This window comes from Ruegeria sp. CRTD044 (assembly GCF_059613485.1).
Genome location: NZ_JBXWSP010000004.1, coordinates 336085 through 390144, shown reverse-complemented (window position 1 = coordinate 390144; position 54060 = coordinate 336085). Strand labels below are relative to the sequence as shown.

Here is a 54060-nt window from a genome sequence, read left to right as displayed (position 1 = left end):
AAGGCCATCTCGGCCACCGTCAACGGCCAGCACTGGGACCTGCAGTGGCCCATCGAACAGGATGCCGAAATCGCTCTCCATACGATGAAGGACGAGGCCCAGGCCAACGAACTGATCCGCCACGACTTTGCCCACGTGATGGCCCGCGCGGTGCAGGAAATCTGGCCCGACACCAAGGTCACCATCGGCCCGGTCATCGAAAACGGCTGGTATTACGACTTTGACCGCGCAGAGCCGTTCACGCCCGAAGATCTCGGCCTCATCGAAAAAAAGATGAAAGAGATCATCAACAAGCGCGATCCCGTTACCACCGAGATCTGGGACCGCGAGCGTGCCATCGCGTTCTACAAGGCCAACAACGAGCCCTACAAGGTCGAGCTGATCGAGGCGATCCCGGGTGACGAGCCGGTGCGCATGTATTGGCACGGCCACTGGCAGGACCTGTGCCGCGGTCCGCACCTGCAGCATACCGGCCAACTGCCCGGTGACGCCTTCAAGCTGATGTCGATCGCCGGCGCCTACTGGCGCGGCGACAGCAACCGCCCGATGCTGCAACGCATCTACGGCGTGGCCTTCACCGGCAAGGAAAAGCTGAAGGCGCACCTGCACATGCTGGAAGAGGCCGCCAAGCGCGACCACCGCAAGCTGGGCCGCGAAATGGACCTGTTCCACATGCAGGAAGAGGCCCCGGGCCAGATCTTCTGGCACCCCAACGGCTGGACCATTTACACCCAGCTTCAAGACTATATGCGGCGTGCCCAGCACCGCGGCGGCTATGTTGAGGTCAACACCCCGCAGGTGGTCGACCGCAAGCTGTGGGAACGTTCGGGCCACTGGGACAAGTACCAGGAAAACATGTTCATCGTCGAAGTTGACGAGGAACACGCCCGCGAAAAGGCCGTGAACGCGCTCAAGCCGATGAACTGTCCCTGCCACGTGGAAATCTTCAAGCAGGGCCTGAAATCCTATCGCGACCTGCCGCTGCGCATGGCCGAGTTCGGATCCTGCGCGCGCTACGAACCCTCGGGCGCGCTGCATGGCATCATGCGGGTCCGCGGTTTTGCCCAGGACGACGCGCACATCTTCTCGACCGAGGACCAGATCGGCGACGAATGCGCCCGCTTCATCGGGTTTCTGACTGATGTCTACAAAGATCTGGGTTTTGACAGTTTCAAGGTCAAATTCTCGGACCGCCCCGAACAGCGCGCCGGCTCGGACGAGGTTTGGGACAAGGCCGAAGAGGCCCTGCTGACCGCCACCCGCGCAGCTGGGGTCGAGCCGGAACTGAACCCCGGTGAAGGCGCCTTCTATGGGCCGAAACTGGAATTTGTGCTGACCGACGCGATCGGGCGTGACTGGCAATGCGGCACCTTCCAGGTGGATTTCGTCCTGCCCGAACGGCTGGACGCCACCTATATCGGCGCCGATGGGGCCAAACACCGTCCGGTGATGCTGCACCGCGCCTGCCTGGGATCGTTCGAACGGTTCATCGGCATCCTGATCGAAGAACACGCCGGCAAGCTGCCCTTCTGGCTGGCGCCGCGCCAGGTCGTCGTGGCCTCGATCACCTCCGAGGCCGATGACTATGTTCTGGAAGTGGTCGAGACGCTCAAGGCCGCCGGTGTCCGGGCCGAGGCTGACATCCGCAACGAGAAGATCAACTACAAGGTCCGCGAACATTCGGTCGGCAAGGTGCCAGTGATCCTGGCGGTGGGCCACCGCGAGGTCGAAGAGCGCACAGTCAGCGTCCGCCGCCTGGGCGAGAAGCAGACCCAGGTCCAGCCGCTCGACGCTGTAACAAAAGAGCTGGCGCACGCGGCTACGCCCCCCGATCTTCTGTAACAATCGGCACAGTCTTGCCGCCAATCCGGCCCCCAGCACGGGGCCGGATTGAAACAATTCTGGATTTCCTAATTTATTACAGTGTGTTAACTTGCAAGGGGCATTAACGCTCCCTGACACAGCCGTGAGACACGGGCTCGTGAATTCAACAGAGCAGTGTCAGCCGTTACCTTTGTCACTGTCACAAGCAGACATACGCAATCACGAAAAGGATTACCTGAGATGTCGAACACCGCCAAAACCCTCGTAATCGCAAGCGCCGTTGCCGCAGCCGTTGCGGGCTCTGCAACCACCGCCGCCGCTCAGGCCAAAGAAAAATGCTATGGCGTGTCGCTGGCAGGCCAAAACGACTGCGCCGCCGGACCGGGCACCACATGTGCCGGCACCTCGACCGTGGATTACCAAGGCAACGCCTGGACGTTGGTCGATGCGGGCACCTGCGCCGACATCGAGCTGCCCAAATCCGCGGACGGAACGCCCCGCAAAGGCTCGCTTGAGCCGCTGGAACGCGATCTGCCGGCATAAGGCACGGGAAGGAATGTCAGGGGCGGGCTAAACCAAACAGCCCGCCCTGTTTCTTGCTGAGAAGGATCACGCGATGTTGGATGACGCCCGCAGAATGCAACGGCTGCCCGCCGCGCCCGGGGTCGGCTACAAGCCGCAGCACTATACCGAGATCCTTGACCAGCCCGGCCCGGTCGGCTGGCTGGAAATTCACGCCGAAAACTACATGGGCGACGGCGGTCGCCCCCTGGCGCAGCTGCGCCACCTGTCCGAACGGTTTCCCATTTCGGTGCACGGCGTGGGCCTGTCCATCGGTGGCGAAGGCCCGCTGGACGCCGAGCACCTGGCCCGCCTGAAGCATCTTGTGGGCTGGCTGAAACCGGCCAGCTTTTCGGAGCATCTGGCATGGTCCACCCATGACAGCCAGTTCCTGAACGACCTGCTGCCCCTGCCCTATACCGACGCCACACTGACCCGCATCTGCGATCATATCGATCAGGTACAGGAGACGGTGGGCCGGCAGATGCTGCTGGAAAACCCTTCCAGCTATCTCGCTTTTGCTGAAAGCACGTGGTCCGAACCCGACTTCTTGCGCGAGATCACGCGCCGGACTGGATGTGGCCTGCTGCTGGACGTCAACAACGTCTTCGTCTCGGCCACCAATCTGAATTACAGCCCGCAGGCCTATATCGACGCCTACCCTCTGGACCAGGTTGGCGAGATCCACCTGGGGGGCCATGACGAGGATCAGGACGATCACGGCCAACCCCTGCTGATCGACAGCCACGGCCGCGCCGTCGTCGATCCGGTCTGGGCGTTGCTGGATTATGTGCTCGACCAGTCAGGCCCCAAACCCGTGCTGATCGAATGGGACAATGACGTGCCCGACTGGCCCACCTTGCGCTCCGAGGCCGAACGCGCGCAATCCGCGCTGGACCGGATCCCGGCATGAGCGTTTCGCAATCAGAGTTCCGGGCGGCCGTGCTGGACCCAGCGGCGCCTGTGCCCGAAGGCCTACTGGACGACCAGGCCCGTCCCGCCGGACGCCGCTTCAGCGTCTATCGCAACAACGTGGCCGTGTCTCTGACCGAAGCCATGCATCAGGCCTTTCCGGTCATAACCAAACTGCTGGGGCCGCAGAACATGGACGGTCTGGCCGGAATCTATCTGCGTCAGCACCCGCCTAGCTCTCCGCTGATGATGTTCTATGGCGAGAGCTTCCCCGAATTCCTCGCCGACACCGAGCAACTGGCGCATCTTGGCTATCTGCCCGACGTGGCGCGGCTGGAACTGGCCTTGCGCCGGTCCTACCACGCCGCCGACAGCCAACCGATCACGCCCGACGCGCTGGCCGCCCTGCCGCCCGAAGACCTGATGCAGGCGCGGCTGGGCTTTGCCCCAACCATGCAGCTGATCCGGTCCGACTGGCCCATCCACGCCATCTGGCGGTTCAACACCGAAGACGGCGCGCCAAAGCCCCAGCCCGGCGCGCAGGACGTGCTGATCACGCGCCCCGAATTCGACCCCGCGCCGCGTTTGCTGCCCGAGGGCGGGTTCGACTGGATCACCGCCATGCAGGCCGGCCGGACCATCGGTCAGGCCTTCGAGGCAACCACCACCCGGACGCCCGAGTTCGACCTGGGCGCCACCCTGGCACTGCTGCTGCAGGGCAGTGCAATTACTTCAGTGACTATCGAAAGGCCGGAAACATGACTGCCCTGATCTCTATGCACAATTCCGTTCTCGGAAAGCTGGACCACGCCTCGAACTGGCTGACACCGACCGTGGCGCGGCTGACTTTCATAGCGGTTCTTCTGGTCTATTACTGGAACTCGGCCATGACCAAGCTGGGCAGCGGGTTTTTCGGGTTCCTGTTCCCCTCGGATGGGGCCTATGTCCAGATCTTCCCCAAGGCCATGGAGGCCGTCGGCTACGACAGCTCGCAGCTAGGGTTCTTTACCTGGCCCGTTGCCGTCGCCGGAACTTGGGCCGAGTTCATCCTGCCTGCATTGCTTCTGGTGGGGCTGCTGACGCGCCTTGCCGCCCTGGGCATGATCGGGTTCGTCTGGGTCCAGACCTTCACCGATGTCACCGGGCACGGGGTCAAACTGGGCGGTCTGTTCGACAACACCATAACCCTGATGGATCAGCGGGTTATGTGGACCTTCCTGTTCGTGGTTATCGTGATCAACGGCGCGGGCCCGCTCTCGCTCGACCGGGTTCTACGCCTGAAATGATCTAGAAATGCGCTTTGGGTTCGTCCGGCTTGCCCGCGGCGATCCCAAGCAGCCCCGCAACGCCGGCGAACGCAATCGGGAACATGGTGAACACGCCGAAGCCAAAGGCGTAGTACATCCCCGCCGCGGAAATCAGCAACAACACACCGGCCAACAGAGCACGCGCATGCGCCATGGCACCCCCGGCAATCGCCAGCAACGGCGCCAGAAGCGATGCTGTCTTGATAAGCTGGGGGTTGTCCACTTGTTCTGCGAGCCCCTCGATCTCGCCGTAACGATCCACAAGCTCGACAAACCCGTACCCAAAAAAACCGACGATCATTCCGACCAGACCGGCAATGACACCCAATATCATGGCTGCGTTTCGCATGAAGTATTCCTGATTGTTGCGCCGGTTCAGATAGTCACCCGATCAAGCAATGCCAAGGGCTGCGCGGGTTTGCGGGGTCCAGCCCAGGAACAAGTGACCGTCACGTTCGATCAGCGGACGTTTCATCAGGGCAGGATGATCCGCCAGCAGTTCCAGCGGTGGGCGCGAGCGTTGATCGTCGTCCAATCCACGCCAGGTTGTCGAGCGGGTGTTGAGCAACGCTTCGCCGAACTGGTCAAACGCTTTGGTCAACACCTCCGAAGGAACACCCGCGCTTCGGACATCGATGAATTCGGCATCAGGAAGTGATTTCAGTGCCTTACGGCAGGTATCGCAGGTCTTCAGGCCAAAAAGGCGCATAGTGTATCTACTCCGGTCGTTGCAGCAATTTCGGGCAAAACGAATAGGTTAGCCCAGTATTCCTTGATTTTTTACTTCACCGTGCAATGTTGAAAAAGGCGAAACACACAATTTACGCCGTCTCGTTCGTTCGGAACTGCGTGGGTTTGTGGTCGCTTTGACTATGCCCTGCCGATTTGCTGGGTGACGCGCAAGGAGAAGGAGACACGGGAAATGCCAACCGGCACCGTGAAGTGGTTCAATACGACCAAAGGCTATGGTTTTATTGCCCCCGATGAAGGGGGTAAGGATGTGTTTGTGCATATCTCGGCCGTAGAACGATCCGGCCTGACCGGACTCGCCGACAATCAGAAAGTCTCGTACGAGTTGCAGGACGGACGTGACGGCCGCCAAATGGCGGCTGATTTGAAGCCATTGTAAAAGGGCCCGCCAACTGGCGGGTGCGACGAAACAAGGTCAACGGCCAATTCACAGGCCGTTGTCCACCCTCTTCCCGGATAGTCTAGCCTCGCGTCGGGTCGGTCTCGATGCGGTTTGTCCAGTTGTCGCCCATGGCCACAATGCAGGACGTCCCGGTCGCATAGGTTACGACAAGGGTCCAGTCACCGCGACGGCTGGTCCACACCTCCATGATCTGCTCGGGTCCGCGAACACCAGAGGCGGTCTGCTGCGCCCCAAATTGGTGGCGCAGTTTGTCATGCATCCGCGCCGTGGGCTCGCAGATCACCTCAGCGATTGGCGACTTTGCATACGCTGGCTGGCCCAGCAACAAAGCGACCGCTGCAGTTCTAAACATCAAGCTGAACGTCATGCCCAAAGTGTAACAGGATCATGACAATCCGAACAGGTGGCGATCAGCCTTCGCGGATCACCGCTTCGAACTCACGCCATTCGCGCGCAGTCATGCCCGAGTTTTCCTGCGTCACCTGCTCGCCCTTCAGCATCCGACGCAGCGCTTCGACCATCTGCGCCGACAGGTTGACCGCACCCAGGCGATAGTCTTCGAACGCCTTGTACGCGAACGGTACCCAGTCGGCCACGATCTTGCACATGGTTTCGGCATAGACGCGGATCTCGTATTGCGCATGCGGATCTGCCCGCAGGCGCAGGAAGTGGAACAGATTGTGCAGGTCCACCTTCCAATACCACTGCGTGTAGATGTTTGCCGGCAGGTTCATCCGCGCCAGTTCGCGCGCCAGACCCTGCTGGCCATCCTGGCCGATCATCGCTTCGTAATTGTCATAGCAGCGGGCGCTGTCGGCCTTGAGAATGTCCAGGACACGCGCAGCCTCTTCGCCCTGCAGCGCCTCGCCCCGCCCCTGATTGTTGATCGCTGATTGCGCCGCCAGCTGATCCGGCGCGGGAATGTAGAATTCCCGGTCAAGGATCGAATAGCGGGCAGAGTATTCGTTCACGTTCGCCGTGCGGTGGCGGATCCACTGACGGGCGACGAAGACCGGCAGTTTCACGTGCAGTTTCACTTCGCACATCTCGAACGGGGTCGAATGCCAGTGGCGCATCAGATAGCGGATCAACCCCTCGTCATTCTGTACGGACTTCGTACCTTTGCCGTAGGACACGCGGGCCGCCTGGCAGATCGCAGCATCATCGCCCATATAGTCGATGACCCGCACGAAACCATGGTCCAGAACAGGATGCGCAGTGTAAAGGTGTTGTTCCATCCCCGGAGCCACAACACGGCGGGTCGACTGCGTTTGTGCGCGTTGCTCTTCGATCTCGGCCAGTTGTTCGGCGGACAGCGGCATGGACATACCTCGTTTTTGAAATGAGTCGCCGACCACTATATATCGGCAAGATCAGCACTGAAACCGCCATATGTGTGCTGCGTCGCGCATTTTTCGGTTTCTCTGCGACCGCCCCCTCGACACGCCCCTGCAGCGCGCTAAGCTGCACACAATAATCAACACCGAAAGGATCGCCGAGATGGGGCTGAGATACCTCCACACCATGGTGCGCGTGAAGGATTTGGAAAAATCCATGGCCTTCTACAAGCTGCTGGGACTCCAGGAAACCCGCCGCTACGACAGCGAGGAAGGGCGGTTTTCGCTGATCTTCATGGCCCCTCCGGGTCAGGAGGACAGGCCGATCGAGCTGACATGGAACTGGGATGGCGATGAGGGTTTGCCAAGCGACAGCCGCCATTTCGGCCACCTGGCCTATGGGGTCGACAACATTTACGAGACCTGTCAGCACCTTGCCGACAATGGCGTCGTCATCAACCGCCCTCCGCGCGATGGGCGCATGGCGTTCGTGCGCTCGCCTGACAACATTTCGGTTGAACTGCTGCAGAATGGCGATGCCCTGCCCCCGGCCGAACCTTGGGCCAGCATGGAAAGCACCGGCCACTGGTGATCCGCTGGTTGACAGGATTGGGGCTGGCCGTTCTGGCCAGCTCCGCTGAGGCCCAAAACTGCCGGCTGGCCTTGGCGCTTGCCTTGGATATCTCCGTTTCGGTTGACGCCAAAGAAGACGCCCTGCAGCGGCAGGGCCTGGCTTCAGCCTTGATCGCTCCGGAAGTCCGGAAGGCGTTCTTTTCCTCGCCGCTGCCCGTGGCCCTGACGGTTTATGAGTGGAGCGGTCGCGACGCCCAGTACATCGTCCTTCCCTGGCGCCTGATCGAAACCGAGGCTGATCTGCTTGTTGCAGCGACACAAGTGAGCGAGTCCCAAAGATCTGACAGAGGCTCGGCCACCGCCATGGGATATGCTCTGGCTTTCGGGGCCTCGCTGATGGAGCAGGCTCCGCAATGCCTGTTTCAAACGATTGACCTGTCAGGTGACGGCTCGAACAATGACGGCTACGGTCCGCAGATCGCCTATCGCCACTTTCCCTTCGACCGCATAACCGTGAATGGGTTGGTCATAAATGCGGCGGATTTCGAAGGGGAGCTGTTCCTCATCCCGTTTTTTGAGAACAACGTCTTGCATGGGCCAAACGCCTTTCTGGAAATCGCTCAAGGGTTCGAAGATTTTGAACGCGCCATGCGACGCAAGCTGGAACGGGAATTGACCAGCCTTCAGGTTGGCGCTTTGGGGCGCAAGGCAGAATGATCACGCGTGCGCTGGCTCTGTGTTGTTTGGCCTTGGGCAGCCCGGCCGCCGCTCAATGCCGGCAAGCCTTGGCGCTTGGTTTGGATGTTTCAGGCTCAGTCGACAGCAACGAATACCGGCTTCAATTGGACGGCTTGGCCGCTGCCTTGCAACGGCCGGAGGTGGAGCGGTTGATCCTGTCAAATCCGGAAGCCACCGTTCGCATCTCTGTTTTCGAATGGAGCGAGGCAGGTTTCCAGCGGCTGTTGGTCGGCTGGACCGATATTCGGTCCCCGACCGATTTGTCCGGGATTGCGCAACGCCTGCAATCCACTCGTCGGTCATCGGCACCTCAGGGCACAGCGGTGGGGTCTGCCATGCAGTACGGGGCTGATTTGTTGGATGCCCAAGCCGCCTGCTGGAAGCGGACGCTGGACCTCTCAGGAGATGGCAAGCACAATGTCGGCCTCCATCCCAGGGAGGCCAAAGCCCAACTGCAGGCAGCCGGCATCACGATCAATGGGCTTGTGATCGGAGCCGATGATCCCAGCACCGGGGACAAGCGGTACGTGCAAATCGGAGAGTTGTCAGCCTATTACAATGCCTGGGTCATTCTGGGCCCCGGAGCCTTCGTCGAAACCGCTTTGGGATTTGAAGCCTACGAAGACGCGATGACACGCAAGCTGATCAGAGAGCTGGATTCGCTGGCCCTATCCCAAGTTTTGTCATTGAACGGCGGAAGTCAGTAGATGTACCGGATCTGATCCGTCCAATACCGTTCGACACGGCGCAAAGCGCTGGTAATCTCTTCGATCCCTTCGGTGCCCAGGACACCTTTGGCCTGCAACCCTTCGGCGTGGCGCGAGAAGAGATCGGCCACGATGTCACGGATTTCCCGTCCCCGAGGCGTCAGACGCACCCGCACCGAACGTCGGTCAATCTCGCATCTCTGGTGATGCATGAACCCCATTTCGACCAATTTCTTGAGGTTGTAACTGACATTGCTGCCTTGATAGTAACCGCGGCTTTTGAGCTCGCCGGCAGTCACCTCGTGGTCGCCGATATTGAATAGCAGCAGCGCCTGCACCGCGTTGATTTCCAGAACGCCGACCCGCTCGAACTCGTCCTTGATGACGTCCAGAAGCAACCGATGCAGACGTTCAACCAATGCCAGCGCCTCGAGATAGCTGGACATGAACCCCTTGGTTCCGGGTGCGGAGACCTGCAATTCCAAACTCATCCGATCCTCCGATTCAATCGCGCCGTTCTGGAAACTTTGACGCGAAATTCCGAAGAATCGGTTAAGTCTGTTTTGCCTTTATTTTTGAAATACTTGCGAGATATCGAAGATCATGCTCGCGTAGTGTTCGGGGGCGGCGACCTGCCCGGTTACCCATTGGTAGAGGTCCTGATCGTTTTCGTGCAGCAAGGCTTCGTATAAATCCAGTTCGGCTGCAGACATCCGGTCAAGCCGCTGGTCGGCATAGGCAGACAGAATGATGTCCATTTCCTTGATGCCGCGCCGCATCGACCGCATCTTCAGCCGTTTGATCCGGATGTCGTTCATTCGCCTTTCTCCAGCTTCAGCCGCAGCGTCTTCTCGACCCGCGCAAGGCGCTCGGAACTGGCGCGCATCTCGCCTCGGATGGCGCGCAACTCCGCAACCAGCGGTGCCAGCTCCATATCCGCGGCTTCCGCAACATCCGGAGCATCCATGCCCTCGCCTTCACCGGTCAGCAGCCACATGATCGACACGTTCAACATGCCCGCCATCATCGACAACTTGTTGGCGCGCGGTTCGGACAGGTCATTCTCCCAGGCCACCACAGTGGACTTCTTGACACCCAGCCGACGGGCCAGTTGGGTCTGGGTCATACCAGCGGCTTCGCGTGCGCCTGCAACGCGGTCTCCGAATGTCGCGGCCTCGGGTCCGAACCAGTCGGTTTCGTCACTCATCAAACTCTCCAGTTCTTAAAAAGCATATCGCTTGATCGTGTTTCAGCGGCACCCTATGACAGTCCTGAGCAACATACAAACCGGGGCCCGCCATGAGCTTTCTGTCTGCGACACTGTCGCGCGTCAAACCTTCGCCGACCATTGCCATGACGGCCAAGGCCGCCGAGTTGAAGGCCGCCGGACGAGACGTCATCGGCCTCAGCGCAGGTGAGCCCGATTTCGACACGCCGCAGAACATCAAGGACGCAGCCGTTGCCGCAATCGCCGCCGGCAAAACAAAATACACCGCGCCGGACGGCATTCCCGAGCTGAAACAGGCCGCTTGCGCCAAGATGAAACGTGACCACGGGCTTGACTACACGCCAGCACAGATCTCGGTCGGAACAGGTGGCAAGCAGACGCTGTACAATGCGCTGATGGCGTCGATGAACCCGGGCGACGAAGTGATCATTCCCGCCCCCTACTGGGTCAGCTACCCGGACATGGTGCTGCTTGCGGGCGGTTCGCCTGTCGTCGTTGAGACCACACTGGAAAACAGCTTCAAGCTGACCCCAGACCAGTTGGAAGCCGCAATCACGCCAAACACCAAATGGTTCATCTTCAACTCGCCGTCAAACCCGACCGGCGCCGGGTACAGCCGCGCCGAACTCAAGGCTCTGACCGATGTTCTGATGCGGTATCCTCATGTCTGGATCATGTCGGACGACATGTATGAACACCTCGCCTATGACGGGTTTGAGTTCTGCACGCCAGCCGAAGTCGAACCCGGGCTGTATGATCGCACGCTCACGTGCAACGGTGTCTCCAAGGCCTATGCCATGACCGGCTGGCGTATCGGCTATGCCGCAGGCCCTGTTGAACTGATCGCGGCTATGCGCAAGATCCAATCACAATCCACGTCGAACCCGTGTTCGATCAGCCAGTGGGCCGCAGTCGAGGCCTTGAACGGCACCCAAGACTTCCTTGCCCCGAACAATGAGACCTTCAAGCGCCGGCGCGATCTTGTGGTCGGGATGCTGAACCAGATTGACGGCATCACCTGCCCCACTCCCGAGGGCGCATTCTACGTCTACCCCTCGATCGCTGGGCTGATCGGCAAGACCACGCCCGCCGGTACGGTCATCGACAGCGACGAGGCCTTCGCCACGGCCTTGCTGGAAGAGGCCGATGTGGCCGTGGTATTCGGCGCGGCCTTCGGCCTGTCCCCGAATTTCCGCGTCAGCTATGCGACTTCGGACGAAGCCTTGACCGAGGCCTGCACCCGCATCCAGCGGTTCTGTGCGTCCCTGAGCTAACACCGAGGTTCGACATGTCCGCAGCACTGCCCGAATATTACTTTCGCGTCCGCGAGAACGGCGCGGTCGTGTTCAAGATCGACACGGAGAACCGGCAGCGCCGGATCGAAATGGACCAGATCGCGGTGATCAACATCCGCAACGGCGAGGTCAAGCCGCATGGTCAGGGTACCCTGACCGAAGCCGACAGAACCGAAATCGCCCGTTGGATGGACGAACGCAAAGCCCTGCTTGCGCGGCGCGACGTAGACGACATCCACCGCACGATCGATCACCTGAACCTGACCACGCAATGGGCCCAGTCCAAGGCGACCGATACACAGCTGGAAGACATCACGGACCGGTTGCTGCTGGCGATGCACGACTTGCGTACGGTGCTGGTGCGCAAGAAGGCCGATCGGCTGGAAAAGGGCTGAACGTGCCGGTTGTCGCTATTCGGCTGGCGCACCAACCACGCGGATGGATCGCAGCCAGAACCGTCCCATCAGCATGACTGCTGCGCAGGCCAGACCCAGAACAAGGCCAAGCCACACTCCAATCCCCGCCATGTCTTGCACGAAACCAAAGTAGTAGGATGCGGGGATCCCCACGACCCAATAGCTGAGGCCTGCCATAACCATGGGCACCTTGGCGTCTTGCAACCCGCGCAGAAGACCCAGAGCGATTACCTGCGCGCCGTCCACCAGCTGGAACAGGGCCGCCATGGCCAGCAGACCGGTCCCGATTGCCAGAATCTGAGGACGCTGCGGGTCGTCCGGTTCGACAAATACCGAGATGAGCGGCTCGGCGCAGGTCAGGAACAGGATGATTGTCAGCACGGACACCACAAGGGACATGCCCGTGACCGCAATTGCGCCTTTCTCGAGATGCGGTCGATCCTTGCGGCCCAACGCGTTGCCGGCCCGGATCGTTGCTGCATTCGACAGGCCCAGATGCACCATGAACGTCGCGGACGCCAGGTTCAGCGCAATCCCGTGCGCCGCCAGCGGCACCTGTCCGATCCATCCCATCATGAAGGCGGACATGGCGAACAGAGACACTTCGGCCAGCAAGGTCAGACCGATGGGCACACCCAGCTTCAGGACGCTCAGCAACATCTCCCAATCCGGGCGCCAGAACCGCTGGAACAGGTTATGCTCCGGCAGGACTTTCACCGCGTAAATGATCACCGCCACCAGCGAAACGGTCTGCGTGACGACCGACGCAATCGCGGCCCCCATCACGCCCAGTTCCGGCGCGCCCCAGTTGCCGAAGATCAGCGCATAGTTCGTAAGTCCGTTGACCACTGCCGCCGCGACGGTGATCCACAGCACGATCTGCGTGCGCTCCAGCGCGGCCAGATAGGATTTTAGAACCATCACCACCAGCGCCGGAAACAGGCCCCAGCCCGCAACCTGCAGATACTCGGAGGCGGTTTGCGCCACTTGCGGATCCTGATCCGTGGCGATCAGAATCGGGTAGGACCACCACAGCAGCGGCATGACCAGCATGCCATACAGCAGCGACAGCCACAGGCCCATTCGGGTGCTGCGGCGAATGCTGGTTTCATCCTCCTCGGCGGCCGCGGTCGCGACCATCGGCATGACGGCTAGGCCAAATCCGCCTCCGAAAAGAAACAGAACAAAGTAAAAGCTGCTGGCCAGCGTCACCGCGGCCAGAGCCTCGACGCCATACCAGCCCAGCATGATCGTATCCGTCAGGCCAATGGCGAATTGCGCCAGATGACCACCGATCAACGGCAGCCCCAGCACTGCAATGGCCCGGAAATGGGCGGGATATGTCATGACCTTTCTCATCCCGCCAGCCATATGCGCGGCCCCGAGCCGGGGCAAGGGGAGATCTCTGAAATTTCATCTCGAGACCTCGATGACGCCCGTCGGGCCAATCAGGTGACGCGCGCCTCGGGATGTATCGCTGTGCCCAGGATGTGATCTGACCGGTGAACCACATGATGCGCCTGCCCCACGATCAACGGATCGGGCTGGCCCACGATGTCATGATCCTTGTCCGGATAATCCAGCGTCGACAGGAAATGCCGCATGCAGTTCAGGCGGGCGCGCTTCTTGTCGTTCGACTTGACGATGGTCCAGGGCGCGTCGGCGGTGTCGGTATAGAAGAACATCGCCTCTTTCGCCTCGGTATAGTCGTCCCATTTGTCCAGACTGGCTTTGTCGATGGGCGACAGTTTCCACTGCTTCAACGGGTCGGTCTCGCGGCTCTTGAAGCGGCGCAGCTGCTCATCCCGCGTCACCGAGAACCAGTACTTGTACAGCTGGATGCCCGACCGAACCATCATGCGCTCCAACTCGGGCGTCTGGCGCATGAACTCGAGGTACTCGTTGGGGGTGCAGAACCCCATCACCCGCTCGACTCCGGCCCGGTTGTACCAGGACCGGTCATAAAACACCATTTCGCCGACGGTGGGCAATTCCTGGATATAGCGCTGGTAATACCACTGGCCCTTTTCCTCCCAGGTCGGCTTGTTCAGCGCAACCACCCGGGCCTGACGCGGGTTCAGATGCTCCATGAACCTCTTGATGGTGCCGCCCTTGCCGGCAGCGTCGCGACCCTCGAACAGCAGCACGAACTTCTGCCCGGTCTCCTGCGCCCACAACTGCACCTTCAACAATTCGGCCTGCAACTGGGCCTTCTGCTTTTCATAGGCCGCCCGCGACAGTTTCGAGCGATACGGATACTCCCCGCTTTCAAAGGCCTGCCGGATCTTTTCGCGAGTGGGCGCTTCGGTGTCCGCGTTCGGTTTGGCCATGACGGCCACGGGGGCTGCGTTCGTCTTTTTTCGGGTCACTGCGTCCATATGCTCTCTCCTGTGTCACTGTCCGCCGAAACGCCTAGCAAATTTGCATCTTTTCCGCGTTGATCCGTATCAAGTTGACTTCGGCGACGGCTCCGAAAACTCTGCAAGAGAGAACTCAGTCAGGGACATCCCGCATGGACAGCGATTTTTTCGACCTCAACGGCCACCGGTTCTTCGTCCGCCGTTGGGGTGATCCCAACCTGCCTACGCTTTTGATGTTGCACGGTTTCCCGGAGTATGGCGGCGCGTGGTCCGACCTGGCCCCGCACCTGTCGGACCGCTTTCACTGCATCGCGCCGGACCAGCGTGGCTATGGCCAGAGCTGGGCGCCCGAGGGTATTTCGAACTATGCGCTGTCCAAGCTGGTGTCGGACATGGCTGCGCTGATCAAGCAGTTTGGCGGCCCTGTCACCGTGCTGGGACATGATTGGGGCGCCTCGGTAGCTTACGGTCTTGCCATGTTCCACCCCAAGTTGGTCAGCCGCCTGATCGTCGCCAACGGTGTTCACCCTGTCCCGTTCCAACGCGAATTGGCGGCAGGTGGCAAACAATCTGAGGCCTCGCAATACATCAACCGCCTGCGCGCGCCCGATGCAGCCGAATTTCTTTCGGCCGACAACTTCGCCAAGCTGGAACAATTCTTCCGGCACAGCATGGGGTTGGACTGGATGAGCGATGCGCGCATGGACGACTATCGCACCGAATGGGCCCGCCCGGAACGGCTCGACGCCATGCTGAACTGGTATAGGGCCTCACCCCTGGTGGTGGCTGAGCCAGGTGCGCCCTGCACGGACCTGCCGGAACTGCCCGTTGACAGGCTGAGGGTCCGCTGCCCGCATTTGCTTCTGTGGGGGCCGCAGGACCAAGCCTTGCTTCCCGAATGCACCGTTGGGCTGGAGGGATTCGCTCCCAACCTGACCCGCAAGCAGATCGACGGAACAGACCATTGGCTGCATCACCAGAGGCCTCAGGCGGTGGCCGACGCTATTCTCGATTGGGTTAAGGACAACTAAGCCAACTCTTCGCCCGACACTGAAGGACGCAGGAGGCAGCGCCCTTCACCGATGGCCCCAGTCATCCGGATTGTCCGAATTGTTCGGAGACAACCCCAGAATGTCACCCTTGGTCGAACAGCCAAGCCCCAGAACGGTGCGGTTGGCGTAGGAGAAATAGGCGCAGACCTGATTGATCTCCAGGATCTCACCATCATCCCAGCCAACAGATCGCAACGCGTCGATATCCGCCGCCGCCAGGCCGGCCGGGTTATCGGTCAGTTTTCGGGCGTACTCCATCGCCGCCACCTGTGCGGGGTCCAACGGCGCCGTCTCGGGTGTTTCCGCCTCGATCGCCGCGCGGATGGCCAAACCGCGCTGCTCGTCACCCAAGAGTCGCTGCAACCCGCTGAAATGATGCTCGACACAATAGCCGCAGCGATTCAGCGAACTGACCCAGACCCCGAGCACTTCCAGAAACCACTTGGGAACCGAGTTTCCCGAATGGTGCAGCACGTTCTTGTAGAGCGCCATGTGACCTTCCATCGAATGTGGACGCAGGGAATGCACCATCATGATGTTGTCCACATTGTTCCCGGGCCCCGTGACCCGGTCATACAGCGTCTTCAAGCGACCGCGTGCCTCGTCGAATGGTATCGTCTTGATCCAGCTCATCACCTGCTCCTCCGCGATTTCCGCAACTCAGCGGGAAAACCACCCGTTTTGCAACCCGCCACCGACCGCAAGTTTGATACAACACCTCGCGTGCCTCTTCCCCCGACCTACATCACCTGCCATAATGGGCCAAACCCAAAAACAAGAGCAGCACCCATGCCCGACGACCTGTTGACGCCCGAATCCGCCACCACCTACGACGCCTCCTCGATCGAGGTCCTCGAAGGTCTGGAGCCCGTGCGCAAACGCCCCGGCATGTATATCGGCGGCACCGATGAACGGGCACTACACCACATGGTCGCCGAGATCCTCGACAACTCGATGGACGAGGCCGTTGCAGGCCACGCCAATCGTATCGAGGTAGAGCTGCACGAAGATTATTCTCTGACCGTGCGCGACAACGGCCGCGGTATTCCAATCGACCCGCACCCGAAGTTCCCCGACAAATCCGCGCTCGAGGTGATCCTGTGCACCCTGCATGCGGGCGGCAAGTTCTCGGGGAAGGCCTACCAGACCTCGGGCGGTCTGCACGGTGTGGGCGCCTCGGTGGTCAACGCGCTGTCGGATTCGATGGTCGTACAGGTGGCCCGCAACAAGGAGCTGTACGAACAGCGCTTTTCGCGCGGCATCCCGCTGGGTCCGGTCGAAAAGGTGGGCTCGGCTCCCAACCGGCGCGGCACCATCGTCACCTTCCACGCCGACCCCGAGATCTTCGGCCACCACCGGTTCAAACCCGCCCGCCTGTTCAAGTCGATCCGCTCCAAGGCCTACCTGTTCTCGGGCGTGGAAATCCGCTGGAAAACCGCCATCGACGACGGCGAAACTCCCACAGAGGCCACCTTCCACTTCCCGGGTGGCCTGTCGGATTATCTCAAAGAGACGATGAACGGCTCCTCGACCTATGCCGACCAACCCTTTGCCGGCACCGTCGATTTCAATGAAAAATTCGGCACCGCCGGCAAGGTGGAATGGGCGATCAACTGGACGCCGTCGCGCGATGGCTTCATCCAGTCCTACTGCAACACCGTTCCCACGCCCGAAGGCGGTACTCATGTTGCGGGCTTCTGGGCCGCGATCCTCAAGGGCATCAAGGCCTACGGTGAACTGATCAACAACAAGAAGGCCGCCCAGATCACCCGCGATGACCTGATCACCGGCGGCTGCGCGCTGGTTTCGTGCTTCATCCGTGAACCCGAATTCGTCGGCCAGACCAAAGACCGTCTTGCCACGGTCGAGGCGCAGCGGCTGGTCGAAAACTCGGTCCGCGACCATTTCGACAACTGGCTGGCCGCCGACACCAAATCCGCCGGCGCCATTCTGGACTTCCTCATCCTGCGGGCCGAGGAACGCCTGCGCCGACGGGCCGAGAAGGAAACACAACGCAAGTCCGCCACTAAGAAACTCCGTCTTCCCGGCAAGTTGGTGGACTGTAGTAGTTCAACACGCGACGGCACCGAATTATTCATCGTCGAGGGCGACTCGGCTGGCGGCTCGGCCAAGATGGCCCGCGACCGCAAAACACAGGCCCTGCTTCCCCTGCGCGGCAAGATCCTGAACGTACTGGGCGCGGCCAGCTCGAAACTGGGCACCAACGCCGAGATCAATGACCTGACGCAGGCCCTTGGCGTCGGGCTGGGCAGCAAGTTCAACCTCGACGATCTGCGCTATGACAAGATCATAATCATGACCGACGCCGACGTGGACGGCGCGCATATCGCCTCGCTGCTGATGACCTTCTTTTTCACCCAGATGCGCCCGATGATCGACGCGGGCCACCTGTACCTGGCCTGCCCACCGCTCTACCGCCTGACCCAAGGCGCCAAGCGCGTCTATTGCCTGGACGAGGCCGAACGCGACGAGTGGCTGGAAAAAGGTCTGGGCGGCAAAGGCAAAATCGACGTCAGCCGCTTCAAGGGTCTGGGCGAGATGGACGCCAAGGACCTGAAAGAGACCACGATGGACCCCAAATCGCGGAAATTGATCCGCGTCACCATCGACGAGGACGAACCCGGCGAGACCGGCGACCTGGTCGAGCGCCTGATGGGCAAGAAACCCGAACTGCGGTTCCAATATATTCAAGAGAACGCGCGGTTTGTGGAGGAGTTGGATGTTTAAAACTGGGCTTTGTTTGAAACTATGGAAGCTACGGAATTAACAAAAAGAATATCGCTTCCAACTATTCAAGTGGCCGTCGCAGCACTTGCGCTCGAGGTTTTTTCGCTTTTTTCTATTGGGAAATCGCCAGCGTACCTAACGGTGGCTGATCTTCTGAACCAAGCGTCTTTGAGCATTGGATACTTTGCGATAATCTTCTCGCTAACCGCGTTCTTATTCATGCTGCTGCTGTTGCTGGTATCAGTATTGGCAAATTTACTTGCGTGGCATGTACTATCATGGCCTTTGCGTAAGATACGACTTCTGCGTGTTGCGATGCAGTTTAGTCGGCGGGCTACTTATGTAAGTTCCGAGGCAGTAAGACGATACGCTGAAGAGACAAACAATGATGATCTTCTGAATAAGCTCAACAAAAAGGAACGGGTTGTGAGCCGACCGACCACGATGCTTCCATTGCTAATCGTTGTGCTTCTGTCGATCATGCTTTACATTTCATCGCCTGAAAAACCGAACTTTTTCATGAAGGTTTGCTCCCTTAATGAACCAACCGGCACGTGCGGGGCATACTATTTGTTACTAGTCCTAGCTTACTTTCAAGCATTTATCTTTATGGCACTTCATGGGTTTCTGTTTCGCCAGACTTTTTGGTTTCCTCGGAAAGAGCTGCCAGTTACGACTATCAAAGTTAAAAAGTTGAATGAAAATCCCACTGTGCAAAAATTGAATACTGCAATGAAAACTTGGATGCGCGGAAAATAGGAAGCTCAAAAACTAGGGCAGGATGAGAGTTGCCGAAAGGCGTTTGCATCACCACTAGAAAACCCCGCAAATGGTGTAACACTTCATACTAGGCGCCCTTGCTCGCGACCCAACGGTGCTGCGGAACGCTCCCGTGGTCCAACCTCAGCTTTGCCTCAGTCATAACGCGGTCGGGTCAGGCGCGTGCCTAATGCTCTGCATCAAGCTTGGAGTGAATGGTGCCGCACACCTCGAATACCTGTAGACCGGGCTTCAGCTCGGCACACCGCAATCCCCTTGCCTAACCCGTTGATCCCGTTCACACTTACTCTCAACCCGTCATCCAAGAACGAGCTTTGAGGTTCCGAGCGTCCAAGACCCAATTTGAAAAACGGATATCCGAACGGGAGGACGACATGAAGACTTTGACCCTCGGGCTGGCCTTGACCCTGAGCGCCTCGGCAGCCCCCGCGCAGCAGATGCTCAGCACCGCATCCCCCATCCCCGACGGCGCCGAGACCCGGTTCTGCTATTACGACGGCATGGCCTATTCCGAGGATGCCTTTGTGCTGATGGTCGGTGACAACACTGTCACCAGCACGGTGAGCACGGTGCAGGAACGCCTGTTGCGTTGTTACCGTGAAAGCGACGGCGTGCTGCGTTGGCGGCCGCAGAGCACGTTTCAGGTCAGCAAATAACGCCTGAACGGCCCCTAGCCCAGCTTCTGGTCCAGCCAGTCCGCGATCTTTGCGGCTGGCTTTTCCCAACCGGGCTCCATGAACAGAAAATGCGCGTGACCTTCCGCAGACAGAAAGGTCGCGCGGTCGCCATAGAGTTTCGCCAACGCACGGCAGGTGTTGGGGTTCACTGCCCTGTCTTCCGAGCCTGAAACGATCAAAACCGGGCAGTCGACCTTGTCGATATCAACCTTCATCGCGTGGTGATCGTCGAACATCCAGAAAAACATCTCGAACATCACCCGCCCGCTTTCCGGGCCAAGCTGATCGAACACGGCATGTTGCTGGGCCTCAGGCATTTTGTTCAGCGCGAAGGGGGCCATCAGGTCGAAATCGACGCGCATGGGCTGCTTCCAGAACGCCCCACCCTCCATCAAGGCGCGCGGCACGGCGCGTTCGTCATCGGTTTCCGGCAGGGTGCCCCAGGCCGCGTTCGGGTTGATCAACACGATGGCGCTGGCCAGCCCGCGAGACGCAACCTGCTGGGCAACGACGCCCGCAATGGCATGCCCGAGGATCACGGGTTTGCTGCCCAACCCCTGAACGAATTCGGCGATGTCGTTGGCATAATCCAGAACGCTGGTGTCGGTCAGACCCGCATCGGGCTCGGCTGCGGGATCGCCACCATGGAACCTCAGCGCCGGGGTGTGCACCGTCCAGCCACGGGCGCGGAAGAACCCCGCATAGTCCGCCATGCACCACGGCCCGGCAAACGCCCCGTGGATCAGCACAATCTCTTTGGTCATTACGTTCTCCCTCCGGCCCCTGCCCCGAGTATGGGCATCCTGACACGCGTTACAACTGCACGTGATCGCTGTTGCGTGGGAAGGCTGACCACTTAAACTCGGGTGCATGAGCTTCATCACCGACTACCAGCTGCCCCTGCTGTTGCTGTTCTTTCTGGCCGGATCGATTGGCACCGCGTTCCTGTTTCGCAAACCAGCGGGTCACCGGGCATGGAAGCTGGCCGACCTCGTGTGGGTCGTATTGGGTGGGCTGGGCGCGCTGGTGGCGGTCATGGCGGGGCTCTACAAATCCGACAGTTCAAGGCTGGACCGACAAATCGACGTTGCCTATGCGGCGACACTGGCCTTCGATCGCGACGCCGCGCGGTTCCGGCTGCGGTTCTGCGATCCGGCCTACGACCCGGACACGGCGGTTTTGTGCGACAAGGTCGAGTTCCTGTCGGCCTCGACCGCCAGCAACGCCGACCTGCCGCTGTTCATCGCCGTCACCAACGAAGTTGCGCCGCTGCAGGGCCTGAACTTCATCTTCGGCGCACGGTCCCGAGATCAGATGGATGACATTCAGGACATGGCTGCCAAAGCGGATGCCTTCGACATCGAGCAATTCCTGGTATTCACAACACTGGACGAAGAAACGCAGACCGCGATCGACAACATGCGGCGGAAAGTGCCGGCAATCGCCGGAGACTATATGATCCTTGCGCAAAGCTATGATGACCTGATCGCTCAGGTCGCCAAATTGAAGGGAGAGTGGGAGTATCTTCAGGAAAACGCCCACATTCTCGTGCTACAGATCATCGCGCTGTGTCTGGTCAGCTTTGCGGCACCATTCCGGTTGGGCAAATCTGTTGTCGAGTTGCGGTCCAACCTCATCACCGAGCCTCCGGCCCGGCAACCAACCTCGGAAGCACCTGAAACCGAGGTTACTGAGGTGGAGCCTCAGAACGCGCCCGATCACGGCGCCCGGCACCTGTAATGGCACGCGCCCGCAAAAGTGTCGCGCGCGGCAGAGAGCGCATCAGCGCCCCCTCCTTCCCCGGTTGATCCGGATATCCGCCGGCGGCCTTGTACAATTGCGCCGGCAGCAGCAGGCCCTGATTACCCGACGCCAGTCCGAAGACCCAGCTGCGCAAATTGACCCAACCTGCTGCCAAGGTCGGCATCAGGCCTGAGGACCGGGACCCAAGGCGAAACACACCCGGACGCCGCGTTACGAGGTGCTCGGCCACCGCGTCGGTCCACCCTGGCTCAAGCTCGGTCCCCGGACGGATCACCAGCAACCAGTCGCCCACCGCGGCGTCGCATCCCACGCGCAGCTGTGCGGCACGAGACCCGGCCCCGGCAACGATCCGGGCACCTGCATCATCGGCTATACGCAATGTATGATCGGTCGACCCTCCGTCGGAGATGACAAGCTCGCGGATCAGCCTGGCGTGCAGTCCCTCCATCAGGGTCATCAGCGTGCGCGCGAGTTCGGTCTGGGAGTCGAATGTCGGAATCACGATGCTGATCGGGGCTGACACGTTCGAAACCTCTGGTCTTGGCAACGGGTTCGCTTATATCACCGCTCTCAGGGCAATGACGAGGACCCAAAGATGAGCACCCGCCGCATTTTGCGCCTGACCGGCACGGATACCGACAGCTTCTTGCAAGGTCTGGTCACCAATGACACCCGCAAGCTGGACGATGGTCTTGTCTACTCGGCCATCCTTACCCCGCAGGGCAAATACCTGGCCGATTTCTTTCTGAAACGCGATGGCGCCTCGGTGCTGCTGGACGTGGCGGAGGGGATGGCGGATGCACTGATCAAGCGGCTGAACATGTACAAGCTGCGGGCGGATGTGCGTATCGAGGAAACCAACCTGCACCTGCAACGCGGAACCGGGCCCGCACCCGAAGGCGCCCTGCCCGATCCTCGTCACTCCGATATGGGCTGGCGCGCATATTCTGACGCCCCCGAAGCCGATGATGGAACGGATTGGGACGCAATTCGGGTGCGTCATTGCATCCCGGAAACCGGGATCGAGCTGACACCGGACACGTATATCCTCGAGGCCGGTTTCGAGCCGATCAACGGCGTCGATTTCAAGAAGGGCTGCTATGTCGGGCAAGAGGTAACCGCCCGCATGAAGCACAAGACCCAGTTGCGCAAGGGGCTGCGGGTTGTCGCCATCGACGGCGCGGCTCCGGTGGGGTCCGAAATCCTCTCGGCTGGAAAGTCGGCTGGTACGCTCTTCACGCAATCGAACGGACAGGCCATCGCCTATCTGCGCCTCGATCGGGCGGGCGACGACATGCGGGCCGGAGACGCCCGCCTGCGTCTGCTGGATTGAGCCTGTTGCCCAACCGGCACGGCCAACGACCAGGCCGCTTTGCAAACGTTTTATCCGGCCCGGCCACACGGTAAGACTTGAGGCACTTGGCTGATCGGGTGCCTGCATGCTCCAACTGTATTCAGCCATCTGGCGCGCCAGCGCCGGACGGCAAGTCATACTGATCCTGTTGTCCTTGTCGGTCGCGGCTCTTGCCGCGGCCCCGTTGGAGTTTCAACGGGACATCATCAACCATCTGACCTCGGACAATATCGAGGCGCCACATCTCCTGCTGCTGGGTGCCGGAATGATGGGGGTGATCCTGTTGAGCCTCGCCCTGAAGTGGGTGCTGGGATATCGCGCGGGGACGTTGGGCGAAGACATGATCCGTCGGATCCGTCAGCTTTTGCTGGCCCGCACCGTGGACGTGGACGAGTCGGGCGAAAATGTCCGCAAGGGAACCATGACAACGGCCATCTCTGCCGAAGCCGAAGAACTGGGAAAATTCGCCGGAGGCGCATTCTCGGACCCGGTCGTACAGATCGGAACCTTGGTCAGTGTGATCGGCTACATCTCGTCGACGCAACCCTGGCTGGGACTGATTGCCCTTTCGATGATCGCGCCGCAGATCCTTATCGTTCTCGTCTCGCAAAGAAAGGTGAACGTGTTCGTGGCGGACCGCGTCCGCATATTGCGTAGCGCGACCGACCATCTGACGATCGAGGACATCGAGGCCGTGACTCAAGAGGTGCATGACCAGTTCGACGCGATCTACGACACCCGACGGCGGATGTTTCTGTGGAAACTGTCGGCCAAGTTTCTGCTGAGCGTGATCAACGGTGCAGGCACCGTGGGTGTTCTGATGCTGGGCGGATGGCTGGTTCTGCAAGGAGAAACCGACGTCGGAACCGTGGTCGCCGCGACCAGCGGTCTGGCCCGGATCCAGGGGCCGACCGGGTTTCTCATCGCTTTCTATCGGCAGGTCAGCGCCAATCGCATCAAGTTCGAGCTGTTGCTGGAACTGTTTGGCCCGGACCGCGCCCGCTACCGCAGGGGCGGGGCCGCCTCGCAAGAAAAAAACCGCGCCGAATAGCTGCGCGGTTTCTTGGTCTTTCTCCGAGTATGACGCGACGTTACGCGCGCTCGGAATATTCCATGGTCTCGGTGTTCACGACGATCATCTCGTCCTGCGCGATGAACGGCGGCACCATGACTTTGACCCCGTTGTCCAGAACCGCCGGTTTGAACGAGTTCGCCGCAGTCTGACCTTTGACGACCGGTTCGGTCTCGACGACCTTGCAGACAACTTTTTGAGGCAGCGTCGCGTTCAGCGCCTCGCTTTCATAGAATTCGACTACGATGGTCATCCCGTCCTGAAGGAACGGACGACGGTCACCCAGCAAATCTGCAGGCAATTCAATCTGTTCATAGGTCTCGGCATCCATGAATACCAGCATCCCGTCGCTTTCATACAAGAACTGCTGGTCTTTCTGCTCCAACCGAACACGCTCGACCTTGTCCGCGGAACGGAACCGCTCGTTCAGTTTCGAGCCGTTGCGCAGGTTCCGCAATTCTACTTGTGCAAAGGCACCGCCTTTGCCCGGTTTGACGTGATCGACCTTGACCGCCGCCCACAGACCGCCGTTATGCTCAAGCACATTGCCCGGGCGAATTTCGTTCCCATTGATCTTGGGCATGACATATTTCCTTCACACATGGTTGATGCGCCAGTTGTCGTCCCTATATCTGGCGGGACCGATCCATGCAATACAACGAAACCTAGTGCTGCACCTGCAGAGAGCCATGCAAATGACGCAACGCAACTATGCAAATTAGGTGTATCCGAATCGCACTAAATAGGTCATAAGGACCGCCACGCCGAAAATTACAAGAGCAAGAACAACAAGGAAAACGAGATGAGAGATTTCGTTGACGGCACCGCCTTTAACAATGAGCAAGGCAACCGTGCCCGCAAACTTTTCGCGGCCGTTGTGCTGGCTGCACTTGATGATGCCATCGCCGATGACAAGAAATACGGCAATGGCCCGGAACAAATCGCCCGTTGGGCACGCTCGCGCGATGGCCGCGAAGTGCTGTCCTGCGCTGGCATCGACCCGAACGAACGGGTTGTCCACGGACTGATGGAGTTCGTTGGCCGTGGCGTGCGTACGTCCGTCGCCCTTTCGCGCGAAGAAAGCGAACGCCGCAACGCTGCTCAGCAGGCCGAAGCCGCCTAAGGCTTTGCCCGACCCAAAAGTGCGCGCCGGTACATTCGGCGCGCTTTTTTTTGCCCGTACGCAGCGGATTAGTCGCATTCGTCGTGCAAATGGCCCGATCCGCGCTTTCGTCGGCTGAATAAATGCGGTCATCTGCCAACATCCGCAGGAGGCTCAGATGGTTCGCGCGATCATGATTCAGGGGACCGGCAGCAATGTCGGCAAGTCGATGCTTGTGGCCGGGCTGGCCCGGGCCTTTGCGCGGCGAGGTTTGAAGGTTGCCCCCTTCAAACCGCAGAACATGTCCAACAACGCCGCAGTAGCGGCAAACGGAGGCGAGATTGGCCGCGCCCAGGCGCTACAGGCCCGGGCGGCGGGGCGCGCGCCGCATACGGACATGAACCCAATCCTTCTGAAGCCGGAAACCGATACCGGTTCGCAAGTGATCGTTCAGGGCAAGCGGGCGGGAACAATGCGGGCCAAGGACTATCGCAGGGACAAATCCAAGCTTCTGAACGCCGCGCTCGAGAGCTTTGCCAGGCTTTGCCAAGATGCCGATCTTGTGCTGGTCGAGGGCGCCGGCAGTCCGGCCGAGACCAACCTGCGGGCAGGCGACATCGCCAACATGGGTTTTGCCTGCGCCGCAAATGTGCCCGTCATACTGGTGGGAGACATTCACCGGGGCGGCGTCATAGCGCAGATCGTCGGCACCCATACAGTGCTGGAGAACGCTGACCTTGCAATGATCCGCGGCTTTGCGGTCAATCGCTTCAAGGGAGACGTCAGCCTGTTTGATGACGGGCGCGACGACATTGTGGCACGCACCGGATGGCCTTGCCTGGGCGTCGTTCCCTGGTTTGAGGACGCTTGGAAACTGCCGGCCGAAGACATGATGGATATCCGCTCGCACGCCGGTGGCACCTGCAAGGTTTCGGTGCCGCAGTTGGAGCGCATGGCGAATTTCGATGATTTGGACCCGCTATCTGCTGAGCCGGGTGTTTCGGTCGAGATCATTCCGGCTGGCCGCCCCCTTCCCGGTGACGCGGATCTGGTGATTCTGCCGGGCAGCAAATCCACCATTGGAGATTTGGCCTTTTTCCGCAAACAGGGTTGGGACATCGACCTGTATGCACACGTTCGGCGGGGCGGCCATGTTCTTGGCCTCTGCGGCGGGTATCAGATGCTGGGTCGGGTGATCGCCGACCCCGATGGCGTGGACGGCAGACCTGGCAGCGTCGATGGGCTGGGTTTGCTGGACGTGGAAACGGTTATGTCCGGGGAAAAACGGGTCGAACTGCGATCAGCGCAGGCCTTGCCCGGCGGCGAGCCTGTCACCGGCTACGAGATCCACATGGGGCGCACCCAAGGTCCGGATACTGCCCGTGCATGGTTACAGGTGGAAGGGCACCCGGAAGGCGCCGCATCGAGAGACGGGCGCGTTCTGGGAAGCTATTTGCACGGTATTTTCACGTCAGACGCCTTCCGCGCGTCGTATCTGCAGCGGTTTGGCGCCAGGTCGGAACTGGCATACGAAGACAGTGTTGAGCAAACGTTGGAGGCTTTGGCCGACCACCTCGAACAGCATATGGACCTTGATGCCCTGCTGTCACTGGCAGCCGAGCCTCGGTTCGGCTGAGGGTCAATCCAAATTCTGAGCGGCCAAAGCGCGGTTGATCTCGCGCCGCACCAGCTTGCGAATGTTGCGGGTGATACGTTCACCCAGCGCGCCCTGCAGTTCCTGACGGACGATGTCTGCGATCAACTCGCGCAATTCGTCTTCATCCATCGTGCCGGTCGCCATCGCCGGCGCTTCCTGATCCAGCTCGACTTCGGCCTCTGAGGCATCCCGGTTGTCCCGAATAAACGTGGCAGGCGTTGGCTCCTCGTCGCCGTCAGCGTCCATTTCGGCTTCGGACTCAATCGCATCCTTCGAGGCCGAAAACCCGGTGTCAGAGGCCCAACTGACCTTGTCGGTGCGCGTGCCGGAATAAGCGTCGTCGCTTTCGCCGTCGGGCTCCCACTGATCTTCGGTCCGCGCAATCGCAGCCTCGAGAGCCGCGATCTTGGCGCTCAGGCTTCCGGCCAGATCCCTACGGCCTTCGCGGTCACCCGAAGACTCACCGCCAATGTCGTTGATTGCCGGAGTTCCGGGACGAACGATATCGCAAGACCGCAACCGCATAGGTTGTGACAGGTCGTTTGCCGGGCGCAACGCCTCAACATTCGCAGCATGCTGTGAGGCCGCCTCAGCCGAGATCTTTTGGGCCAATTTCAACGGTGCTTTTGGATCCTCGGCCGGTGTGCCAACCCGCAGGGCATCCGTCAAAACCAGTCGGCCCGGCTTGCGGGCCGCAGTCGCTTTGATCAGGTTCGGGACCTTGCGCCCTTCTTCGCTGACCAAACGCTTGATCGACGACAATACGTCTTCGACACCTGCTTTGACACTGCTATCCGTCATTGTTCTCTACCGCTCTGACCTTTTGGACCAGTGTATCCAATCCGGTCGAACCTAACAACAGATAGTGTGGCTGATCACTCGCGCCGCAAAGCTTTGAGAACTCGATCCAGGTCGCGGCTTTGCTTGCTGATCTGTGCAGGCGCCTTTTTGACCAGGTTGTAGTAGAGCGTCGGGTCATAAATCTGGACCGCCAGTCCAAGGCGCTCGGCCGTCAACAGACCTTGTGCCTGCAACAACTGATAGGCAGCCAGAGACCGTTCCGTCCGCGAGGCAACTTCGGCCAATTGTGCGTCCAGCAAATCCTGCTGAGCGGTCAGAACGTCCAGTGTGGTCCGAGCCCCCAAGGTGGCCTCTTCGCGAATCCCGTCAAAGGCGACCTGTGATGCGCGTACCCGTTCGACGGATGCCCGCAGGCTGGCAGTGGCCGTTTCAAAGCGCACATAGGCGTCCGTCACACCCTGAGTGATGTCTTTCTGCACATTCAGGAGGTTGGCGCGCGATGCGTCCCGCTGAGCCATTGCGCGGCGCACGTTGGCCGCCAATCGGCCACCGGCATAGATGGGCTGATTGAAATTCAACGAGATGGACGCATCGTTGGTATAGTCGTCGTTGTCATAGCTTTCCGTGATCCCCGCGTCCGCGTTCAGGCTTACATTCGGACCCAGGCCCGCGCGCTGCTGTTGCACGGTCAGATCCAAGGCACGCACCTGATGCTGCGCCGACAGGATTGCCGGATGGTTTCTTTGTGCCAGGCTGATGGCCTCGGCCAGAGAACCGGGCAGCTTCGGCAGACGCGGCTGGCCCGCAGTACGGCCCGGCTGTTTGCCGACGGCGTTCACATATTCCGCTTGGGCAGTGCTCAGGTCGCCTCGGGCATCCGCCAGATCAGCCTGCGAGCTTGCCAACTGCGCTTCGGACAGCGCGACGTCGGTCCGGGTGACCTCACCGACTTCAAAACGGTCCTGCGTGGCCCGCAGTTCCTCGCCTGAGAGATTGACGTTGTTCTGGCGAATCTGAACCGTTTCTTCCTGTAGCAGAACACTCAGATAAGCCGTCGTTGCGCGGAACAGAACCTGTTGCTCAATATCGATCAATGCTTGGCGAGTTGCCAGAACTGTTTCCTGAGCCGACTGTTTCCCGAGAATCGATGCACCGCCGTCATAGACCAGCTGGCTCAGCGTGAGTCCCGAGAAGAAGCGCGACGGTTCGACCGTCGACACCACTGTTCCGGCGCGAGACTTGGCATAATCCTGGCTGACACGGACGGTCCAGTTGATGATCGGGCGCAGGGCCGACAACGCGATTGCAACGTCTTCATCGGCTGCGCGCAGCAAGGCGCGGTTCTGTTCCAACAGCCCGCTTGTGTTGTATGCACCGATGAACGCGTCGGTCAGATTGTCCGCCAAAACCGAGCGCCCCGGCATCACGCTCAGCGCGATTCCCGCCGTCAGAGCGACTGCCTTGACCAGCTTCCCTCCAGCCGTTCCAAGCATACCCAAATCCTCTCAAATCAAAATAACGCAAGCCCGCAGGCAGTTTGCGCCTTTGTTTTCAACTAATCAAGGGACCGCGGAAAACCGCTGATCGACTATAGCGAAAATGCACACTCGGCCGAAAACGCCGGCAGTACCGGGGCGTTTGCGTTGAAGCCATGACGCCATGTCACCCGCCCATCGGACTTTCGACCAATGCGAACGGTGCCCAGGTTGCCTTCGACGAACAGGCAAGCGATGCGGCCATGATCTTTCAGTTGATCGAGCAGGGCATCGGGCAGACGTTTCACACCGCCCTGGATGATGATGACATCATAGGGGCCATGCTCGGCCGCCCCCTGCTCCAAAGGTCCGACATGAATGATCGCGTTGTCGATATCCGCCTCCATCAGGCGGGACTGCGCGTCGGCTGCGTTGGCCTCGTCATCCTCGACGCCCACCACAAGCTGCGCCATGTTCGCGGCGACGGCGGTCGAGTATCCGAACGCCGGGGCGATATCCAGAACCACCTCGTCATTCGAAATATTCAATGCATCCAGCATCTTCGCCAGAGTCCTCGGCTCCAGAAGGCAGCGCCCATTGCCTAGGTCGATCAGGTCACCAGCATAGGCCACCTCGCGACTGGCATCCGGCACGAAGTTCTCGCGCTGGACCTTCAGCATTGAATCGATGATCGGGAATTTGGTGACATCAGAGGGCCTGACCTGAGTGTCTACCATCGTGTGGCGTCGGGCTGCGAAATCCGTCATGTGACCGCTCGTATATTTCCCATGGTTGCTCGGCTTTTGCCACATCCGATCCCGCCCGGCAACGGCCAGCCCGGCAAAAATTGCAGGCCGCGACAAAAGTTGCCACTGCGCTGACCGGCCATCCAACGCCATGGCCGGCGGAAATTTCAGCAACCCTCTGGACGTTGTTCTGGAAAGCTGCTAGAACCGCGCCTGCACCACGTCAAGTAATTGAAATTGCTTGAAAAGGCGAGTTGGCGGAGTGGTGACGCAGCGGATTGCAAATCCGTGTACACCGGTTCGATTCCGGTACTCGCCTCCAACTTTTTAGCCTCGCACTGCATCGCTGCGCTCTGGTCCTAATAAAAGTCGACTGGAACAGTTTGTTGATACGAAACGCCAAAATACGTGCGGAGATGGTTAGCGCAGCCGAGCTAACCAATAATTGCCGGGCAAGGATTTAGTCCGTGCTGGGGCACCGCCTACGCACTCGACCCACGCAAGACACACCCGGAAAGGGCGTGCCTCTTACTGACCGTCCGATCAGACCGCGCTTCTACCTTGCGGAATCACCTCGTACCCCGGCTCTTCCGGTTCATCGTCCTGCATCTCGGCCGGAAAACCGGGCGCGGTAATGCTCAGCCCGGTTGCATCCTCAAGCCGTCGAATGACATTGGGCGACAGCTCGCGCTCGCCATAGCGGGCGATGGCGTCGTCGAATATCTTGATCATCAGGGGGTTCATTTCCAACGGCACGCCGGCGCGGTCGGCGACCTCCTGGAACAGGCCGATATCCTTTTTCACCAGATCCATGGTGAAGGAAATATCGCGCGAGCCGTTCAGGATCACCTGGCTTTCGGTCTCATGCACGAAAGACGTGCCGGACGAGATCTTGATCGCCTCATAGGTGGTGTTCAGATCCATCCCGGCGGCCTTGGCGGTCACCAGCGCCTCGGCGCAGGTAATCAGGTTGGCGGTGGCCAGATAGTTGGTTAGCACCTTCAGAACCGAGGCCGTGCCCAGATCGCCGGTATGCAGAATGCGCCGGCCCATCGCCGTCAGGAACGGCAGAATCCACTCGAACGTTGCCCGGTCGCAGCCCGCGAAGATCGAGATATTGCCCGTGGCCGCCCGGTGGCACCCGCCCGAAACCGGGCAGTCCACCGCCGCCCCGCCGCGCTCGATCACCATGGCCCCCAGGCGTTTGACCTCGGCCTCGTCAGTGGTGGACATCTCCATCCAGATCTTGCCGCGGGTGACCTCGGGCAGCATCTGCCGCATCACCGCGTCCGAGGCAGCGGGCGACGGCAGGCAGGTGATGACCGCATCGCAATCGCGCATCATCTGCGCCGGGCTTTCACCGGCCTTAGCGCCCTTGGCGGAGAACTCCGCCACAAGATCGGGGTTAAGGTCGTATACCGTCAGGTCGATACCGTTGCGCAGCAGCGACCCCGACAGCTTGCCCCCCACATTGCCCAAACCGATGAACCCGACCTTCATGTTCTGCCCTCCTGCAGGCGCAATTTCGTTGGCCCGAGTATTTCCGTTGCCCACCGACAAAAGAAACGAATAAAAAGTCAGTTTAGATGCAAAAAATTTTGGTGCTGAATGGACCGCCTGCCCAATCCGGCCTGGCTGCGCAGCTTCGAGGCCGCTGCCCGCCACCTGAATTTCACAACCGCCGCGCAGGAACTGGGCCTGACGCAAACGGCGGTGTCGCTGCATATCCGCTCGCTCGAGGCGGACCTCGGGCAGCCGCTTTTTGCCCGCAACGCACGACACCTGTCGCTGACGGAGCTGGGCCAGTCCTATGCGCTGACCGTGCGCCGGGCGTTGTCGGATATCGCGCTATCCACCAACAGCTTGTTCGCCCCCGCCTCGCGACAGGCGTTGACCATCCGGGCGGCGATATCGTCGATGACCTACTGGATCGCGGCCGAGCTGCCCGCGTTCAGCGCGCAGCACCCCGAGATCCCCGTGCGGCTGGTGTCGCATATCTGGAACGACTCGGCCGCGCCTGCCGATGTGGACGTGGAAATCCGGCTGGGCTATGGCGACTGGCCCGGTGTTGCGGCCGACCGGCTGTGCTCGGAGCGGCTGGTGCCCATCTGCCGGGCGCAGGACCCGGCGCCAGACCTGCGCAACGGCCCGTTGATTCACATTCTGGGATACGAGGACAACTGGGCGCGGTACGCCGAGGCCACGAGCATCGACCTGCCCGACCGCCCCGCGCGCCATTCGGCGGATACGACCGTCACGGCACTGCAACTGGTGATGGCCGGCGCGGGCTACGCCACCGTTCTGGAGCGGTTCGCGCTCAACGCCATCGCCCAGGGCGCGCCGATCCGGATTGCGGGGCCGGCGATTCCCTTTACCCAGTCGCACTACCTGATCCGCAGCGTCAGCGCGGCGCCTCCGTCCATCCCCGCCCAGTTGTTCCTCGCGTGGTTGCGCGACCGATTGGCCGGTGATGCCGCGGATTGACCCCGGCAAGTCGCTTTTTCGATCCGACGCAAAGCACTTGCCCCTGCGCGCTTGACAACCCCCCTGCCCGTACCGCATGTCGCTTGCGTTGGTGTCTGTGCAAGCAGATGAAAAGGGAATGCGTCAGCGGTTTTCCGTCAAACGCAGCCGCCCCCGCGACCGTGACCGGAGAGGGTGCCCAAATGCCACTGGCCGCAGGCCGGGAAGGCGGGACATCCGACAGAGCACCGCTCTGACATCCGCAAGCCGGGAGACCTGCCAACGCCCGAAGACAAACCGGACGGGGTGTTCCGGTGTCGGGCCCATGTCCGCAACGTGGCCCGCGCATACCCCGTCCCCCGACAACCGAGTGAGGGGGGATGAGAGACGTGACCGAAACCACACCAGTCGAGCTGCTGGTCTGCACCACCTGCCGACGCGGGCTGCCCATCGAGGACGACGCCCAGCGCCCCGGCACGCTGCTGCACAAGGCGCTGGCCGCCGCCGACCTGCCCGAAGGCATCACCCTGAAGCCGGTCGAATGCCTGTCGAACTGCGATCAGGGTTGCTCGATCGTTCTGCGCGGCGGGCCGTCGCGCTGGACCTTCGTCTATGAGAACCTCAACGAATCCGACCATGTCGAGATCATCGTCGAAGGCGCCACCAAGTACCTGGCCGCCGATGATGGCCTTGTGAAATGGCGCGACCGCCCTGAACATTTCCGCAAGAACTGCGCCGCCCGCATACCCCCGATTGGAGCCTGAGCATGAGCACCCTCGAAAAACTTCCCGTCACTGTCATCACCGGCTTTCTCGGCTCGGGCAAGACCACGCTGATCCGCCACCTGATGTCCGAGCCGCAGGGCAAGCGGCTGGCCGTGGTGGTCAACGAATTCGGCGATGTGGGCGTCGATGGCGAGATCCTGAAAAGCTGCGCCATCCCCGATTGCCCAGCGGAGAACATCATGGAACTGGCCAATGGCTGCATCTGCTGCACCGTGGCCGACGATTTCATCCCCACGATCGAGGCGCTGATGGCGCTGGACCCGCGTCCCGATCACATCCTGATCGAAACCAGCGGTCTGGCCCTGCCGAAACCGCTGCTCAAGGCGTTCGACTGGCCCGATATCCGCTCCAAGATCACTGTGGACGGCGTGATCGCCCTGGCCGATGCCGAGGCCGTGGCCGCGGGCCGTTTCGCCCCGAATGTCGCGGCGGTGGACGCCCAGCGCATGGCCGATGACTCGATCGACCACGAAACGCCCCTGTCCGAGGTGTTCGAGGATCAGATCTCGTGCGCCGACATCATCCTTCTGACCAAACCCGACCTGGCCGGCCCCGAAGGCGTGGCCAAGGCGCGCGAGGTCATCGCCGCCGAGGCGCCGCGCCCCCTGCCCGTAGTCGAGGTTGCCGAGGGCGCGGTGGACGTGCGCGTGGTGCTGGGACTGGAAGCCGCAGCCGAAGACGACATGGACGCCCGCCCCTCGCATCACGATGGCCATGACGACCACGAACATGACGATTTCGAAAGCATCGTTGTCGAGTTGCCCGAACAGACCGATCCGGCGCAGTTGGTCGCCAAAATCGAGCGTCTGGCAAACGAGCTGAACATCCTGCGTGTTAAGGGCTATGCCGCCGTTCAGGGCAAGCCGATGCGCCTGCTGGTTCAGGCGGTCGGCGCGCGGGTGCGGCACCAGTATGACCGCCCGTGGAAGCCGGACGAAGAGCGCCGCTCGCGCCTTGTTGTCATCGCCGAGCATCACGACATCGACGAGGCTGCGATCCGCGGCATCCTGACGGGCGTCACCGAGGCCGCCGAGTAAGCACCGATGCACGTCGTCTTTCGCGAAAGCCACGGGCTCGAGGAAACCGAGACCCCGACCGATCTGGGCCAGAGCCCAGCGGATCTGGTGGTGCTGTCCTTTTCGGACAGCGATCTGGGTGCCTTCGCAGCCGGATGGCATCGCGGCGGCGGGCCCGAGGGGCGGATGCCCTCGTTGCGGCTGGCCAACCTGACGGCGCTTAAACACCCGCTGTCGGTCGATACCTATGTCGAACAGACGCTTCAGGGCGCCAAGGGCATCCTGATCCGGCTGATCGGCGGCGTGCCCTATTGGTCCTACGGGTTGCAACAGGTGCTGGCTCTGGCGCAGGCCAAAGGCATCGCGCTGGCGGTGCTGCCCGCCGACGGGCGCGAGGATACGCGGCTGGACGACTATTCCACCCTGCCGGTCTCGACCCTGCGGCGGCTGGCGCATCTGTGCGATACCGGCGGCGAGGTCGCGGCCCAGGCGGCGCTGGCGCAGATGGCGCTGGCGGCGGGGCTGTATGCCGGTCCGGTGATCGGGGCCAAGACACTACCCGACTGCGGTACGTGGTGCCCGGATCGCGGCGTGATTGCGCCCGAGGACGCATTCGCGGGCGAAGGTCGGCGCATCATCGTAACCTTCTACCGCGCCTACCTGACCTCGGCCGATACCGCGCCGGTCGCGGCCCTGATCCGGGAAATCCGCGCGCGGGGTCATCAGGCGGTGGGGCTGTTTGGGCCCTCGCTCAAGGCGCCTGCGGCGGCTAAATGGCTGGCCGAGAACATCCCCGCGATGGCACCCTCGGCGATCATCAATGCCACCTCGTTTTCGGGCAAAGGCGCGTCGGGCACATCGCCCTTGGACGTGGCGGGCGTGCCGGTGTTCCAGGTCGCGCTGGCGACCTCGCGCCGCAAGGCCTGGGCCGAGGCCGAACGCGGCCTGTCGCCTGCCGATCTGGCCATGCATGTGGTGCTGCCCGAAGTGGACGGGCGCATCTCGGCCGGTGTCGCCTCGTTCAAGGAACCGGGCAAGCGCGACCCGCATCTGGAATATTCCCGCTTCGCCCACCGCCCCGAGCCCAACCGGATCACCGCGATCGTCGACCGGGCGATGGCCTGGGTGGGCCTGGCCGAGAAACCAAAGGCGCAACAGGTCCCCGCGCTGGTCCTGTCCACCTATCCGGGCAAAGACTGGCAGATGGCCCATGCGGTGGGGCTGGACGCGCTGGCCTCGGCCGAGGCGATGCTGTCCGACCTGCAGGGCGCGGGGTATGACACCGCCCCCGCCGAACCGATTGCCGAGACTCTGCTGGACGCCCGGATTTCATGGCCGGTCTCGGCCTACCGCGCGGCGCTGGCGCAGCTGCCCGAGACGTTGCGCGCCGATCTGGAAACCGTCTGGGGCAAGCCCGAGGATGACCCGGCCTGTGCCGATGGGGCTTTCCACTTCATCGCCTTGCGGCGCGGCAAGGCGTTGGTGGTGCTGCAGCCCGAACGCGGCACGCCGGAACTACGCGACGACGAATATCACGACCTGTCGCGCACGCCCCGGCACGGCTATGTGGCCTTCTACCTGTGGCTTCGGCACGGGTTGGGCGCGGATGCGCTGATCCATATCGGCGCACACGGCACGCTGGAGTGGCTGCCGGGCAAATCGGTGGTCCTGTCGGCGGAATGCTGGCCCGAGGCGCTGATCGGCGATCTGCCGGTGATCTATCCGTTCATCGTGAACGACCCGGGCGAAGCCGCGCAGGCCAAGCGCAGGATCGGGGCCGTCACGCTGGGCCACATCCCGCCGCCGATGAAGCAGAGCAGCACGCCAGACCGTCTGGTGCGGCTGGAATCACTGCTGGACGAGTTTTCCAACGCCGACGGGCTGGACCCCAAGCGGCGCGACCGGTTGCAGGCCGATATCCGTGACGAGGCCCGCGCCATCGGGCTCGAGGCCGATCTGGGGCTGGATCAGGCCACCAGCACCGCCGAGGCGATCACCCGCATCGACCGCTTCGTCTGCGACATCAAGGAAAGCCAGTTCGGCGACGGCCTGCATGTCTTTGGCCGCGCGCCGCAGGTCGCCGGCAATTTCGACACCGCCGCCTCGGCGCAGGCCGAACGCGCAGCCCTGCTGGACGCGTTGGCCGGCAAGCGGATCGAGGCCGGCCCGTCGGGCTCACCCTATCGCGGGCGCACCGACGTGCTGCCCACGGGCCGCAACCTGTTCACCACCGATCCGCGCTCCGTCCCCACCCGCGCGGCCTATGCGCAGGGCGTGAAACTGGCCGAAGAGCTTGTGCGCCGCCACCTGCAGGAGGAAGGCGATTACCCCAAGGGCCTGATCGTCGATCTGTGGGGCTCGGCCACGATGCGCACGGCGGGCGAGGAATTCGCCATGACGCTGCACCTGCTGGGCGTCAAACCGGTCTGGGATCCGGGGTCGGAGCGCGTGAGTGGGATCGAGGTTCTTCCGATCACTGACTTGGAGCGCCCGCGGCTGGACGTGACCTTGCGCGTCTCGGGCCTGTTCCGCGACGTGTTCCCGACCCTGTCGGCCCTGTTCGGTCAGGCGGTCCGGGCGCTGTCCGAGCGCGACGAGGCGCCGGACTGGAACCCTTATGCGGGCCAGCCGCCCGCCGCCCGCGTCTATGGCCCGGCGCCGGGCAGCTATGGGCTGAACATGACCCACCTGTCGGAGACCTATACCGACGAGGGCCGCGCGCAGGCTGGTCAGGCCTGGCTGGACGCCAGCGCCTTTGCCTTCGAGGGCCAGCACATCGCCCACGACCCCGACGGGATCACCCAGCGCGTGGCGCAGGCCGACAGTTTCGTGCACCTGCAGGACCTGACCGAGACCGACCTTCTGCTGGCCAATGACTATGCCACGCATGAGGCCGGATTTGCCGCCGCCAAAAAGCTGACCGGCGGGCAAGCGCAGCTGTATCACCTCGACAACACGAACCCCGAAACACCCCGCGCCCGCACCCTGCCCGAGGAAATCAGCCGCGTGGTCCATGCGCGCGCTGCCAATCCTGACTGGATCGCCGGGATGCAGCGCCACGGCTTCCGCGGCGCGGCCGAGATCGCGGCGACGCTGGATCACATGGCCTCGTTCGCACATCTGTCAGGCAGCGTCGCCCCGCATTTGTTCGACCTCTACCACGATGCCACCCTGGGCAACCCCGTGGTGGAGGCGTTTTTGCAGCAAGCCAACCCGCAGGCCCATCAGGCCATGCAGGACAGGTTCCGCGCACTTTATGAGGCCGGGTTGTGGAACACCCGCCGCAACTCGATCCGCGCCGATCTGGAGGGGTTGGGATGAGCGCCCCGGTCGTTCAGGGCTGGTGCCCCGGAGCCCACCGCCCGATGATGTCCGGCGACGGGTTGGTGGTACGGGTGCGCCCGCGTCTGGCCCGGCTAAGCGCCGCGCAGACGCTGGGGCTGTGCGATCTGGCCCTGCGCTTCGGTAACGGCACCATCGACCTGACCAACCGCGCCAACCTGCAACTACGCGGCGTGGCCGAAGACGATCACCAGCCACTGCTGGCCGAGTTGTCGGCGCTGAACCTGCTGGACGCCGAACCGGGCATCGAGACCCGGCGCAACATCCTTGTGGCTCCGCTGTATCAACCGGGTGACCCGACCGCACGCCTGACACAGGCATTGATCGACCGGCTGGGCGATCTGCCCGCCCTGCCCGCCAAGTTCGGTTTTGCGGTGGATACCGGCGAGGCACGGCTGCTAGCCGGGGACTCGGCCGATATCCGGTTGGAGCGGGGAGCTTCGGGCCTGATCCTGCGCGCCGACGGGGCCGAGACCGGCCGTTTGGTGACCGAAGATGAGGCGATCGATCGCGCCATCGACCTGGCCCGGTGGTTTGCCGAGCGCTTCACCCCCGACACCCGCCGCATGGCCCGCCTGATCGCGACGCAGGCCCTGCCCGAAGAATGGCAAGGCCACGCCCCCGGCCCCACGGCACCGGCGCTACAACCCGGCAAAAGTGTAATCGGCCCGATCTACGGCGCGGCCTTCGGGCAACTGCCCGCCGCCGATCTGCGCGCGCTGGTCGAAGTCTCGGGCGCGACCGCCCTGCGCGTCACGCCCTGGCGGCTGTTCCTGCTGGAAGGCGGGGCGGCGCTCCCGGCCCCGGCCTTCGTCACGGACGGCGCCGGCCCTCTGTTGACCACCGACGCCTGCCCCGGCGCGCCATTCTGCCCGCAGGCGCACGCCGAGACCCGCGCCATCGCCCGCGCTTTGGCCCCGCGTGTGTCCGGCAGCCTGCATGTCTCGGGCTGCGCCAAGGGCTGCGCGCGCATGGGCGCGGCCGATCTGACGCTGGTGGGCCGCGACGGGCGATTTGATCTTGTAAAACACGGCCGCGCGGGGGATGAGCCCCTCCAGCGCGGACTGGATCCCGAAACACTGAAGACCATGGACCTGACCTGATGCCTTATGAATACGAAACCGACGGCGCGGCGATCTACAAGCAATCCTTCGCCACGATCCGGGCCGAGGCCGATCTGGTCCGTTTCGACCCCGATGAAGAGCAGGTCGCCGTCCGCATGATCCATGCCGCCGGGATGGTCGGGCTGGAAGAGTTCATCCATTTCTCGGCCGGCTTCGTGCGCACCGCCCGCACCGCGCTGGAAAACGGCGCGCCGATCCTGTGCGACGCGCGGATGGTGTCCGAAGGCGTCACCCGCTTTCGCCTGCCCGCCGACAATCAGGTCATCTGCACCCTGCAGGACGAGCGCGTGCGCCCTCTGGCCGAGAAGATGGGCAATACCCGCTCGGCCGCGGCGCTGGAACTGTGGCGCCCGCATCTGGAGGGCGCGCTGGTGGCCATCGGCAACGCGCCCACGGCGCTGTTTCACCTGCTGAACATGCTCGAGGACCCCGACTGCCCCCGCCCCGCCGCGATCATCGGCTGCCCCGTGGGCTTTGTCGGCGCGGTCGAATCCAAGGACGCCCTGTGGGAGGCCCAGCCCGTGCCCAGCTGCATCGTCAAGGGCCGCCTGGGCGGCAGCGCCATCACCGTCGCCGCGGTCAACGCCATCGCAAGCCGGGCGGAATGACCATGGGCACGATCTATGGCGTGGGCCTCGGCCCCGGCGATCCCGATTTGATGAGCGTCCGGGCCGACCGCCTGCTGCGCGGGGCGAAACACGTGGCCTATTTCCGCAAGCACGGCCGAACCGGGCAGGCGCGCAAGATCGTGAACGGGATGATCCGCGACGATGCGGTCGAGTTTCCCATGGAATACCCGGTCACCACCGAAATCCCCGTTACAGATCCGCGCTACAACGCGCTGCTGTCCGAGTTCTATGAACACTGCACCGCGCGCTTGAAAGAACTGGCCGATCAGGGCGAGGACGTGGTGGTGCTGTGCGAGGGAGACCCGTTCTTCTACGGCTCGTTCATGCATCTCTACAGCCGCCTGCGCGACTTGGTGCCCGTCGAAGTGGTGCCGGCGATCACCGGCATGTCGGGCGCGTGGACGGCCTCGGGCGATCCGATCACCTGGGGCGACGACATCCTCACGGTGCTGATGGGCACCCTGCCCGAAGAGGTTCTGGCCGACCGCATGGCGCGCACCGACGCGCTGGTGGTGATGAAGATCGGCCGCAACATCGACAAGGTAAAACGCGCGCTGAAAACGGCGGGCCTGTTTGACCGGGCCTGGATCGTGGAATACGCGCAGATGCCCAACCAGACCGTTCGCAAACTGAGCGACGCCTGCACCGAGGTCACACCCTATTTCTCGATCATCATCGTGCATGGACAGGGGCGTCGGCCATGAGCGGCTGGGTCAAGATCGTGGGGCTTGGCCCCGGAAACGAGGCGCTTGTGACCCCCGAGGTCACCGCCGCACTGGCCGAGGCGACCGACGTGGTGGGCTATATTCCCTACGTCGCGCGGGTGGCCGAACGGTCGGGCCTGACCCTGCACGCCAGCGACAACCGGGTCGAGATCGACCGCTCGCAGCACGCGCTGCGCATGGCGGCCGAGGGCAAGCGGGTGGTCGTGGTCTCGTCGGGCGATCCGGGCGTGTTCGCCATGGCCGCCGCCGTGTTCGAGGCGCTGGAAAACGGCCCCGAGGAATGGCGCGAGATCCCGATCGAGGTGCTGCCCGGCATCACCGCCATGCTGGCCGCCGCGGCCCAGGCGGGCGCGCCGCTGGGGCATGATTTCTGCGCCATCAACCTCAGCGACAACCTCAAGCCCTGGGCGGTGATCGAAAAACGCCTGCGGCTGGCCGCGCAGGCCGATTTCGCGATGGCCTTCTACAATCCGCGCTCGAAGTCGCGGCCCGAAGGTTTTGTAAAGACGCTGGAAATCCTGCGGCAGGAATGCGAGCCCGAGCGCCTGATCCTGTTCGCCCGCGCCGTATCGCGCCCAGACGAGGCGATCCGCATCGCGACCCTGGCTGAGGCAACGCCCGACATGGCCGACATGCAGACGGTGGTGATCGTCGGCTCGTCGCTGACCCGCGTCATCGACCGGCCGATCGGCCCCATCGTCTATACGCCAAGGTCCACGCCGGAATGAGCCAACCAGTCCAGAACCTGCGGCACGCTTGTCAACTCGACCCGGCGGGGCAGCCTGGGCCGGTCGATCATCAGCACCGGGATGCCCAGCGCCCGCGCGGCGTCCAGCTTGGCGCGCGCGCCGGTGCCGCCGGCGTTCTTGGACACCACCAGTTCGGTCCGGTGCCGGCGCATCAGCGCCGTGTCGTCTTCAATGGTGAACGGCCCGCGCGACACGACCACGTCGCAATCGCCGAAGGGCAGCGGACCGGGTTCATCGACAAGCCGCAGAAGATAGTGATGCTGGGGCTGCGCCGCGAAATCCTCAAGATGCATGCGCCCCACCGCAAGGAACACCCGACGCGGCGGCCCGGCCAGCGCGGCGACGGCGCTGGCGATGTCGGGTACGCGCTGCCACCGGTCGCCGGGCGCGGCCGTCCATTCCGCGCGGGTCAGCGCGGCCAACGGCGTCTGCGTCTGCTGGCAGGCGGCGATGGCGTTGCGGCTCATCTGCGCGGCAAAGGGATGGGTCGCGTCGATCACATGGGTCACGCCGGTGTCGCGGATGTGGCGCGCCAGCCCCTCGGCCCCGCCAAAGCCACCCACGCGCGTGGGCAGCGGTTGCGGTCGCGGGTTGTCGACCCGGCCCGCATAGGAATAGGTTGCCGCCACACCCAAATCCGCCACGGCGCGGGCCAATGCGTTGGCCTCGGTCGTGCCACCAAGGAGCAGGAGGTTGGGCATGTCTGAAACTCCGTGGCTGACCATTCTGGGCCTGGGCGAGGATGGACTGGATGGCCTGTCGGCCGCAAGCCGTCAAGAGCTGGAGCGCGCCGAGGTGGTCATGGGCCCGCCGCGGCACCTGTCACTGGTTCCCGAAACCGGCGCCGAACGCATCGCATGGCCAGTGCCTTTCGCCGACGGGTTGCCCATCCTTCAGGGGCTGAAGGGCCGGCGCACAGTGGTTCTGGCCTCGGGCGATCCGTTCTGGTTTGGCGCCGGGTCGGTGATCGCGCGCAATTTCGCCCCCGAAGACTGGGTGGCACGGCCGGGGCAGTCGACCTTTTCGCTGGCGGCCGCGCGGTTGGGCTGGCCGTTGGAAAGCACTGCCACCTTCGGCCTGCACGCCGCCCCCCTGACCCGCCTGCGTCCGCATCTGTCGTGCGGCCTGCGCGCCATCGTCCTGCTGCGCGACGGGGCCGCTGTGGCCGAGCTGGCCCGCTATCTGACCGAGACCGGGTTTGGCGATACGACCCTGCACGTGATGGAGGCCCTCGGCGGCCCTCGGGAACGCGCGCGCAGCATGTCCCTGACCGAAGCCTTGCTGGGCGCGTTCGAGCATCCGGTCTGCGTTGCGTTCGAGGTTTCGGGCGACGGGCGCTCGCTGCCGTTGGCCTCGGGCAAACCCGACGAGATTTTCGAAACCGATGGGCAGATCACCAAACGGCCGGTGCGCGCGCTAACCCTGTCGGCGCTGGCACCCGCGCGGGGCGAGCATCTGTGGGACATCGGCGGCGGCAGCGGATCGATCGGCATCGAGTGGCTCATGTGCGACCCGTCCCTGACTGCCACCACGATCGAGCCGCGCGCCGACCGCGCCGCGCGCATCCGCGCCAATGCCGACGCGCTGGGACAAGATCGGTTGCAGGTCATCCATGGCCGGGCGCCCGATGCGCTGGACGGCCTGCCCTTGCCTGACGTGGTGTTCATCGGCGGTGGGCTGAGCGACGCACTGCTGGACTGGGTTGCGGCCAACCTGCCCTCGGGCACCCGGCTGGTGGCCAATGCCGTGACGCTGGAAAGCGAAGCGGTGCTGAGCCAATGGCACGCCAAGCTGGGCGGCGACCTGCTGCGGATCGAGCTGGCGCAGGCCGGGGACCTCGGCCCCCGGCGCGGCTGGAAATCGGCCTATCCGGTCGTGCAGTGGAGCGTGACCCTATGATCGTGGCCGGGCTTGGGTTTTCGTCCACCGCGACCTGCGCCAGCCTGCGTGCCGCGTTCGACCGCGCCACTGCCGGACAGGCGGTGAACGCGCTGGCCACCGCCGCCGACAAGGCCGGCCATCCGGCGCTGGCCGAATTTGCCGCCGCTTGCGCCCTGCCCCTGCATTTCGCGGACCCGGCCGATCTGGCCGGGCAACGCACCCTCACCTGCTCGCCCCGCAGCCGCGCCAGTCATGGCACCGGCAGCGTGGCCGAAGCTTCCGCCCTTGCCGCCGCCGGACCGGGCGCGCGGCTGCTTTCACCCCGACAGATCTCGGACGACCGGCTTGCCACCTGCGCGGTCGCCATCGGAGGACAGACATGACCGTTCATTTCATCGGCGCCGGACCGGGCGCCGCCGACCTTCTGACCCTGCGCGGACGCGACATCATCGCCGCTTGCCCGGTGTGCCTGTATGCCGGGTCGCTTGTGCCCGAGGAGATCCTAGCCCACTGCCCCGAAGGCGCGCGCATCGTGAACACCGCGCCGATGGATCTGGATCAGATCATGGCCGAAATCAAAACCGCCCATGACGCCGGTCAGGACGTGGCCCGCCTGCATTCGGGCGACCTGTCGGTCTGGTCGGCGATGGGCGAACAGATCCGGCGCCTGAAACAGATGGGTATTCCCGTCAGCGTGACCCCCGGCGTTCCGTCCTTTGCCGCCGCCGCAGCCGCTTTGGGCACCGAACTGACCCTGCCCGGGCTGGCGCAATCGGTGGTGCTGACGCGGACCCCGGGGCGCGCCTCGTCCATGCCCGAGGGCGAAACGCTGGAAAACTTCGCCCGCACCGGCGCGACGCTGGCCATTCACCTGTCGATCGGCAATCTGGACAAGGTTGTGGCCGACCTGACCCCCGCCTATGGCGCCGATTGCCCGGTGGCCGTGGTGTACCGCGCAAGCTGGCCGGACGAGCGGATCATCCGCGCGACGCTGGGCACGTTGAAGGACTCGCTGGACGAGAGCATCTCGCGCACCGCGCTGATCCTGGTCGGGCCGGCGCTGGCCGGTGAAGGCTTCGACGAAAGCTGTCTGTATTCCAAGACTTATGACCGTCGCTATCGCCCGCAAAGCGCCGACAGCCCGTGGTCAAGCTGGAGTCACGGAGATGACTAACCCGCCCGGAGTGCTGATCTCGGCCCCATCCTCGGGGACGGGCAAGACCACGGTGATGCTGGGCCTGCTGCGCGCGCTGGCCGAGGACGGGCTGACCGTGCAGCCGTTCAAGAGCGGGCCGGATTACATCGACCCGGCCTTTCACCGGGCGGCGGCGGGGCGGGCCTCGTTCAACCTGGACAGCTGGGCGATGGGCGCGCCGTTGCTGAGCGCGATTGCAGCGCAGGCCAAAGGCGCCGACATCGTGGTGGCCGAAGGGTCGATGGGCCTGTTCGACGGGGTCGCCAAGCCGGGAGAACTGGGCCATGGGTCCAGCGCCGAGACCGCGCTGCGCATGGGCTGGCCGGTGGTTCTGGTGCTGGATGTGGGTGGTCAGGCGCAATCGGCTGCCGCAACGGCGCTGGGGTTCCGGATGTACAACCCCGACCTGCCCTTTGCCGGCGTGATTCTGAACCGCTGCGCCAGCCCGCGCCACGAACGCCTGACCCGTCTGGGGATGGAGCGCGCGGGCCTGCCGGTTCTGGGCGTGCTGCCCCGGCGCGGCGACCTGACCCTGCCCGAGCGGCATCTGGGTCTGATCCAGGCTGTCGAGCACCCCGATCTGGAAAGCGCGATTGCCGGATACGCGGCCTTTCTACGCGAACATGTGGATCTGGAGGCGATCAAGCGGGCGGCCTCCTCGGGTCCAATGGGGCCGTCGTCGGCCGCGCTGCCGCACCCTCCGGCGCAACGGATCGCGCTGGCCCAAGACGCGGCATTTTCCTTTACCTACCCGCATCTACTGGAGGGCTGGCGCGCGGCCGGGGCAGAGATCCTGCCGTTCTCCCCGCTTGCAAACGAGGCGCCGGCCCCGGATGCCGATCTGGTCTGGTTGCCCGGCGGGTACCCCGAACTGCACGCCGGAACCCTGGCTGCGGCAGAGCGGTTCCTGACCGGCTTGCGCAAACGTGCTGAAACGCGGCCCGTTCATGGCGAATGCGGTGGCTACATGGCCCTGGGCGAAGGGCTGATCGACAAGGACGGCACCCGCCACCGGATGGCCGGGCTGCTGGGCCTCGTCACTTCGTACGAGAAGCGCAAATTCAACCTCGGCTATCGCCGGGCCGAGTTGCTGGCCGACATGCCCGGGTTCTCGGCCGGGACCGCGCTGCGAGGGCACGAGTTCCACTATTCCTCGATCGTGGAGCAACCCGACGCGCCCCTGGCACGGGTTTTTGACGCCGAAGGCGCCGAAGGCCCGCAGACCGGATCGCGCCGCGGGCATGTCACCGGTACGTTCTTCCATCTGATCGCAGAGGCCAGCGCATGAGCGGTTTCGTTTCCTTCATCGGGTCCGGTCCCGGCGACCCGGAGTTGTTGACCCTCAAGGCCGTGGACCGGCTGCAAAAGGCCGATGCGGTTCTGTTCGACGATCTCAGCAGCGGGCCGATCCTGAGCCATGCGCGCAAGGACGCCGACCTTGTGGGCGTGGGCAAGCGCGCCGGGCGGCCCTCGCCCAAGCAGGACCATGTCAGCCGCCTGCTGGTGGAGTACGCCCAGACCGGCCAAAGGATCGTGCGGCTGAAGTCGGGCGATGGCGGCCTGTTCGGGCGGCTCGAGGAGGAACTGGTGGCCCTGCGCGCCGCCGGCATCGCATACGAGATCATTCCGGGCATCCCCTCGGCCATTGCCGCGGCTGCGGCGGCGGGCATCCCGCTGACCCGCCGGCTGACCGCGCGGCGGGTGCAATTCGTCACCGGCCACGATGTCAGCGGCAAGCTGCCCGAGGACCTGAACCTGCCCGCGCTGGCCGACCCGGGTGCGACGACCGTAGTGTTCATGGGCAAGCGCACCTTTCCCCTGCTCGCGCAGACGCTGCACGCGCATGGGCTGCCGCTGGACACCCCTGCGCTGATGGCCGAGTCGGTCTCGACGCCTGAGCAATCGCTGTACCGGTCCACCGTCGGCGCCCTGGCCGAGCGCCTGGGTTCTGAGATCGGCACCGCGCCGGCGCTGATCCTTTATGGTCCGCTGGCGGAGAGCGACGATGATTGATCTGGTCTTGATCGGGATCGGCACCGGCAACCCGGACCACGTGACCTTTCAGGGCGCGCAGGCGATCCGCGCGGCCGATCTGATCCTGATCCCGCGCAAGGGCGCCAACAAGGCCGATCTGGCCGGCGTGCGCGAGGAAATCATCCGCATGGTCACCGACACACCGCCCCAAATCGCCTATTTCGACATCCCCGAGCGCCGGTCGCAGGATGGCTACCTGCGCGGCGTGGATGAATGGCACGACGCAATCGCCCTGCGCTGGCAGGACGCGATGGCCCGGCACCCCGAGGCGCGCACCGTCGCCCTGCTGATCTGGGGCGACCCGTCGCTCTATGACAGCTCGCTGCGAATCGCGGCGCGGCTGGACCCGCAGCCGAACACGACGGTGATCCCCGGCATCACGGCGCTGCAGGCGCTGACGGCGGCCCATGCCATGCCGATCAACGAAATCGGCGCGCCCTATCTGGTCACCACCGGCCGGCGCCTCCGCGACGAGGGCTGGCCCAGCGACACCGATACGGTTGCGGTGATGCTCGATGGCGAATGTTCGTTCCAGACTTTGGACATGGCCGATTTTGACATCTGGTGGGGGGCGTACGTGGGTATGTCCGAGCAGATCCTGATCAAAGGTCCGCTGGCGGATGTGGCCGACGAGATTCTCCGCACCCGCGCCGAGGCCCGCGCCCGGCACGGGTGGATCATGGACATCTACATTCTGAAAAAGCGCGGGAATTGATGCGAAAGGTCGCAAATGGCGATTGCGCCACAGCGGCATTCACGTCTAAATGGACGGGTCTGGTCCTGCCGGAGACATCCGGATGCTAAGAGGGAATTTGGTGCGGCCTGCGCGCAGGTCAAATCCAAAGCCGCCCCCGCGACTGTAAGCGGTGAGCCCTGTTCAACCAGCCACTCCCGATCCGTTCGGGGGGAAGGCGAACAGAGGCGCTGACCCGCAAGCCAGGAGACCTGCCAGGCGAACAATGAAACACCGGCCGTCGGGTGCGGCGGCACAGGAGGACAGAAAATGACGACACAAACGCAAACCGCATCAACGGCACGCGCTGGCATTCTTTCGGCAGTGTTCGCGGCAGCCCTGGGCCTGGGGATCATCACTCTGGCCGGTCACGTTCAGGCATCGGCGCTGCATGACGCCGCGCATGACGTGCGCCACGCAACCGGCTTCCCCTGCCACTAAACCAATGTTCAGTCGCATTCTGACCAGCGCGTTGTTCGCTGGTGCTGCAGCCGGGTTGATCGTCGCCCTGCTGCAGTTGGTATTCGTGCAGCCCGTGTTGCTGCATGCTGAACTGTATGAATCCGGAGAGTTGGTGCATTTCGGAGCCGAAGCCGTCTCGGCCCATCCCGAACTGCCGGGCATGTTCTCGGACCTGACCCGCGACGGGCTGAGCGTGGTGTTCACCATGCTGACCTATACCGGCTATGCGCTGGTTCTGGTCGCCCTGATGTCGCTGGCCGAAGCCCAGGGCCACCCGGTTGACGGGCGCACGGGCGTGCTGTGGGGCCTTGCCGGTTTCATCGCCTTTCACCTGGCGCCGGGCTTCACCCTGGCCCCCGAGGTTCCGGGCGTTGCCGCAGCCGATGTGTTTGCGCGGCAGATCTGGTGGTGGGCAACCGTCGCGGCTGCTGGTGTGGCCATGTGGCTGATCGCTTTCGGTGGCAACATCGTCAGCTATCTGGTTGCGGCCGTGCTGCTGATGGCCCCGCACCTGATCGGCGCACCGGAACCCGACGTGTTCACCGGGCCGGTTCCGACCGAGATCGGGGCCCTGTTCGCCGCACGCGCCTTCGGAGTGGGCCTTGTGGCCTGGGTGCTGCTGGGTTCGTTTGCCGGGTATTTCTGGCAAAGCGAGGGCAAGCGCGTCGAAGCCGCAGCCTGATCCCCGAAATCCCACGACCCGCCGGCGCCCAACCGGCGGGTCATTTGCTTTTTTAGGAAACAAGATGACACGCTCGCTTGCTCTTTTCGCGATCGGTCTGGTCTTTGGCGGGGGCGCCGGGTTCGTGCTGGCCGCAGCCAACGGCGTCACCTTCGACGGCCACGTCCATTCCGACCCCGCTCAACACGGCGGCCACCACGCCGAGGCCATGGCCCATGACCATAGCACCGCCATCAACCTGCCCGCCGGACCGGACGCGCCGGGGCTGGAGATCGCCGTCTCCCCCGACCCGATGGCAGGTTGGAACCTGAATGTGATGCCGCGGAACTTCACGTTCGCGCCCGAGCACGCCTCGCTGGACGACAAGCCCGGCGAAGGCCACGCGCATGTCTATGTGAACGGCGTCAAGCTGGCGCGGCTTTATGGCATCTGGATGCACATCCCGGACCTGCCCAAAGGCGAAACGACCATCGAGGTTTCGCTGAACGCCAACAGCCACAGCCCGCTGGCCGTGGATGGGGTGCCGGTCAGCGCGTCCGTCACGGTTCAGGTGGACTGAAGCGCAGGGATCCGCGCCCGCAGACACAAGCGAAGCCGCCCGCACGGCCGGGCGTCTTCGATCCAGCCGTTCGGGCTGTTCAGAATGGTCCGACAGGTCGCCGCAATGTCATTGGCATCGGCAACCGGATCGATCCCTGAAAACACGTAAGACGCCAGGCTTTCCCCCTGCATCGCCACCACGGTCGGCTCGTCGCAACCGCTGAAACAGGCGTGCTCGGCGACCTCGACCTGCCCGTCCAGTCCCGCGGCGCGCAGGGCGTCCAATACCGCCTGTCGCTCGGCCGGCTGGTCGCGCTCGCCCGCGCAGCTGCTGCAGATCAAAACACGCATGCCCCTCGCCTGCCTTTTCCGTTTCACATTGTCGCTTGTGCGGGTTTCGCACCTCCGGCGCAAGCCCGCCGCCCACGATATTGTGACTGTACGCAGCCGGGATTTCGGGAAGACTCGAGCAAACACGATCTGGAGAACCCGCGATGAAACATCTTGTGTTTTTCCTCGGCCTGCTGGCCCTTCCCGCGCTGGCTGCCGATATCGAACCCCGGCCGGGTTGGGCCGTCCACCCGACGTCCAAAACCCATGACGCGCTGGTGGCCGACACGATCGCAGCGGTCAAGGCAAACGGGATGGCCGTGGTCACCCAGGCCGGTCCGACTAAGGCCGCCGCCGCGCGCGGCATCACCATTCCGGGCAACCGGGTGATCGGCGTCTTCAACAACGACTACGCGGTGCGGGTTCTGGAACAATCGGTGCCCGCGATGATCGAGGCGCCGATCCGCCTGTACGTCACGGAAAACGAGGACGGGACCGCGACGCTGTCCTACAAGACACCCAGCCTTGTCTTTGCCCCCTACACCGGAGGCTCCGACACCTTGCCCGCGATCGCCGCAGAGTTGGACGCCAAATTCGCCGCCATCGCCGATTTGGCTGTCAAATAGTCACACTGACGTGATGCGGCTTGCGCCGGCCCGGAACCTCCGCAATCTGCTGCGCAACGGAACTTACGGAGCTTGTTCGATGCAGGACCTGTCCCCCCGCGCTGCGGACCTTTTGGCGCAACGGCTGTACGAGGCCGGGTGCCGCCACGCCTTCGGCATGCCCGGAGGCGAGGTGTTGACCCTGGTCGATGCGCTGGAACAGGCCGGGATCACCTTTCACCTGACCAAGCACGAAAACTCGGCCGGATTCATGGCCGAGGCGGTGCATCACCGCGATGGCGCGCCGGCGATTCTGGTGGCGACTCTGGGTCCTGGGGCCATGAACGGCATCAATGTCGTGGCCAACGCGCTGCAGGACCGGGTGCCGATGATCGTGCTGACCGGCTGCGTCGATGCCGACGAGGCGCTGACCTACACCCATCAGGTCATGGATCATGCGCAGGTCTATCGCTCGATCACCAAGGGTACGTTCACCCTGACGGCCAAGGGCGCCGACATCATCGCCGACAAGGCCGTGTCGCTTGCCACGCAGCCGCGACCGGGGCCGGTGCATATCGACGTACCGATCTCGGTCGCCGATACACGGGTGTCGGTCGCCAAGCGCCGACGGCTGACCCGGGCCGCCCGCGTCGCGCCCGAGGGCACATGCCTCGAGAAGGCCCGCCGCTGGGTGGCCGAGGCCGAGCGTCCGCTGGCGATCATCGGGCTGGACGTGCTGTATGACGACTCGCGCAGCGTGGTGCGCGCGTTTCTGGAACATTTCGGCATCCCGTTCGTCACGACCTACAAGGCCAAGGGCGTGGTGCCCGAGGATCACCCGCTGTGCCTAGGTGGCGCGGGCCTGTCGCCCCTTGCCGACACGCAGCTTGTACCGTTGGTCGAACAGGCCGACCTGATCCTGTGCCTGGGCTACGACCCGATCGAAATGCGCCCCGGCTGGCGCGAGATCTGGGACCCGGACGAGAAACGGGTGATCGACATCTCGGCCGTGGTGAATGACCACTACATGCACCAGGCGGGGCTGAACCTGGTGGCCGATACCGGAGCCACGCTTGAAGCGATCGCAAAGGGCAACTCTGCGCGACCGACTTGGCCCCAAGGCCAACCGGCGCAGGTCAAGGCCGCGCTGGCGTCGGCCTTTCCTACCGATGACGACTGGGGCCCCGCCGCCGTGATCGCCGAGGCCCGCGATACCCTGCCCCGCGAAACCCTGGCCACCGCAGACAGCGGTGCGCATCGCATCCTCCTTAGCCAGATGTGGCAGTGCCTGGAGCCGCGCGACCTGATCCAGTCTTCGGCGCTGTGCACGATGGGTTGCGCTGTTCCGATGGCGATTGGCCTGAAACTGGCCGAACCCGACCGCCCGGTAATCAGCTTTTCCGGCGATGCCGGATTCCTGATGGTGGCCGGTGAGTTGTCCACCGCAGCAGAAATGGGTGGAAACCCGATCTTTCTGGTTTTTGTCGATGCCAGCCTGGCGCTGATCGAGCTGAAACAGCGCCAGCGCCAGATGGGCAATCGGGGCGTCGATTTCGACCGGCATGACTATGCCGCGATGGGCCGGGCGTTCGGCGGCAACGGCCACACCGTGCGCAACCGCGCCGAGCTGCGCGTGGCGTTGAAGTCCGCGATGGCCGCCGACACGTTCACGGTGATCGCCGCCGAGATCGACCGCGGAGGCTATGATGGCCGCATCTGAAGGGCCGCTGAAGGGCGTCAAGGTTCTGGATCTGTCACGCATTCTGGCCGGGCCGACCTGCACGCAGCTGCTGGGCGATCTGGGCGCCAGCGTGATCAAGGTGGAAAACCCGGCAACCGGTGGCGACGATACCCGCCAATGGGGGCCGCCCTATGTCACCGACGCGGATGGCAACCCGACCGATCTGAGCGCCTATTTCATGGCCGCGAACCGCAACAAGAAGTCCGTCGCCATCAATATCGCCACGCCAGAGGGGCAGGAACAGATCCGGCGACTGGCTTCCCATGCCGACATCCTCATCGAGAATTTCAAACCCGGCGGGCTGGCCAAATACGGGCTGGACCATGAAACCCTCTCACGCGACTTTCCGGGGCTGATCTATTGCTCGATCTCGGGCTACGGCCAGACCGGCCCGAACGCGGCCAAGCCGGGCTATGACCTGATGGCGCAGGGCTATGGCGGGATCATGTCGCTGACCGGCGAGCCGGACGGAGCTCCGATGAAGGTGGGCGTGGGCATCGCCGACGTGATGTGCGGCATGTACGCGACCGTCGGCATTCTGGCGGCGCTGCGCCACCGGGATCAGACCGGCGAAGGCCAGCAGATCGACATCGCGCTGGTAGACAGCCAGATCGCGTGGCTGATCAACGAGGGCGTGAACTATCTGACCTCGGGCCAGGTGCCACTACGGCGCGGCAATGGGCACCCCAACATCGTGCCCTACGATGTTTATGAAACAGCTGATGGCCACGTCATTCTGGCCGTGGGAAATGACAGCCAGTTCCGGCGCTTCTGTGGCTTTCTGAATCTGGGTCACCTGCCCCACGATGCACGGTTCGCCACCAACCCGGCCCGGCTGGAACATCGCGATGCATTGAACGCCGTTCTGCGGCCCGCGCTGCAGCGGCTGAAGACCAATGCCGTCATCGAAGGCCTTGAGGCGCTGAAAGTACCCGTCGGGCCGGTTCAGACGCTGGATCAGGTCTTTGCCTCGGACCAGGTGGCGGCGCGGGGGATGCAAGTGGATATGCCAGCCCGACCCGACCCGGTGCGTCTGATCGGGAATCCATTGAAGTTGTCCCGCAGCCCGGTGACCTATCGCTCCGCTCCGCCCGAGTTCGGCGCTGACACGCAGGCGGTTCTGAACGCGGAAAACCCCTTCGAGGATTGAAACACTCTGCCTTTTTCGGCGGCAAGTCGCTGAAACATGTCATTGAATCGGCGATTTTTTTCGCTTTTTGCGGACACAAGCTTTCACCAATTCGAGAGCAAGCCCGATACTGTTACGTCCCGTCTGCACACTCTGCTAAGTCCAAGAGTGTGAGTTTTTGCAACCAGATTGGACCCAAGCATGCAGCAAGATGTTTTCGGACAGATGAACACCCTGACCCACCCGGACAGCGCCGAAGCGTGGAATGGTGTTCTGCTTGGTTTCATGGCACACGCAGCCGTCACACCTCAGCATCTGGGCAAGGTGCTTGAGCTTGAACCGGGCTTTGCGCTTGGACATGCCATCAAGGGGCTGTTCATGGTTCTGTTGGGGCGCCGGGAAATGATGGAGGTCGCCCATCAGGCCGCCGCCGCCGCAAGGAGTGCGGCCGCTGAGCAGCCGATTTCGGCCCGCGAGACACTGTATGTTGAGGCCCTGGATCATTGGTTGGCAGGCCAACCCACCCGCGCCGTACAAACTTTCGAGGCAATTCTGCGCACTCACCCCGAGGACACGCTGGCCATGAAGCTCAGCCACGCGACCCGGTTCGTGTTAGGTGACTCCGCAGGGATGCGACGCTCGATCGAACGGGTTCTGCCAGCTTATGCGCCTGATCACCCCGGTCGTGGATACCTGCTTGGGTGCCATTCCTTTGCGTTGGAAGAAACCGGTGCCTATGAAAAGGCCGAGATCGCAGGGCGGCAGGCTCTGTGGATGGTTTCGGACGACGCGTGGGGCCTGCACGCAGTCGCTCACGTGCACGAAATGACGGGCAATGCGCAATCCGGCCTGGACTGGCTGGCCGGGCGCGAGGCTGCCTGGTCCCACTGCAACAACTTCCGGTATCACGTGTGGTGGCACAAAGCGTTGATGCATCTGGATCTGGGTCAGATCGACCAGGTGCTTAATCTGTACGACCACGAGATTCGCCAGGACAAGACAGATGACTATCGCGATATTTCGAATGCGACTTCGCTATTGTCGAGGCTCGAGCTTGAAGGCGTGGACATTGGCACCCGATGGGAAGAACTGGCCGACCTGAGCGCCGCCCGCACCGAAGACGGCTGTCTGATCTTCGCCGATTTGCATTACCTTCTGGCACTGACTGGTGACAACAGGCCCGACTCGACCGCCAAGTTGCTGGCCCGCATTCACAAAGACTCGCAACAGCCCGCAACCGACACGGAACGTCGCATGGCCGACCCGGGCTTGGCCGCCGCCATAGGGCTCGAGGCCTTTGGAAAAGGCGATTATCTCCACGCCTTCGAGCATCTTGCAAATGCGCGAAATTCGATGCAATTGGCCGGCGGCAGTCACGCCCAGAGGGATGTTTTTGAACGCATTACGATCGATTCCGGCCTGCGTGCCGGACGCCTCGATGATGTCGAGCGCATTTTGGACGACCGCAAGGCCAAACGGACCAGCACCGAAGACAATTACGCCCTCGCGCGCCGCGCTCTGATCAGTTCGGCCCGCGACCAATCCGGTGTGCAAAGCGTACCGGCTGAATAACAAGACGACCACAAAGGACAGAGAAACGAATGGCGACCGCTTCGCCCGCTTCTGATTTTGCACCGGTGGCGGCATCCTCCGCCCCTGCTGCCACAACCCGCGACCCGCGGCTGGATTTCTATCGCGGTATTGCGATGTTCATCATCCTGATCGCGCACATCCCGAACGACCCCTGGGCCAGATGGATCCCGGCCCGTTTCGGATTCTCGGACGCGACTGAAATCTTTGTTTTCTGCTCGGGCATGGCTTCGGCGATCGCCTTTGGCGGCGCGTTTGAGCGCAAGGGCTGGTGGATGGGGACCGCCCGGGTCAGCTTCCGCATCTGGCAGGTCTACTGGGCCCATATTTGCCTGTTTTTCTTTGTCGCAATGTCCATGGCGGCGCTGGATCTGTCCGGAGCCTTCGACAAAAGCTATGTCTCGGGGTTGAACCTGCAGCATTTCTTCAACGACCCGATGCCACAGATGGTAGGGCTGTTCACCCTGACCTATGTGCCGAACTATTTCGACATCCTGCCGATGTACCTGGTCGTTCTGGCAATGATGCCGATGTTCATGGGCCTGTCGCGCCTCAGCATCTGGGCGGTCGGGTTGGCTTCGGTCGCGATCTGGCTGGTGGCGCAGACCGGTATGTTGGCGCTTCCGGCCGAACCGTGGTCGGACCGCCAGTGGTTCTTCAACCCGT

Annotated in this window: 61 protein-coding genes, 1 tRNA gene and 2 riboswitches (2 of these 64 cut by a window edge); of the genes, 43 read left to right on the top strand and 19 right to left on the bottom strand. The window is 62.9% G+C overall.

Translation table 11 applies throughout. The annotated features are described in order from the left end of the window. The 5 genes from thrS to AC2FNL_RS04825 all read left to right on the top strand — a co-directional run. Positions 1 to 1842 carry the 3' portion of a threonine--tRNA ligase gene (gene thrS / locus AC2FNL_RS04845; RefSeq protein ID WP_093962560.1) on the top strand. The gene continues 117 nt to the left of window position 1, outside the view, so the window shows 1842 of its 1959 coding nt (coding positions 118-1959); its start codon lies beyond the left edge, outside the window; the stop codon is at positions 1840 to 1842. A gap of 222 nt (positions 1843 to 2064) precedes the next feature. Next, complete coding sequence (locus AC2FNL_RS04840; RefSeq protein WP_005982123.1) at positions 2065 to 2367, top strand: BufA1 family periplasmic bufferin-type metallophore; 303 nt, start codon at positions 2065 to 2067, stop codon at positions 2365 to 2367. 73 nt (positions 2368 to 2440) lie between these two features. Next, positions 2441 to 3298 carry an MNIO family bufferin maturase gene (gene bufB, locus AC2FNL_RS04835; RefSeq protein WP_496832702.1) on the top strand — a complete coding sequence of 286 codons (858 nt, stop codon included), beginning with the start codon at positions 2441 to 2443 and terminating at the stop codon, positions 3296 to 3298. Next, complete coding sequence (locus tag AC2FNL_RS04830) at positions 3295 to 4059, top strand: HvfC/BufC family peptide modification chaperone (protein ID WP_496832701.1); 765 nt, start codon at positions 3295 to 3297, stop codon at positions 4057 to 4059. Before bufB ends, AC2FNL_RS04830 begins: the two co-directional genes overlap by 4 nt. Continuing rightward, positions 4056 to 4583 carry a DoxX family membrane protein gene (locus tag AC2FNL_RS04825; protein WP_093962563.1) on the top strand — a complete coding sequence of 176 codons (528 nt, stop codon included), beginning with the start codon at positions 4056 to 4058 and terminating at the stop codon, positions 4581 to 4583. Before AC2FNL_RS04830 ends, AC2FNL_RS04825 begins: the two co-directional genes overlap by 4 nt. Position 4584: 1 nt before the next feature. Here AC2FNL_RS04825 and AC2FNL_RS04820 read toward each other — a convergent pair whose 3' ends face one another. Together AC2FNL_RS04820 and AC2FNL_RS04815 are read right to left on the bottom strand one after the other, a co-directional pair. Beyond that, the gene (locus tag AC2FNL_RS04820; RefSeq protein WP_170337812.1) at positions 4585 to 4953 is read right to left on the bottom strand and encodes a hypothetical protein; all 369 of its coding nucleotides are present in this window, start codon (positions 4951 to 4953) and stop codon (positions 4585 to 4587) included. Positions 4954 to 4995: 42 nt separating this feature from the next. Beyond that, on the bottom strand, positions 4996 to 5313 hold the full coding sequence (locus tag AC2FNL_RS04815) for an ArsC/Spx/MgsR family protein (RefSeq protein WP_496832700.1): 318 nt from the start codon (positions 5311 to 5313) through the stop codon (positions 4996 to 4998). 213 nt (positions 5314 to 5526) lie between these two features. Between AC2FNL_RS04815 and AC2FNL_RS04810 the strand changes: the two genes are divergently transcribed. After that, positions 5527 to 5733: a cold-shock protein gene (locus AC2FNL_RS04810; RefSeq protein WP_008758035.1), complete on the top strand. Its 207-nt coding sequence runs from the start codon at positions 5527 to 5529 to the stop codon at positions 5731 to 5733. A gap of 82 nt (positions 5734 to 5815) precedes the next feature. Here AC2FNL_RS04810 and AC2FNL_RS04805 read toward each other — a convergent pair whose 3' ends face one another. Together AC2FNL_RS04805 and thyX are read right to left on the bottom strand one after the other, a co-directional pair. Continuing rightward, positions 5816 to 6124 carry a hypothetical protein gene (locus AC2FNL_RS04805; RefSeq protein WP_254439052.1) on the bottom strand — a complete coding sequence of 103 codons (309 nt, stop codon included), beginning with the start codon at positions 6122 to 6124 and terminating at the stop codon, positions 5816 to 5818. 43 nt (positions 6125 to 6167) lie between these two features. Then, positions 6168 to 7079: an FAD-dependent thymidylate synthase gene (gene thyX / locus AC2FNL_RS04800; protein WP_093962566.1), complete on the bottom strand. Its 912-nt coding sequence runs from the start codon at positions 7077 to 7079 to the stop codon at positions 6168 to 6170. 178 nt (positions 7080 to 7257) lie between these two features. Here thyX and AC2FNL_RS04795 point away from each other — a divergent pair, with 178 nt between their 5' ends. The 3 genes from AC2FNL_RS04795 to AC2FNL_RS04785 are packed head-to-tail and all read left to right on the top strand — an operon-like array spanning position 7258 to position 9112. Further along, the gene (locus AC2FNL_RS04795; protein WP_170337804.1) at positions 7258 to 7686 is read left to right on the top strand and encodes a VOC family protein; all 429 of its coding nucleotides are present in this window, start codon (positions 7258 to 7260) and stop codon (positions 7684 to 7686) included. Further along, on the top strand, positions 7683 to 8384 hold the full coding sequence (locus tag AC2FNL_RS04790; protein ID WP_093962567.1) for a DUF1194 domain-containing protein: 702 nt from the start codon (positions 7683 to 7685) through the stop codon (positions 8382 to 8384). Before AC2FNL_RS04795 ends, AC2FNL_RS04790 begins: the two co-directional genes overlap by 4 nt. Next, on the top strand, positions 8381 to 9112 hold the full coding sequence (locus tag AC2FNL_RS04785) for a DUF1194 domain-containing protein (protein WP_496832699.1): 732 nt from the start codon (positions 8381 to 8383) through the stop codon (positions 9110 to 9112). The genes AC2FNL_RS04790 and AC2FNL_RS04785 overlap by 4 nt, the downstream gene beginning before the upstream one ends. On the opposite strand, the gene AC2FNL_RS04780 is transcribed toward AC2FNL_RS04785, so the two are convergent. The 3 genes from AC2FNL_RS04780 to AC2FNL_RS04770 all read right to left on the bottom strand — a co-directional run bounded on the left by AC2FNL_RS04780 (position 9106) and on the right by AC2FNL_RS04770 (position 10319). Further along, positions 9106 to 9603 (bottom strand): MarR family winged helix-turn-helix transcriptional regulator, encoded by a 498-nt coding sequence (locus AC2FNL_RS04780; protein ID WP_093962569.1) that lies wholly within the window; start codon positions 9601 to 9603, stop codon positions 9106 to 9108. The genes AC2FNL_RS04785 and AC2FNL_RS04780 overlap by 7 nt on opposite strands. 78 nt (positions 9604 to 9681) lie before the next feature. Further along, positions 9682 to 9930, bottom strand: a complete 249-nt coding sequence (locus AC2FNL_RS04775; RefSeq protein WP_093962570.1) for a succinate dehydrogenase assembly factor 2 — start codon at positions 9928 to 9930, stop codon at positions 9682 to 9684. Next, positions 9927 to 10319: a helix-turn-helix domain-containing protein gene (locus AC2FNL_RS04770; protein WP_170337797.1), complete on the bottom strand. Its 393-nt coding sequence runs from the start codon at positions 10317 to 10319 to the stop codon at positions 9927 to 9929. Before AC2FNL_RS04770 ends, AC2FNL_RS04775 begins: the two co-directional genes overlap by 4 nt. Before the next feature lie 92 nt (positions 10320 to 10411). On the opposite strand from AC2FNL_RS04770, the gene AC2FNL_RS04765 reads away from it, so the two are divergent. Both AC2FNL_RS04765 and AC2FNL_RS04760 read left to right on the top strand, forming a co-directional pair. After that, positions 10412 to 11614: a pyridoxal phosphate-dependent aminotransferase gene (locus AC2FNL_RS04765; RefSeq protein ID WP_496832698.1), complete on the top strand. Its 1203-nt coding sequence runs from the start codon at positions 10412 to 10414 to the stop codon at positions 11612 to 11614. 14 nt (positions 11615 to 11628) lie between these two features. After that, positions 11629 to 12030 (top strand): hypothetical protein, encoded by a 402-nt coding sequence (locus AC2FNL_RS04760; RefSeq protein WP_496832697.1) that lies wholly within the window; start codon positions 11629 to 11631, stop codon positions 12028 to 12030. Between the two features lie 15 nt (positions 12031 to 12045). Here AC2FNL_RS04760 and AC2FNL_RS04755 read toward each other — a convergent pair whose 3' ends face one another. Further along, positions 12046 to 13398 (bottom strand): MATE family efflux transporter, encoded by a 1353-nt coding sequence (locus AC2FNL_RS04755; RefSeq protein ID WP_176432435.1) that lies wholly within the window; start codon positions 13396 to 13398, stop codon positions 12046 to 12048. A gap of 101 nt (positions 13399 to 13499) precedes the next feature. Then, entirely contained in the window at positions 13500 to 14429 is a 930-nt protein-coding gene (gene ppk2 / locus AC2FNL_RS04750; RefSeq protein ID WP_170337789.1) for a polyphosphate kinase 2, read from the bottom strand. Between the two features lie 134 nt (positions 14430 to 14563). On the opposite strand from ppk2, the gene AC2FNL_RS04745 reads away from it, so the two are divergent. Further along, positions 14564 to 15442, top strand: coding sequence for an alpha/beta fold hydrolase (locus AC2FNL_RS04745; protein WP_496832696.1), 879 nt, complete (start codon positions 14564 to 14566; stop codon positions 15440 to 15442). A 45-nt stretch (positions 15443 to 15487) separates the two neighbouring features. On the opposite strand, the gene AC2FNL_RS04740 is transcribed toward AC2FNL_RS04745, so the two are convergent. Beyond that, complete coding sequence (locus AC2FNL_RS04740; RefSeq protein ID WP_496832695.1) at positions 15488 to 16096, bottom strand: carboxymuconolactone decarboxylase family protein; 609 nt, start codon at positions 16094 to 16096, stop codon at positions 15488 to 15490. Between the two features lie 156 nt (positions 16097 to 16252). Between AC2FNL_RS04740 and parE the strand changes: the two genes are divergently transcribed. The 3 genes from parE (at position 16253) to AC2FNL_RS04725 (ending at position 19647) form a co-directional block, all read left to right on the top strand. After that, positions 16253 to 18211, top strand: a complete 1959-nt coding sequence (gene parE, locus AC2FNL_RS04735; protein WP_496832694.1) for a DNA topoisomerase IV subunit B — start codon at positions 16253 to 16255, stop codon at positions 18209 to 18211. A 21-nt stretch (positions 18212 to 18232) separates the two neighbouring features. Beyond that, complete coding sequence (locus AC2FNL_RS04730; protein ID WP_496832693.1) at positions 18233 to 18970, top strand: hypothetical protein; 738 nt, start codon at positions 18233 to 18235, stop codon at positions 18968 to 18970. 395 nt (positions 18971 to 19365) lie between these two features. Further along, positions 19366 to 19647 carry a DUF1496 domain-containing protein gene (locus AC2FNL_RS04725; protein WP_170368739.1) on the top strand — a complete coding sequence of 94 codons (282 nt, stop codon included), beginning with the start codon at positions 19366 to 19368 and terminating at the stop codon, positions 19645 to 19647. A gap of 14 nt (positions 19648 to 19661) precedes the next feature. Here the strand turns inward: AC2FNL_RS04725 and AC2FNL_RS04720 are convergent, their stop codons facing one another. Beyond that, positions 19662 to 20432, bottom strand: a complete 771-nt coding sequence (locus AC2FNL_RS04720; RefSeq protein WP_496832692.1) for an alpha/beta hydrolase — start codon at positions 20430 to 20432, stop codon at positions 19662 to 19664. A 106-nt stretch (positions 20433 to 20538) separates the two neighbouring features. Here AC2FNL_RS04720 and AC2FNL_RS04715 point away from each other — a divergent pair, with 106 nt between their 5' ends. Beyond that, entirely contained in the window at positions 20539 to 21408 is an 870-nt protein-coding gene (locus tag AC2FNL_RS04715; protein WP_496832691.1) for a hypothetical protein, read from the top strand. Here AC2FNL_RS04715 and AC2FNL_RS04710 read toward each other — a convergent pair. After that, entirely contained in the window at positions 21356 to 21955 is a 600-nt protein-coding gene (locus AC2FNL_RS04710) for a glycosyltransferase (RefSeq protein WP_496832690.1), read from the bottom strand. The genes AC2FNL_RS04715 and AC2FNL_RS04710 overlap by 53 nt on opposite strands. 72 nt (positions 21956 to 22027) lie before the next feature. On the opposite strand from AC2FNL_RS04710, the gene ygfZ reads away from it, so the two are divergent. Beyond that, positions 22028 to 22765, top strand: a complete 738-nt coding sequence (ygfZ, locus tag AC2FNL_RS04705; protein WP_496832689.1) for a CAF17-like 4Fe-4S cluster assembly/insertion protein YgfZ — start codon at positions 22028 to 22030, stop codon at positions 22763 to 22765. 106 nt (positions 22766 to 22871) lie between these two features. Continuing rightward, entirely contained in the window at positions 22872 to 23837 is a 966-nt protein-coding gene (locus AC2FNL_RS04700; protein ID WP_480725982.1) for an ABC transporter transmembrane domain-containing protein, read from the top strand. Positions 23838 to 23877: 40 nt separating this feature from the next. On the opposite strand, the gene efp is transcribed toward AC2FNL_RS04700, so the two are convergent. Continuing rightward, positions 23878 to 24441 carry an elongation factor P gene (gene efp, locus AC2FNL_RS04695; RefSeq protein WP_093962584.1) on the bottom strand — a complete coding sequence of 188 codons (564 nt, stop codon included), beginning with the start codon at positions 24439 to 24441 and terminating at the stop codon, positions 23878 to 23880. A gap of 219 nt (positions 24442 to 24660) precedes the next feature. On the opposite strand from efp, the gene AC2FNL_RS04690 reads away from it, so the two are divergent. Together AC2FNL_RS04690 and AC2FNL_RS04685 are read left to right on the top strand one after the other, a co-directional pair. Further along, on the top strand, positions 24661 to 24981 hold the full coding sequence (locus tag AC2FNL_RS04690) for a DUF6280 family protein (RefSeq protein WP_093962585.1): 321 nt from the start codon (positions 24661 to 24663) through the stop codon (positions 24979 to 24981). 157 nt (positions 24982 to 25138) lie between these two features. Beyond that, on the top strand, positions 25139 to 26596 hold the full coding sequence (locus AC2FNL_RS04685; protein WP_496832688.1) for a cobyric acid synthase: 1458 nt from the start codon (positions 25139 to 25141) through the stop codon (positions 26594 to 26596). 3 nt (positions 26597 to 26599) lie between these two features. On the opposite strand, the gene AC2FNL_RS04680 is transcribed toward AC2FNL_RS04685, so the two are convergent. From AC2FNL_RS04680 to AC2FNL_RS04670, 3 genes are all read right to left on the bottom strand, one after another. Beyond that, on the bottom strand, positions 26600 to 27418 hold the full coding sequence (locus AC2FNL_RS04680; protein ID WP_496832687.1) for a hypothetical protein: 819 nt from the start codon (positions 27416 to 27418) through the stop codon (positions 26600 to 26602). A 74-nt stretch (positions 27419 to 27492) separates the two neighbouring features. After that, a complete protein-coding gene (locus AC2FNL_RS04675; protein ID WP_170446710.1) occupies positions 27493 to 28911 on the bottom strand; it encodes a TolC family outer membrane protein in 1419 nt (472 codons plus the stop codon). 95 nt (positions 28912 to 29006) lie between these two features. Continuing rightward, on the bottom strand, positions 29007 to 29660 hold the full coding sequence (locus tag AC2FNL_RS04670; RefSeq protein ID WP_496832686.1) for a protein-L-isoaspartate O-methyltransferase family protein: 654 nt from the start codon (positions 29658 to 29660) through the stop codon (positions 29007 to 29009). Between the two features lie 227 nt (positions 29661 to 29887). Between AC2FNL_RS04670 and AC2FNL_RS04665 the strand changes: the two genes are divergently transcribed. After that, positions 29888 to 29961, top strand: a tRNA-Cys gene (locus AC2FNL_RS04665). A gap of 221 nt (positions 29962 to 30182) precedes the next feature. Here the strand turns inward: AC2FNL_RS04665 and AC2FNL_RS04660 are convergent. Beyond that, on the bottom strand, positions 30183 to 31139 hold the full coding sequence (locus AC2FNL_RS04660) for an NAD(P)-dependent oxidoreductase (protein WP_496832685.1): 957 nt from the start codon (positions 31137 to 31139) through the stop codon (positions 30183 to 30185). A 108-nt stretch (positions 31140 to 31247) separates the two neighbouring features. Here AC2FNL_RS04660 and AC2FNL_RS04655 point away from each other — a divergent pair, with 108 nt between their 5' ends. The 8 genes from AC2FNL_RS04655 to cobJ all read left to right on the top strand — a co-directional run bounded on the left by AC2FNL_RS04655 (position 31248) and on the right by cobJ (position 40451). Next, a complete protein-coding gene (locus tag AC2FNL_RS04655; protein ID WP_496832684.1) occupies positions 31248 to 32123 on the top strand; it encodes a LysR family transcriptional regulator in 876 nt (291 codons plus the stop codon). Between the two features lie 72 nt (positions 32124 to 32195). Next, positions 32196 to 32400: riboswitch (cobalamin riboswitch) on the top strand. Positions 32401 to 32482: 82 nt separating this feature from the next. Beyond that, complete coding sequence (locus AC2FNL_RS04650) at positions 32483 to 32866, top strand: DUF1636 family protein (protein WP_093962591.1); 384 nt, start codon at positions 32483 to 32485, stop codon at positions 32864 to 32866. A gap of 2 nt (positions 32867 to 32868) precedes the next feature. Further along, entirely contained in the window at positions 32869 to 33924 is a 1056-nt protein-coding gene (gene cobW / locus AC2FNL_RS04645) for a cobalamin biosynthesis protein CobW (protein WP_170368744.1), read from the top strand. Between the two features lie 6 nt (positions 33925 to 33930). Next, positions 33931 to 37224: a cobaltochelatase subunit CobN gene (cobN, locus tag AC2FNL_RS04640; protein ID WP_496832683.1), complete on the top strand. Its 3294-nt coding sequence runs from the start codon at positions 33931 to 33933 to the stop codon at positions 37222 to 37224. Next, positions 37221 to 38348 carry a precorrin-3B synthase gene (gene cobG / locus AC2FNL_RS04635; RefSeq protein WP_496832682.1) on the top strand — a complete coding sequence of 376 codons (1128 nt, stop codon included), beginning with the start codon at positions 37221 to 37223 and terminating at the stop codon, positions 38346 to 38348. Before cobN ends, cobG begins: the two co-directional genes overlap by 4 nt. Continuing rightward, positions 38348 to 38977, top strand: a complete 630-nt coding sequence (locus tag AC2FNL_RS04630) for a precorrin-8X methylmutase (RefSeq protein WP_496832681.1) — start codon at positions 38348 to 38350, stop codon at positions 38975 to 38977. Before cobG ends, AC2FNL_RS04630 begins: the two co-directional genes overlap by 1 nt. Then, complete coding sequence (locus tag AC2FNL_RS04625; RefSeq protein WP_496832680.1) at positions 38974 to 39702, top strand: precorrin-2 C(20)-methyltransferase; 729 nt, start codon at positions 38974 to 38976, stop codon at positions 39700 to 39702. Before AC2FNL_RS04630 ends, AC2FNL_RS04625 begins: the two co-directional genes overlap by 4 nt. Continuing rightward, the gene (cobJ, locus tag AC2FNL_RS04620) at positions 39699 to 40451 is read left to right on the top strand and encodes a precorrin-3B C(17)-methyltransferase (protein WP_496832679.1); all 753 of its coding nucleotides are present in this window, start codon (positions 39699 to 39701) and stop codon (positions 40449 to 40451) included. Before AC2FNL_RS04625 ends, cobJ begins: the two co-directional genes overlap by 4 nt. Here the strand turns inward: cobJ and AC2FNL_RS04615 are convergent. Next, positions 40424 to 41173 carry a cobalt-precorrin-6A reductase gene (locus AC2FNL_RS04615; protein WP_496832678.1) on the bottom strand — a complete coding sequence of 250 codons (750 nt, stop codon included), beginning with the start codon at positions 41171 to 41173 and terminating at the stop codon, positions 40424 to 40426. The genes cobJ and AC2FNL_RS04615 overlap by 28 nt on opposite strands. On the opposite strand from AC2FNL_RS04615, the gene cbiE reads away from it, so the two are divergent. The 9 genes from cbiE (at position 41172) to AC2FNL_RS04570 (ending at position 48018) form a co-directional block, all read left to right on the top strand. Further along, positions 41172 to 42371, top strand: coding sequence for a precorrin-6y C5,15-methyltransferase (decarboxylating) subunit CbiE (cbiE, locus tag AC2FNL_RS04610; RefSeq protein ID WP_496832677.1), 1200 nt, complete (start codon positions 41172 to 41174; stop codon positions 42369 to 42371). The genes AC2FNL_RS04615 and cbiE overlap by 2 nt on opposite strands. Beyond that, positions 42368 to 42736, top strand: coding sequence for a cobalamin biosynthesis protein (locus tag AC2FNL_RS04605; protein WP_170339400.1), 369 nt, complete (start codon positions 42368 to 42370; stop codon positions 42734 to 42736). The genes cbiE and AC2FNL_RS04605 overlap by 4 nt, the downstream gene beginning before the upstream one ends. After that, positions 42733 to 43527 carry a precorrin-4 C(11)-methyltransferase gene (gene cobM, locus AC2FNL_RS04600; protein ID WP_149776913.1) on the top strand — a complete coding sequence of 265 codons (795 nt, stop codon included), beginning with the start codon at positions 42733 to 42735 and terminating at the stop codon, positions 43525 to 43527. Before AC2FNL_RS04605 ends, cobM begins: the two co-directional genes overlap by 4 nt. Next, the gene (locus AC2FNL_RS04595) at positions 43520 to 44836 is read left to right on the top strand and encodes a cobyrinic acid a,c-diamide synthase CobB (RefSeq protein ID WP_496832676.1); all 1317 of its coding nucleotides are present in this window, start codon (positions 43520 to 43522) and stop codon (positions 44834 to 44836) included. The genes cobM and AC2FNL_RS04595 overlap by 8 nt, the downstream gene beginning before the upstream one ends. Further along, a complete protein-coding gene (cobA, locus tag AC2FNL_RS04590; RefSeq protein ID WP_496832675.1) occupies positions 44833 to 45561 on the top strand; it encodes a uroporphyrinogen-III C-methyltransferase in 729 nt (242 codons plus the stop codon). Before AC2FNL_RS04595 ends, cobA begins: the two co-directional genes overlap by 4 nt. Next, the gene (gene cobF, locus AC2FNL_RS04585; protein ID WP_496832674.1) at positions 45554 to 46297 is read left to right on the top strand and encodes a precorrin-6A synthase (deacetylating); all 744 of its coding nucleotides are present in this window, start codon (positions 45554 to 45556) and stop codon (positions 46295 to 46297) included. The genes cobA and cobF overlap by 8 nt, the downstream gene beginning before the upstream one ends. Positions 46298 to 46340: 43 nt before the next feature. Then, positions 46341 to 46549, top strand: a riboswitch (cobalamin riboswitch). Positions 46550 to 46585: 36 nt separating this feature from the next. Next, on the top strand, positions 46586 to 46756 hold the full coding sequence (locus AC2FNL_RS04580) for a CbtB domain-containing protein (RefSeq protein ID WP_005981986.1): 171 nt from the start codon (positions 46586 to 46588) through the stop codon (positions 46754 to 46756). 4 nt (positions 46757 to 46760) lie between these two features. After that, entirely contained in the window at positions 46761 to 47459 is a 699-nt protein-coding gene (locus AC2FNL_RS04575; RefSeq protein WP_170337718.1) for a CbtA family protein, read from the top strand. 64 nt (positions 47460 to 47523) lie between these two features. Further along, positions 47524 to 48018 (top strand): hypothetical protein, encoded by a 495-nt coding sequence (locus AC2FNL_RS04570; protein WP_496832673.1) that lies wholly within the window; start codon positions 47524 to 47526, stop codon positions 48016 to 48018. Here AC2FNL_RS04570 and AC2FNL_RS04565 read toward each other — a convergent pair. Continuing rightward, on the bottom strand, positions 48006 to 48350 hold the full coding sequence (locus AC2FNL_RS04565) for a DUF1636 family protein (RefSeq protein ID WP_496832672.1): 345 nt from the start codon (positions 48348 to 48350) through the stop codon (positions 48006 to 48008). The genes AC2FNL_RS04570 and AC2FNL_RS04565 overlap by 13 nt on opposite strands. A 143-nt stretch (positions 48351 to 48493) precedes the next feature. Between AC2FNL_RS04565 and AC2FNL_RS04560 the strand changes: the two genes are divergently transcribed. The 5 genes from AC2FNL_RS04560 to AC2FNL_RS04540 all read left to right on the top strand — a co-directional run. Beyond that, positions 48494 to 48955 (top strand): DUF302 domain-containing protein, encoded by a 462-nt coding sequence (locus AC2FNL_RS04560; protein WP_496832671.1) that lies wholly within the window; start codon positions 48494 to 48496, stop codon positions 48953 to 48955. Between the two features lie 79 nt (positions 48956 to 49034). Continuing rightward, entirely contained in the window at positions 49035 to 50654 is a 1620-nt protein-coding gene (locus AC2FNL_RS04555; protein WP_496832670.1) for a thiamine pyrophosphate-binding protein, read from the top strand. Continuing rightward, entirely contained in the window at positions 50641 to 51825 is a 1185-nt protein-coding gene (locus tag AC2FNL_RS04550) for a CaiB/BaiF CoA transferase family protein (RefSeq protein WP_496832669.1), read from the top strand. Before AC2FNL_RS04555 ends, AC2FNL_RS04550 begins: the two co-directional genes overlap by 14 nt. Before the next feature lie 180 nt (positions 51826 to 52005). Continuing rightward, positions 52006 to 53376, top strand: a complete 1371-nt coding sequence (locus tag AC2FNL_RS04545; RefSeq protein ID WP_496832668.1) for a tetratricopeptide repeat protein — start codon at positions 52006 to 52008, stop codon at positions 53374 to 53376. A gap of 29 nt (positions 53377 to 53405) precedes the next feature. Then, on the top strand, positions 53406 to 54060 hold the 5' portion of the coding sequence (locus AC2FNL_RS04540) for an OpgC family protein (protein WP_496832667.1). 563 nt of this gene lie beyond the right edge of the window; 655 of the gene's 1218 nt are visible here — the first part of the coding sequence; its start codon is at positions 53406 to 53408; the stop codon falls past the right edge of the window.

Bases quoted from the DNA above. Each gene is read 5' to 3' on its own strand.
- cobG (WP_496832682.1), top strand. From the start codon at position 37,221: ATGAGCGCCCCGGTCGTTCAGGGCTGGTGCCCCGGAGCCCACCGCCCG.
- AC2FNL_RS04755 (WP_176432435.1), bottom strand. From the start codon at position 13,398: ATGACATATCCCGCCCATTTCCGGGCCATTGCAGTGCTGGGGCTGCCG.
- AC2FNL_RS04815 (WP_496832700.1), bottom strand. From the start codon at position 5,313: ATGCGCCTTTTTGGCCTGAAGACCTGCGATACCTGCCGTAAGGCACTG.
- AC2FNL_RS04780 (WP_093962569.1), bottom strand. From the start codon at position 9,603: ATGAGTTTGGAATTGCAGGTCTCCGCACCCGGAACCAAGGGGTTCATG.
- AC2FNL_RS04605 (WP_170339400.1), top strand. From the start codon at position 42,368: ATGATCGTGGCCGGGCTTGGGTTTTCGTCCACCGCGACCTGCGCCAGC.
- parE (WP_496832694.1), top strand. From the start codon at position 16,253: ATGCCCGACGACCTGTTGACGCCCGAATCCGCCACCACCTACGACGCC.
- AC2FNL_RS04660 (WP_496832685.1), bottom strand. From the start codon at position 31,139: ATGAAGGTCGGGTTCATCGGTTTGGGCAATGTGGGGGGCAAGCTGTCG.
- efp (WP_093962584.1), bottom strand. From the start codon at position 24,441: ATGCCCAAGATCAATGGGAACGAAATTCGCCCGGGCAATGTGCTTGAG.
- AC2FNL_RS04775 (WP_093962570.1), bottom strand. From the start codon at position 9,930: ATGAACGACATCCGGATCAAACGGCTGAAGATGCGGTCGATGCGGCGC.
- cobF (WP_496832674.1), top strand. From the start codon at position 45,554: ATGATTGATCTGGTCTTGATCGGGATCGGCACCGGCAACCCGGACCAC.
- AC2FNL_RS04630 (WP_496832681.1), top strand. From the start codon at position 38,348: ATGCCTTATGAATACGAAACCGACGGCGCGGCGATCTACAAGCAATCC.
- cobA (WP_496832675.1), top strand. From the start codon at position 44,833: ATGAGCGGTTTCGTTTCCTTCATCGGGTCCGGTCCCGGCGACCCGGAG.
- cbiE (WP_496832677.1), top strand. From the start codon at position 41,172: ATGTCTGAAACTCCGTGGCTGACCATTCTGGGCCTGGGCGAGGATGGA.
- ppk2 (WP_170337789.1), bottom strand. From the start codon at position 14,429: ATGGACGCAGTGACCCGAAAAAAGACGAACGCAGCCCCCGTGGCCGTC.
- AC2FNL_RS04565 (WP_496832672.1), bottom strand. From the start codon at position 48,350: ATGCGTGTTTTGATCTGCAGCAGCTGCGCGGGCGAGCGCGACCAGCCG.
- AC2FNL_RS04650 (WP_093962591.1), top strand. From the start codon at position 32,483: ATGAGAGACGTGACCGAAACCACACCAGTCGAGCTGCTGGTCTGCACC.
- AC2FNL_RS04690 (WP_093962585.1), top strand. From the start codon at position 24,661: ATGAGAGATTTCGTTGACGGCACCGCCTTTAACAATGAGCAAGGCAAC.
- cobW (WP_170368744.1), top strand. From the start codon at position 32,869: ATGAGCACCCTCGAAAAACTTCCCGTCACTGTCATCACCGGCTTTCTC.
- AC2FNL_RS04575 (WP_170337718.1), top strand. From the start codon at position 46,761: ATGTTCAGTCGCATTCTGACCAGCGCGTTGTTCGCTGGTGCTGCAGCC.
- AC2FNL_RS04820 (WP_170337812.1), bottom strand. From the start codon at position 4,953: ATGCGAAACGCAGCCATGATATTGGGTGTCATTGCCGGTCTGGTCGGA.
- AC2FNL_RS04810 (WP_008758035.1), top strand. From the start codon at position 5,527: ATGCCAACCGGCACCGTGAAGTGGTTCAATACGACCAAAGGCTATGGT.
- AC2FNL_RS04560 (WP_496832671.1), top strand. From the start codon at position 48,494: ATGAAACATCTTGTGTTTTTCCTCGGCCTGCTGGCCCTTCCCGCGCTG.
- AC2FNL_RS04805 (WP_254439052.1), bottom strand. From the start codon at position 6,124: ATGACGTTCAGCTTGATGTTTAGAACTGCAGCGGTCGCTTTGTTGCTG.
- AC2FNL_RS04595 (WP_496832676.1), top strand. From the start codon at position 43,520: ATGACTAACCCGCCCGGAGTGCTGATCTCGGCCCCATCCTCGGGGACG.
- AC2FNL_RS04655 (WP_496832684.1), top strand. From the start codon at position 31,248: ATGGACCGCCTGCCCAATCCGGCCTGGCTGCGCAGCTTCGAGGCCGCT.
- AC2FNL_RS04715 (WP_496832691.1), top strand. From the start codon at position 20,539: ATGAGCTTCATCACCGACTACCAGCTGCCCCTGCTGTTGCTGTTCTTT.
- AC2FNL_RS04720 (WP_496832692.1), bottom strand. From the start codon at position 20,432: ATGACCAAAGAGATTGTGCTGATCCACGGGGCGTTTGCCGGGCCGTGG.
- AC2FNL_RS04765 (WP_496832698.1), top strand. From the start codon at position 10,412: ATGAGCTTTCTGTCTGCGACACTGTCGCGCGTCAAACCTTCGCCGACC.
- AC2FNL_RS04555 (WP_496832670.1), top strand. From the start codon at position 49,035: ATGCAGGACCTGTCCCCCCGCGCTGCGGACCTTTTGGCGCAACGGCTG.
- AC2FNL_RS04680 (WP_496832687.1), bottom strand. From the start codon at position 27,418: ATGACGGATAGCAGTGTCAAAGCAGGTGTCGAAGACGTATTGTCGTCG.
- AC2FNL_RS04550 (WP_496832669.1), top strand. From the start codon at position 50,641: ATGGCCGCATCTGAAGGGCCGCTGAAGGGCGTCAAGGTTCTGGATCTG.
- AC2FNL_RS04675 (WP_170446710.1), bottom strand. From the start codon at position 28,911: ATGCTTGGAACGGCTGGAGGGAAGCTGGTCAAGGCAGTCGCTCTGACG.
- cobM (WP_149776913.1), top strand. From the start codon at position 42,733: ATGACCGTTCATTTCATCGGCGCCGGACCGGGCGCCGCCGACCTTCTG.
- AC2FNL_RS04830 (WP_496832701.1), top strand. From the start codon at position 3,295: ATGAGCGTTTCGCAATCAGAGTTCCGGGCGGCCGTGCTGGACCCAGCG.
- AC2FNL_RS04685 (WP_496832688.1), top strand. From the start codon at position 25,139: ATGGTTCGCGCGATCATGATTCAGGGGACCGGCAGCAATGTCGGCAAG.
- AC2FNL_RS04625 (WP_496832680.1), top strand. From the start codon at position 38,974: ATGACCATGGGCACGATCTATGGCGTGGGCCTCGGCCCCGGCGATCCC.
- AC2FNL_RS04760 (WP_496832697.1), top strand. From the start codon at position 11,629: ATGTCCGCAGCACTGCCCGAATATTACTTTCGCGTCCGCGAGAACGGC.
- AC2FNL_RS04785 (WP_496832699.1), top strand. From the start codon at position 8,381: ATGATCACGCGTGCGCTGGCTCTGTGTTGTTTGGCCTTGGGCAGCCCG.
- AC2FNL_RS04580 (WP_005981986.1), top strand. From the start codon at position 46,586: ATGACGACACAAACGCAAACCGCATCAACGGCACGCGCTGGCATTCTT.
- AC2FNL_RS04730 (WP_496832693.1), top strand. From the start codon at position 18,233: ATGGAAGCTACGGAATTAACAAAAAGAATATCGCTTCCAACTATTCAA.
- AC2FNL_RS04615 (WP_496832678.1), bottom strand. From the start codon at position 41,173: ATGCCCAACCTCCTGCTCCTTGGTGGCACGACCGAGGCCAACGCATTG.
- AC2FNL_RS04825 (WP_093962563.1), top strand. From the start codon at position 4,056: ATGACTGCCCTGATCTCTATGCACAATTCCGTTCTCGGAAAGCTGGAC.
- AC2FNL_RS04700 (WP_480725982.1), top strand. From the start codon at position 22,872: ATGCTCCAACTGTATTCAGCCATCTGGCGCGCCAGCGCCGGACGGCAA.
- bufB (WP_496832702.1), top strand. From the start codon at position 2,441: ATGTTGGATGACGCCCGCAGAATGCAACGGCTGCCCGCCGCGCCCGGG.
- AC2FNL_RS04670 (WP_496832686.1), bottom strand. From the start codon at position 29,660: ATGACGGATTTCGCAGCCCGACGCCACACGATGGTAGACACTCAGGTC.
- cobJ (WP_496832679.1), top strand. From the start codon at position 39,699: ATGAGCGGCTGGGTCAAGATCGTGGGGCTTGGCCCCGGAAACGAGGCG.
- ygfZ (WP_496832689.1), top strand. From the start codon at position 22,028: ATGAGCACCCGCCGCATTTTGCGCCTGACCGGCACGGATACCGACAGC.
- thyX (WP_093962566.1), bottom strand. From the start codon at position 7,079: ATGCCGCTGTCCGCCGAACAACTGGCCGAGATCGAAGAGCAACGCGCA.
- AC2FNL_RS04745 (WP_496832696.1), top strand. From the start codon at position 14,564: ATGGACAGCGATTTTTTCGACCTCAACGGCCACCGGTTCTTCGTCCGC.
- AC2FNL_RS04795 (WP_170337804.1), top strand. From the start codon at position 7,258: ATGGGGCTGAGATACCTCCACACCATGGTGCGCGTGAAGGATTTGGAA.
- AC2FNL_RS04740 (WP_496832695.1), bottom strand. From the start codon at position 16,096: ATGAGCTGGATCAAGACGATACCATTCGACGAGGCACGCGGTCGCTTG.
- AC2FNL_RS04545 (WP_496832668.1), top strand. From the start codon at position 52,006: ATGCAGCAAGATGTTTTCGGACAGATGAACACCCTGACCCACCCGGAC.
- AC2FNL_RS04840 (WP_005982123.1), top strand. From the start codon at position 2,065: ATGTCGAACACCGCCAAAACCCTCGTAATCGCAAGCGCCGTTGCCGCA.
- cobN (WP_496832683.1), top strand. From the start codon at position 33,931: ATGCACGTCGTCTTTCGCGAAAGCCACGGGCTCGAGGAAACCGAGACC.
- AC2FNL_RS04770 (WP_170337797.1), bottom strand. From the start codon at position 10,319: ATGAGTGACGAAACCGACTGGTTCGGACCCGAGGCCGCGACATTCGGA.
- AC2FNL_RS04725 (WP_170368739.1), top strand. From the start codon at position 19,366: ATGAAGACTTTGACCCTCGGGCTGGCCTTGACCCTGAGCGCCTCGGCA.
- AC2FNL_RS04570 (WP_496832673.1), top strand. From the start codon at position 47,524: ATGACACGCTCGCTTGCTCTTTTCGCGATCGGTCTGGTCTTTGGCGGG.